56 protein-coding genes, 2 pseudogenes and 1 riboswitch (1 of these 59 running past the window's edge) are annotated in these 54,509 nt (G+C 59.1%); of the genes and pseudogenes, 34 read left to right on the top strand and 24 right to left on the bottom strand.

Translation table 11 applies throughout. The annotated features are described in order from the left end of the window. The 4 genes from prmC to KGA83_RS16920 all read left to right on the top strand — a co-directional run. Nucleotides 1-26: the 3' portion of a peptide chain release factor N(5)-glutamine methyltransferase gene (prmC, locus tag KGA83_RS16935; RefSeq protein WP_108214863.1), read on the top strand. 805 nt of this gene lie to the left of the window's left edge; the window shows 26 of its 831 coding nt (coding positions 806-831); the start codon falls outside the window, past its left edge; it ends in the stop codon at nt 24-26. Next, entirely contained in the window at nt 20-775 is a 756-nt protein-coding gene (locus tag KGA83_RS16930; RefSeq protein WP_108214864.1) for a molybdopterin-synthase adenylyltransferase MoeB, read from the top strand. Before prmC ends, KGA83_RS16930 begins: the two co-directional genes overlap by 7 nt. Further along, complete coding sequence (gene murI, locus KGA83_RS16925) at nt 768-1,559, top strand: glutamate racemase (RefSeq protein WP_108214865.1); 792 nt, start codon at nt 768-770, stop codon at nt 1,557-1,559. Before KGA83_RS16930 ends, murI begins: the two co-directional genes overlap by 8 nt. Before the next feature lie 124 nt (nt 1,560-1,683). Beyond that, a complete protein-coding gene (locus tag KGA83_RS16920; protein WP_108214866.1) occupies nt 1,684-2,202 on the top strand; it encodes an acyloxyacyl hydrolase in 519 nt (172 codons plus the stop codon). A gap of 122 nt (nt 2,203-2,324) precedes the next feature. On the opposite strand, the gene KGA83_RS16915 is transcribed toward KGA83_RS16920, so the two are convergent. From KGA83_RS16915 to KGA83_RS16885, 7 genes and pseudogenes are all read right to left on the bottom strand, one after another. After that, nucleotides 2,325-2,630: a YkgJ family cysteine cluster protein gene (locus KGA83_RS16915; protein ID WP_108214867.1), complete on the bottom strand. Its 306-nt coding sequence runs from the start codon at nt 2,628-2,630 to the stop codon at nt 2,325-2,327. Nucleotides 2,631-2,729: 99 nt separating this feature from the next. Next, nucleotides 2,730-3,512 carry an SDR family NAD(P)-dependent oxidoreductase gene (locus KGA83_RS16910; RefSeq protein WP_108214868.1) on the bottom strand — a complete coding sequence of 261 codons (783 nt, stop codon included), beginning with the start codon at nt 3,510-3,512 and terminating at the stop codon, nt 2,730-2,732. Next, nucleotides 3,509-3,607 (bottom strand): annotated as a pseudogene (locus tag KGA83_RS16905) (nuclear transport factor 2 family protein); the annotation flags it as partial. The gene KGA83_RS16910 and the pseudogene KGA83_RS16905, both read right to left, overlap by 4 nt. After that, entirely contained in the window at nt 3,591-5,051 is a 1,461-nt protein-coding gene (gene phrB, locus KGA83_RS16900) for a deoxyribodipyrimidine photo-lyase (protein ID WP_223530263.1), read from the bottom strand. The gene phrB and the pseudogene KGA83_RS16905, both read right to left, overlap by 17 nt. A gap of 21 nt (nt 5,052-5,072) precedes the next feature. Then, complete coding sequence (locus KGA83_RS16895) at nt 5,073-6,014, bottom strand: MerR family transcriptional regulator (protein ID WP_223530262.1); 942 nt, start codon at nt 6,012-6,014, stop codon at nt 5,073-5,075. Continuing rightward, complete coding sequence (locus KGA83_RS16890) at nt 6,014-6,973, bottom strand: YbgA family protein (RefSeq protein WP_223530261.1); 960 nt, start codon at nt 6,971-6,973, stop codon at nt 6,014-6,016. Before KGA83_RS16890 ends, KGA83_RS16895 begins: the two co-directional genes overlap by 1 nt. A 213-nt stretch (nt 6,974-7,186) precedes the next feature. After that, the gene (locus tag KGA83_RS16885) at nt 7,187-8,173 is read right to left on the bottom strand and encodes an NAD(P)/FAD-dependent oxidoreductase (RefSeq protein ID WP_108214873.1); all 987 of its coding nucleotides are present in this window, start codon (nt 8,171-8,173) and stop codon (nt 7,187-7,189) included. 196 nt (nt 8,174-8,369) lie between these two features. Here KGA83_RS16885 and KGA83_RS16880 point away from each other — a divergent pair, with 196 nt between their 5' ends. After that, a complete protein-coding gene (locus KGA83_RS16880) occupies nt 8,370-9,272 on the top strand; it encodes a TIGR01777 family oxidoreductase (protein ID WP_108214874.1) in 903 nt (300 codons plus the stop codon). Nucleotides 9,273-9,285: 13 nt separating this feature from the next. Next, the gene (hemH, locus tag KGA83_RS16875) at nt 9,286-10,308 is read left to right on the top strand and encodes a ferrochelatase (RefSeq protein ID WP_108214875.1); all 1,023 of its coding nucleotides are present in this window, start codon (nt 9,286-9,288) and stop codon (nt 10,306-10,308) included. A gap of 109 nt (nt 10,309-10,417) precedes the next feature. Here the strand turns inward: hemH and KGA83_RS16870 are convergent, their stop codons facing one another. Both KGA83_RS16870 and upp read right to left on the bottom strand, forming a co-directional pair. Then, a complete protein-coding gene (locus tag KGA83_RS16870; protein WP_108214876.1) occupies nt 10,418-11,692 on the bottom strand; it encodes a uracil-xanthine permease family protein in 1,275 nt (424 codons plus the stop codon). Between the two features lie 2 nt (nt 11,693-11,694). After that, nucleotides 11,695-12,333 carry a uracil phosphoribosyltransferase gene (upp, locus tag KGA83_RS16865; RefSeq protein WP_108214877.1) on the bottom strand — a complete coding sequence of 213 codons (639 nt, stop codon included), beginning with the start codon at nt 12,331-12,333 and terminating at the stop codon, nt 11,695-11,697. Between the two features lie 175 nt (nt 12,334-12,508). On the opposite strand from upp, the gene KGA83_RS16860 reads away from it, so the two are divergent. The 4 genes from KGA83_RS16860 (at nt 12,509) to KGA83_RS16845 (ending at nt 14,547) form a co-directional block, all read left to right on the top strand. Continuing rightward, on the top strand, nt 12,509-13,066 hold the full coding sequence (locus tag KGA83_RS16860) for a hypoxanthine-guanine phosphoribosyltransferase (protein ID WP_008045996.1): 558 nt from the start codon (nt 12,509-12,511) through the stop codon (nt 13,064-13,066). A gap of 3 nt (nt 13,067-13,069) precedes the next feature. Beyond that, nucleotides 13,070-13,543, top strand: a complete 474-nt coding sequence (locus tag KGA83_RS16855) for a WbuC family cupin fold metalloprotein (protein WP_108214878.1) — start codon at nt 13,070-13,072, stop codon at nt 13,541-13,543. Between the two features lie 167 nt (nt 13,544-13,710). Further along, nucleotides 13,711-14,196, top strand: a complete 486-nt coding sequence (locus tag KGA83_RS16850; protein ID WP_108214879.1) for a hypothetical protein — start codon at nt 13,711-13,713, stop codon at nt 14,194-14,196. Between the two features lie 63 nt (nt 14,197-14,259). Beyond that, nucleotides 14,260-14,547, top strand: a complete 288-nt coding sequence (locus KGA83_RS16845; RefSeq protein WP_218426680.1) for a PA4642 family protein — start codon at nt 14,260-14,262, stop codon at nt 14,545-14,547. Nucleotides 14,548-14,614: 67 nt separating this feature from the next. Here KGA83_RS16845 and mqo read toward each other — a convergent pair whose 3' ends face one another. Then, a complete protein-coding gene (gene mqo / locus KGA83_RS16840; RefSeq protein ID WP_108214881.1) occupies nt 14,615-16,123 on the bottom strand; it encodes a malate dehydrogenase (quinone) in 1,509 nt (502 codons plus the stop codon). 738 nt (nt 16,124-16,861) lie between these two features. Next, nucleotides 16,862-17,101 carry a hypothetical protein gene (locus KGA83_RS16835; RefSeq protein ID WP_108214882.1) on the bottom strand — a complete coding sequence of 80 codons (240 nt, stop codon included), beginning with the start codon at nt 17,099-17,101 and terminating at the stop codon, nt 16,862-16,864. A 204-nt stretch (nt 17,102-17,305) separates the two neighbouring features. On the opposite strand from KGA83_RS16835, the gene KGA83_RS16830 reads away from it, so the two are divergent. After that, complete coding sequence (locus KGA83_RS16830; RefSeq protein WP_108214883.1) at nt 17,306-17,890, top strand: YajG family lipoprotein; 585 nt, start codon at nt 17,306-17,308, stop codon at nt 17,888-17,890. A gap of 125 nt (nt 17,891-18,015) precedes the next feature. Here KGA83_RS16830 and KGA83_RS16825 read toward each other — a convergent pair whose 3' ends face one another. Continuing rightward, on the bottom strand, nt 18,016-18,222 hold the full coding sequence (locus KGA83_RS16825; RefSeq protein WP_108215461.1) for a hypothetical protein: 207 nt from the start codon (nt 18,220-18,222) through the stop codon (nt 18,016-18,018). A gap of 190 nt (nt 18,223-18,412) precedes the next feature. On the opposite strand from KGA83_RS16825, the gene KGA83_RS16820 reads away from it, so the two are divergent. After that, nucleotides 18,413-18,691: a hypothetical protein gene (locus KGA83_RS16820; RefSeq protein ID WP_108214884.1), complete on the top strand. Its 279-nt coding sequence runs from the start codon at nt 18,413-18,415 to the stop codon at nt 18,689-18,691. Between the two features lie 77 nt (nt 18,692-18,768). Here KGA83_RS16820 and KGA83_RS16815 read toward each other — a convergent pair whose 3' ends face one another. After that, nucleotides 18,769-19,935, bottom strand: a complete 1,167-nt coding sequence (locus KGA83_RS16815; RefSeq protein ID WP_108214885.1) for a 1-acyl-sn-glycerol-3-phosphate acyltransferase — start codon at nt 19,933-19,935, stop codon at nt 18,769-18,771. A 139-nt stretch (nt 19,936-20,074) separates the two neighbouring features. On the opposite strand from KGA83_RS16815, the gene KGA83_RS16810 reads away from it, so the two are divergent. The 3 genes from KGA83_RS16810 to KGA83_RS16800 are packed head-to-tail and all read left to right on the top strand — an operon-like array spanning nt 20,075 to nt 21,186. Further along, the gene (locus KGA83_RS16810; protein ID WP_108214886.1) at nt 20,075-20,257 is read left to right on the top strand and encodes a CPXCG motif-containing cysteine-rich protein; all 183 of its coding nucleotides are present in this window, start codon (nt 20,075-20,077) and stop codon (nt 20,255-20,257) included. Between the two features lie 9 nt (nt 20,258-20,266). After that, nucleotides 20,267-20,527 (top strand): putative signal transducing protein, encoded by a 261-nt coding sequence (locus tag KGA83_RS16805; protein ID WP_108214887.1) that lies wholly within the window; start codon nt 20,267-20,269, stop codon nt 20,525-20,527. A 35-nt stretch (nt 20,528-20,562) separates the two neighbouring features. Further along, entirely contained in the window at nt 20,563-21,186 is a 624-nt protein-coding gene (locus tag KGA83_RS16800; protein WP_108214888.1) for an SOS response-associated peptidase, read from the top strand. Between the two features lie 53 nt (nt 21,187-21,239). Here KGA83_RS16800 and KGA83_RS16795 read toward each other — a convergent pair. Beyond that, nucleotides 21,240-21,359 (bottom strand): annotated as a pseudogene (locus tag KGA83_RS16795) (hypothetical protein); the annotation flags it as partial. A 228-nt stretch (nt 21,360-21,587) separates the two neighbouring features. Between KGA83_RS16795 and KGA83_RS16790 the strand changes: the two are divergent. Beyond that, complete coding sequence (locus KGA83_RS16790) at nt 21,588-22,406, top strand: M48 family metallopeptidase (protein WP_108214889.1); 819 nt, start codon at nt 21,588-21,590, stop codon at nt 22,404-22,406. A 164-nt stretch (nt 22,407-22,570) separates the two neighbouring features. Here the strand turns inward: KGA83_RS16790 and KGA83_RS16785 are convergent, their stop codons facing one another. The 3 genes from KGA83_RS16785 to KGA83_RS16775 all read right to left on the bottom strand — a co-directional run bounded on the left by KGA83_RS16785 (nt 22,571) and on the right by KGA83_RS16775 (nt 25,418). After that, complete coding sequence (locus tag KGA83_RS16785) at nt 22,571-23,155, bottom strand: TMEM165/GDT1 family protein (protein ID WP_108214890.1); 585 nt, start codon at nt 23,153-23,155, stop codon at nt 22,571-22,573. A 90-nt stretch (nt 23,156-23,245) separates the two neighbouring features. Continuing rightward, nucleotides 23,246-23,368, bottom strand: a riboswitch (yybP-ykoY riboswitch). Between the two features lie 52 nt (nt 23,369-23,420). Further along, nucleotides 23,421-24,419, bottom strand: a complete 999-nt coding sequence (locus KGA83_RS16780; RefSeq protein WP_223530260.1) for a class I SAM-dependent methyltransferase — start codon at nt 24,417-24,419, stop codon at nt 23,421-23,423. 33 nt (nt 24,420-24,452) lie between these two features. Next, nucleotides 24,453-25,418 (bottom strand): 2-hydroxyacid dehydrogenase, encoded by a 966-nt coding sequence (locus KGA83_RS16775; protein WP_223530259.1) that lies wholly within the window; start codon nt 25,416-25,418, stop codon nt 24,453-24,455. 91 nt (nt 25,419-25,509) lie between these two features. Here KGA83_RS16775 and KGA83_RS16770 point away from each other — a divergent pair, with 91 nt between their 5' ends. The 7 genes from KGA83_RS16770 (at nt 25,510) to KGA83_RS16740 (ending at nt 36,139) form a co-directional block, all read left to right on the top strand. Beyond that, entirely contained in the window at nt 25,510-26,139 is a 630-nt protein-coding gene (locus KGA83_RS16770) for a LysE family translocator (RefSeq protein ID WP_108214893.1), read from the top strand. Nucleotides 26,140-26,337: 198 nt separating this feature from the next. After that, complete coding sequence (locus KGA83_RS16765; RefSeq protein ID WP_108214894.1) at nt 26,338-28,020, top strand: fatty acid--CoA ligase; 1,683 nt, start codon at nt 26,338-26,340, stop codon at nt 28,018-28,020. A 339-nt stretch (nt 28,021-28,359) separates the two neighbouring features. Further along, nucleotides 28,360-30,261 carry a DUF1302 domain-containing protein gene (locus KGA83_RS16760; protein WP_108214895.1) on the top strand — a complete coding sequence of 634 codons (1,902 nt, stop codon included), beginning with the start codon at nt 28,360-28,362 and terminating at the stop codon, nt 30,259-30,261. A 28-nt stretch (nt 30,262-30,289) separates the two neighbouring features. Further along, nucleotides 30,290-31,654, top strand: coding sequence for a DUF1329 domain-containing protein (locus KGA83_RS16755; protein WP_108214896.1), 1,365 nt, complete (start codon nt 30,290-30,292; stop codon nt 31,652-31,654). 174 nt (nt 31,655-31,828) lie between these two features. After that, nucleotides 31,829-34,567 (top strand): LuxR C-terminal-related transcriptional regulator, encoded by a 2,739-nt coding sequence (locus KGA83_RS16750; protein ID WP_108214897.1) that lies wholly within the window; start codon nt 31,829-31,831, stop codon nt 34,565-34,567. 86 nt (nt 34,568-34,653) lie between these two features. Continuing rightward, nucleotides 34,654-35,295, top strand: a complete 642-nt coding sequence (locus KGA83_RS16745) for an MBL fold metallo-hydrolase (protein ID WP_108215462.1) — start codon at nt 34,654-34,656, stop codon at nt 35,293-35,295. A 103-nt stretch (nt 35,296-35,398) separates the two neighbouring features. Next, nucleotides 35,399-36,139: an OmpA family protein gene (locus KGA83_RS16740; protein ID WP_108214898.1), complete on the top strand. Its 741-nt coding sequence runs from the start codon at nt 35,399-35,401 to the stop codon at nt 36,137-36,139. Between the two features lie 268 nt (nt 36,140-36,407). Here the strand turns inward: KGA83_RS16740 and KGA83_RS16735 are convergent, their stop codons facing one another. Further along, a complete protein-coding gene (locus tag KGA83_RS16735) occupies nt 36,408-36,842 on the bottom strand; it encodes a YhcB family protein (protein WP_108214899.1) in 435 nt (144 codons plus the stop codon). A gap of 144 nt (nt 36,843-36,986) precedes the next feature. Here KGA83_RS16735 and KGA83_RS16730 point away from each other — a divergent pair, with 144 nt between their 5' ends. The 3 genes from KGA83_RS16730 to zapE all read left to right on the top strand — a co-directional run bounded on the left by KGA83_RS16730 (nt 36,987) and on the right by zapE (nt 40,181). Beyond that, on the top strand, nt 36,987-37,616 hold the full coding sequence (locus tag KGA83_RS16730) for an alpha/beta hydrolase (RefSeq protein WP_223530257.1): 630 nt from the start codon (nt 36,987-36,989) through the stop codon (nt 37,614-37,616). Between the two features lie 24 nt (nt 37,617-37,640). Further along, nucleotides 37,641-38,996 carry a tryptophan--tRNA ligase gene (locus tag KGA83_RS16725; RefSeq protein WP_108214901.1) on the top strand — a complete coding sequence of 452 codons (1,356 nt, stop codon included), beginning with the start codon at nt 37,641-37,643 and terminating at the stop codon, nt 38,994-38,996. Between the two features lie 90 nt (nt 38,997-39,086). Beyond that, entirely contained in the window at nt 39,087-40,181 is a 1,095-nt protein-coding gene (zapE, locus tag KGA83_RS16720) for a cell division protein ZapE (protein ID WP_108214902.1), read from the top strand. Nucleotides 40,182-40,272: 91 nt separating this feature from the next. Here the strand turns inward: zapE and KGA83_RS16715 are convergent, their stop codons facing one another. The 5 genes from KGA83_RS16715 to KGA83_RS16695 all read right to left on the bottom strand — a co-directional run bounded on the left by KGA83_RS16715 (nt 40,273) and on the right by KGA83_RS16695 (nt 46,704). Then, nucleotides 40,273-41,256 carry an asparaginase gene (locus tag KGA83_RS16715; RefSeq protein ID WP_223530255.1) on the bottom strand — a complete coding sequence of 328 codons (984 nt, stop codon included), beginning with the start codon at nt 41,254-41,256 and terminating at the stop codon, nt 40,273-40,275. A 77-nt stretch (nt 41,257-41,333) separates the two neighbouring features. After that, nucleotides 41,334-42,527 carry a hypothetical protein gene (locus KGA83_RS16710; RefSeq protein ID WP_223530254.1) on the bottom strand — a complete coding sequence of 398 codons (1,194 nt, stop codon included), beginning with the start codon at nt 42,525-42,527 and terminating at the stop codon, nt 41,334-41,336. Nucleotides 42,528-42,543: 16 nt separating this feature from the next. Further along, complete coding sequence (locus tag KGA83_RS16705) at nt 42,544-43,431, bottom strand: nitrilase family protein (protein ID WP_223530252.1); 888 nt, start codon at nt 43,429-43,431, stop codon at nt 42,544-42,546. A 207-nt stretch (nt 43,432-43,638) separates the two neighbouring features. After that, nucleotides 43,639-45,585 (bottom strand): flavin monoamine oxidase family protein, encoded by a 1,947-nt coding sequence (locus KGA83_RS16700; protein ID WP_223530250.1) that lies wholly within the window; start codon nt 45,583-45,585, stop codon nt 43,639-43,641. A 198-nt stretch (nt 45,586-45,783) separates the two neighbouring features. Then, nucleotides 45,784-46,704: a GlxA family transcriptional regulator gene (locus KGA83_RS16695; RefSeq protein WP_177413320.1), complete on the bottom strand. Its 921-nt coding sequence runs from the start codon at nt 46,702-46,704 to the stop codon at nt 45,784-45,786. A gap of 221 nt (nt 46,705-46,925) precedes the next feature. Here KGA83_RS16695 and KGA83_RS16690 point away from each other — a divergent pair, with 221 nt between their 5' ends. Continuing rightward, complete coding sequence (locus KGA83_RS16690; protein ID WP_108214904.1) at nt 46,926-48,062, top strand: acyl-CoA dehydrogenase family protein; 1,137 nt, start codon at nt 46,926-46,928, stop codon at nt 48,060-48,062. 103 nt (nt 48,063-48,165) lie between these two features. Here KGA83_RS16690 and KGA83_RS16685 read toward each other — a convergent pair whose 3' ends face one another. Beyond that, nucleotides 48,166-49,206: an NADP(H)-dependent aldo-keto reductase gene (locus KGA83_RS16685; RefSeq protein WP_223530249.1), complete on the bottom strand. Its 1,041-nt coding sequence runs from the start codon at nt 49,204-49,206 to the stop codon at nt 48,166-48,168. 245 nt (nt 49,207-49,451) lie between these two features. Here KGA83_RS16685 and rplM point away from each other — a divergent pair, with 245 nt between their 5' ends. From rplM to KGA83_RS16650, 7 genes are all read left to right on the top strand, one after another. After that, the gene (gene rplM, locus KGA83_RS16680; RefSeq protein WP_007917032.1) at nt 49,452-49,880 is read left to right on the top strand and encodes a 50S ribosomal protein L13; all 429 of its coding nucleotides are present in this window, start codon (nt 49,452-49,454) and stop codon (nt 49,878-49,880) included. Between the two features lie 14 nt (nt 49,881-49,894). Then, complete coding sequence (gene rpsI, locus KGA83_RS16675) at nt 49,895-50,287, top strand: 30S ribosomal protein S9 (protein ID WP_003205364.1); 393 nt, start codon at nt 49,895-49,897, stop codon at nt 50,285-50,287. Nucleotides 50,288-50,556: 269 nt separating this feature from the next. Continuing rightward, nucleotides 50,557-51,150: a ubiquinol-cytochrome c reductase iron-sulfur subunit gene (gene petA / locus KGA83_RS16670; RefSeq protein ID WP_108214906.1), complete on the top strand. Its 594-nt coding sequence runs from the start codon at nt 50,557-50,559 to the stop codon at nt 51,148-51,150. Further along, complete coding sequence (locus tag KGA83_RS16665) at nt 51,150-52,361, top strand: cytochrome b (RefSeq protein ID WP_108214907.1); 1,212 nt, start codon at nt 51,150-51,152, stop codon at nt 52,359-52,361. Before petA ends, KGA83_RS16665 begins: the two co-directional genes overlap by 1 nt. Next, nucleotides 52,361-53,143: a cytochrome c1 gene (locus tag KGA83_RS16660; RefSeq protein ID WP_108214908.1), complete on the top strand. Its 783-nt coding sequence runs from the start codon at nt 52,361-52,363 to the stop codon at nt 53,141-53,143. Before KGA83_RS16665 ends, KGA83_RS16660 begins: the two co-directional genes overlap by 1 nt. 150 nt (nt 53,144-53,293) lie before the next feature. Continuing rightward, on the top strand, nt 53,294-53,911 hold the full coding sequence (locus KGA83_RS16655; protein ID WP_007972581.1) for a glutathione S-transferase N-terminal domain-containing protein: 618 nt from the start codon (nt 53,294-53,296) through the stop codon (nt 53,909-53,911). A gap of 16 nt (nt 53,912-53,927) precedes the next feature. After that, the gene (locus KGA83_RS16650; protein ID WP_085715923.1) at nt 53,928-54,341 is read left to right on the top strand and encodes a ClpXP protease specificity-enhancing factor; all 414 of its coding nucleotides are present in this window, start codon (nt 53,928-53,930) and stop codon (nt 54,339-54,341) included. The last annotated feature ends 168 nt before the right edge of the window (nt 54,342-54,509 follow it).

Genomic DNA, 54,509 nt, shown 5'->3' with positions numbered 1-54,509 from the left:
TCAGTCTGGGGCGCCTGCCATGCTGAATGATCAGGAATTGCTGCGTTACAGCCGGCAGATTCTGCTGCAACACATCGATATTGACGGTCAGTTGCGGCTCAAGGAAAGCCGCGTATTGATCGTCGGTCTTGGTGGCCTTGGCGCGCCAGTGGCGCTGTATCTGGCGGCGGCCGGCGTTGGCGAGTTGCACCTGGCGGACTTCGACACGGTCGATCTGACCAACCTGCAACGCCAGATCATTCACGACATCGACAGTGTCGGCATGACCAAGGTCGATTCGGCGCTCAAGCGCCTGAGCGCGATCAATCCTGAAATTCAACTGATCGCCCATCGCGCGGCACTGGATGAAGACTCCCTGGCTGCCGTGGTGGCAGGCGTGGATCTGGTCCTCGATTGCTCTGACAATTTTTCCACCCGTGAAGCGGTCAATGCCGCATGTGTGGCGGCCGGCAAACCGCTGGTCAGCGGCGCAGCGATTCGCCTCGAAGGGCAGCTGTCGGTGTTCGATCCGCGTCGACCGGAGAGTCCGTGCTACCACTGTTTATACGGGCACGGCAGCGAAGCCGAATTGACCTGTAGCGAGGCCGGCGTGGTCGGTCCGTTGGTGGGGCTGGTCGGCAGTCTGCAAGCGCTCGAAGCACTGAAGTTGCTGGCCGGATTCGGCGAGCCGATGGTGGGGCGCCTGCTGTTGATCGATGCCTTGGGCACGCGCTTCCGTGAGTTGCGGGTCAAGCGCGATCCGGGTTGCAGTGTCTGTGGGTCGAAACATGCGTGAAGCGCCGATTGGCGTGTTCGACTCCGGTGTCGGCGGGCTCTCGGTACTGGCCGAGGTCCAGCGTTTGTTGCCCAACGAGACGGTGATGTACGTCGCCGATTGCGGGAATATTCCCTATGGCGAGAAAACCCCGGAATTTATCCGGCAGCGTTGCAGCGTGATGGCCGACTTCTTTCAGCAGCAGGGTGCCAAGGCCCTGGTGCTGGCTTGCAACACGGCGACGGTGGCTGGCGTCGCCGACTTGCGCCGTGACTATCCCGAATGGCCCATTGTCGGCATGGAGCCGGCAGTCAAACCGGCCGCCGCCGCAACCCGCTCTGGCGTGGTGGGGGTGCTGGCCACCACCGGCACCTTGCAGAGCGCCAAGTTCGCCGCATTGCTCGACCGCTTCGCCACGGATGTGAAAGTGATTACCCAGCCGTGCCCCGGGCTGGTTGAACTGATTGAAAACGGCGATCTGCGCAGCTCCGAGCTGCGTCAGCTGTTGGCCGGGTATGTCGAACCACTGCTGGCCGCCGGCGCGGACACCCTGATTCTCGGCTGCACCCATTACCCTTTTCTCAAGCCGATGCTCCGGCAGATGATCCCCGAGGACATCAGCCTGATCGATACCGGTGCCGCCGTCGCGCGGCAACTCCAGCGGCTTTTGGCCGAAGGCGAACTGCTCGCCGAGGGGCCTGCCCGTGAAGCGCAGTTCTGGACCAGCGCCGACCCGGTTCATTTCAGAAATATCTTGCCGATACTGTGGAATACGGCTGGCATTGTGCGAAGCTTCAACAGGTAAGAAAGTCCAAAGGAATCAAACGAAAAATTGGGGTGAACTTCTGATAAATCGCCGATTTCCATAGCTTTGCAGGGTTGAGCAACAAAAAAAACCAAATGAAATTGTTCGGAAAGGGAAGTTTCTAATGAAGCGACTATTCTGTTTGGCCGCGATTGCGGCCGCATTAATGGGGCACACCTTTACCGCGCAGGCGGCAGGTGTGGAGTTCGCGGTTGGTCAGACCAGCAATTCGACCATGACGTATCGACTGGGCATGCAGTTCGATTGGGACCAGAGCTGGTGGCAGAGTGACGTCGGTCGTGTGACCGGTTACTGGAGCGGCGCCTACACCTACTGGGAAGGCGACAAGACGTCCAGCAATAACAGCCTGTCGTTCTCCCCGGTGTTCGTTTACGAATTTGCCGGCCAGAACATCAAGCCCTACGTTGAAGCAGGCATTGGCGTGGCGGCGTTCTCCAATACGCGAGTCGAAGACAACAACCTTGGCAGTGCTTTCCAGTTTGAAGACCGGTTCGGTTTTGGCCTGCGCTTCAATGGCGGCCACGAAGTCGGGGTCCGCGCGACGCACTATTCCAACGCCGGGCTCGCCAGTTCCAACGACGGTGTAGAAAGCTACTCGCTGCATTACACGTTGCCGTTGTAATGGCATCCCCCTGTAGGAGCGAGCCTGCTCGCGATGACGGTGTGTCAGTTGCCAGCTTAGTTGGCTGATAATCCGCAATCGCGAGCAGGCTCGCTCCTACAGGAGCTGTGTTGTTTTCCTGTTCAGCGATACGCCGTCGAAATCCCCTGGCGTTCGTCGATGCACTCCGGTGCGCCCATCTCGAACTCCCGGCAGATCAGCGGGCGTTTTTCGTAGATGGTGCACATCATCGTGTTGCGATCCAGTGCGGCACACCAGCCGTCGTCCAGGCGCAGCATGACTTCCCCGCCCCAGTCATCGGTATCGATGAACCGTTCAGGCACACCCGTATTGGTGATCAGCATGACTTCGAGCTGACAGCAGCAGGCTGCGCAGGTCGAGCAAGTAACCGCAGGTTCCACGATTTGCGTAAGGGGGATGTTTTTCATGGCGCGCAGTGTAAGGCAGTCGCCGGGTGCTGTGTGAAAGGTCGGACGGACGCTCAAGTATCGGAACGTCCGCGATACCGCTGCCGAAGATGGCGCTTTTTACGGTTGATCCTTGATCGGCGGCTGGCTGCGCACCATGGGTTTGCCGATCTCCAGTTTCTCTCGGTCCGGCCGTTGGGAGAGCGGCCAGAGGGTGGCCATGAACGCTGCCGGGAAAGCGATTTCCAGCGGGCGATCCTTGAGTTTGTCGAAGATGTGCCGTGCGGCTTTCTCCACCGGCCAGCTCAAGGGCATGGAGAAGTCATTTTTCGTGGTCAGCGTCGTTTCGACAAACCCGGGGCTGATCACTGTGAGCTCTATACCTTCCGGGGCCAGGTCGATGCGCAGGGACTCGAACAGATAACGCAGCCCGGCCTTCGAAGTGCCGCAGGCTTCTGCCATGGGCAGCGGCAGGTAGGTCACCGTACTGGCCATGGCTACCATGTGCGGTGCGGTGCCGGCCCGCAGCAATGGCAGGGCGGCGTCGATGCAATAGCAGCTGGCCAGCAGGTTGGTGCGCACTACATGCTCGACTATCGACGCGTCGAACTGTTTGGCGTCCACGTACTCGCAGGTGCCGGCATTGAGTATCACGGTGTCCAGCGAGCCCCAGTCCTCGGCAATCTGCTCGCCGATCTCGCGGACGGTCTGGCTGTTGGTCAGGTCTCCGGCGACCACCAGCACTTGTCCCGGATAACGTTGCGACAAGACTTTGAGCGGTCCCGGCGTGCGAGAACTCACGGCCAGGTGCGCACCGGTTTTGAGGATTTCTTCGGCAAGGGCGGCACCAATGCCGCTGCTTGCACCCGTCAGCCAGTATCGTCGTGCGAGTGTCCGACTCATCCCAATCTCCTTTTCAGCCAGGCAATTGCCCAGCCCAATACGGGTAAATGTTCATAAAGCAAAGCCCCGGCATCGAAGTCATCCCGGTGGCGGTAATTCATGACCCAACGGCGGCGTATTGCCGCGAGGGCAGGTTTTGAATGCCGTCAACGCACGTGTACGGGAAGCACTCAGGTCGACGATCGGTGAGGGGTAATCCACAACACCGAAAAGACCGCCGAGATTGGCGGGGTTGTGCACTTCTCTTTTATTCAGCCCGGCCAGTTCCGGCAGCCATTGCTTGATGAACACGCCTTCGGGGTCGAATTTTTCCGACTGGCTCAGCGGGTTGAAAATCCGGAAGTAAGGTGCCGAGTCGGTGCCGGTGGAGGAACTCCACTGCCAGCCACCGTTGTTCGCCGCCAGGTCGCCATCGATCAGGTGACGCATGAAAAAGCGTTCGCCTTCGCGCCAGTCGATCAACAGGTTCTTGGTCAGGAACATCGCCACCACCATGCGCAGGCGGTTGTGCATCCAGCCGGTTGCCAGCAGTTGGCGCATGGCGGCGTCGATAATCGGCAAACCGGTACGCGCCTGTTGCCAGGCGGCCAGTTCTTCGGGGGCGTTTCGCCAGGCCAATGCTTCGGTTTGCGGACGAAACGCGCGGTGTCGGGAAACCCGAGGGTAGCCCACCAGGATGTGTTTGTAGAACTCGCGCCACAGCAGTTCGTTGATCCAGGTGACGGCGCCAGTCTTGCCACTTTCGAATTCACCTTGATTGCTGTTCAAGGCCGCGTGCAGGCATTGGCGCACAGAAATCACCCCGGCGACCAGATAGGCCGAGAGCTGACTGGTGCCGGGCTTCGCCGGGAAATCCCGTTCGCTTCGATAGCGCTCGATCTGCACATCGCTAAAGCTGTCGAGGCGATGCCGGGCTTCGGTTTCGCCCGCCGCCCACAGGTCGCGCAGGCTCTCATCGGGCGTTGCGAAGCCGTCGACACTCGCGGGGATCGCATCGCTGGCAATGTTCAGCGGCGCTTGTTTGTGCGGCGCGCAGATCAGGCTGGGCAGCGAGTGGTGCAGTCGTTCGTAGCAGACTTTGCGGAACTGGCTGAAGACCTGAAAGTAAGTGCCGGTGCGGGTCAGCACGCTCCCGGGCTTGAACAGCAATTGATCGAGGTAGCGGCGAACTTCGATGCCTTCGGCCTTCAGCGTCTGGGTGACGGCTGCATCGCGACGGGATTCGTGGATGCCGTACTCTTCGTTGAGGTACACAGCGTCGATCTGCAACTGTCGGCACAGGTTCAGCAATGCGCGGGGTGCGTCATCCCAACGAGGTGCCAGGCGGACCAGCAGGGGAATGTTCAGTTGACCCAGTTCGCGGCTCAACTCGCGCAGGTTACGCAGCCAGAAGTCCACTTTGCAGGGCGCATCGTCGTGTTCCAGCCATTGTTCCGGGCTCAGCAGAAACACCGCCACGCACGGGCCGCGAGCCGCGGCAGCCGAGAGGGCGGTGTTGTCATGCAGGCGCAAGTCGCTGCGCAGCCAGATCAATTGCATGCGGGTGTCCACTCGATCCATTTAAATCAGCCCGCGCTGAACGAGTGCCTGATGTGCCGACAACGGGTCTTCGGCCAGGTACAAATCAGCGATCTGGGCAGTACTGACGGACAACTCGGTGTGGTGGATGCATACCGTTGGTCCGGCAATCATTTTTGGGCAACTGATGCCTTTGAAAAGTTTCAGTAACTGGGCCGGATTCTGGGCTTTGCTTGAGTAGAGCAGAACCCCGCGGGGTTGTAGAAGTTCGACCGCCAATGCCAGTTCTCCGACAGGCAGCGGCCAATCGAAGACCTCCACCGGGCAATCCGCGCTGCTGATCAGCCAGGCTGTCAGCCAAAGGTGCGGCTCCATGGGCAGGTCCGAGTGGTTGACCAGCAGTAGCGGCGCAGTGCGCAACTGACGATTGTTGTGGTAGATGCGCGCACCGAACTTGCTGCGCAGCCAGGCACAAAAAAAGCCCCGCTCCATCTGTGCCCCGAACTGGCCTTGCCAGCGTTGCTCCAGAGCGGACAGCAAGGGCATCAGCAATTGCTCGCACAGGGTTCGCGGCGGATACAGCGCCATCGCCTGATTGACGCTGTCATCCAGGGCACGTTCCTGCAATCGGCTGACCGCCTGCATCAATGTTTGCAGCAGGATGTGCCAATCGTTGTCGGCGGTCTCGCTGAAGGCTTGCGGGGTGTCGAGCAATGGCTTGACCTGGCTGACGGCAACGCCGCGGTTGAGCCAGGTGAGGATGGTCTGGATGCGTTGTACGTGGTCGGCCGAGAACAATCGATGGCCCTTGGGCGTGCGCAGCGGCACGATCAGACCGTAGCGCCGCTCCCAGGCGCGCAAGGTCACGGCATTGACCCCGGTTTGCCGCGCCACTTCTCGGATCGGCAGCCAACCTTCGTCCAGCGCCTTTTTAAAGTCATCGCCGAGGTCTATGCAGGCGCTGGTGTCGAGTGCTTTTTTCATCAGATGGCGTTTCGCAGGCTGAGGTTTTCCGGGTGCGGCTGCAGGTAAACCTGCCGTGCGATGTACGGATCGGGGTGCTGGCGAAAGTGATGCTTGAGCAGTGTCAGCGGTACCACCAGCGGCACGATGCCCTGGCGGTACTGAGTGATCACGTGGTGCATTTCCTGCTTGTCTTCGCCGCTGATGGCCTGTTTCAGGTAGCCACTGAGGTGTTGCAGGACGTTAGTGTGAGTGCGGCGGGTGGCGCATTTTTTCAGCGCCGTCATCAGTTCGCTGAAATAGCGGGGGCCCAGTTCCTGTGGTTCGGTTTTGCCCATGTTGCCCAGCAGGTGGCCCAGGGTTTTGTATTGCACCGGGTTGTGGGCCATCAACAGGTATTTGTAGCGCGAGTGAAAGTCCGTGAGACCGCGCCGGGTCATGCCCTCCTGGCGTAGCTGTTGCCAGGCGCTGTAGGCGAACACCCGGGTGAGGAAGTTTTCCCGCAGCACCGGATCGTTGAGCCGGCCGTCTTCCTCCACCGGCAAGTCCGGGTGCCGCAGGCAGAACGCCCGGGCGTAGATCCCGCGAGCACCACCGTCCATCCGTGCGCCGTTGGCGTGGTAGACCTTGACCGGCTCCAGGCCACAGGACGGGGAGTTTTGCATGAAGATGTAGCCGCAGATGTCCCCCAGCTGCGCTGCCATGTCCTGGCCGTAGGTGGCCAGCGGTTGTGTCACGTTAAGGTTGTGATCGAGGGTACCCACGGCTTCGGGGTGATCTGCACTGCCCACCAGCCGAATCGGCTGGCGGGGTACGCCCAGGCCGATGGCCACTTCCGGACAGACCGGGATGAAATCGAAGTAATCAGTGAGGGTGCGGCTGCACAGCCGCGATGCCTTGTGCCCGCCGTTGTAGCGCACGTCGAGCCCCATCAGGCAGGCACTGATGGCGATTTTCGGTTTGGCGGGGGCGTGGAGCATCGGAGCACCTCGAATCTGAACCTGTACAAACATTCGGGTCTGTACAACATAACTTCATCATAGATTCGAAGTTGTACAAGTCAATTTTTTTGTATAGGTTTTTTTTGGTGGTGCGATGCCCCTGTAAGAGTTGCCGAAGGCTGTGATCTTTATGTCGAAGGACTGATCAAAAGATCGTCCGAACGCGGCCCGAGCCTTCGGCGGCTTCTACGATCATTGCAGGTGCGCATGCAAACGGCGCGCGGCTTCCTGACCGCTGAGCCAGGCCCCTTCGACGCGTCCGGACAGGCACCAGTCGCCACAGGCGTACAGCCCCAGATCGGCATCGGCCAGGGTGCCCCATTCGTGACTGCTGGCGGGGCGGGCGTAGAGCCAGCGGTGGGCGAGGCTGAAGGTCGGTGCGGGCATGGAATCGTGCAGCAGTTCGGCGAAGGCGCCATGCAGTTGTTCGATCACGGCTTCCTTGGGCAGGTCAATGTGCTGGCGACTCCAGGCGCTGGTGGCGTGTAGCACCCAGGTGTCGAGGGTGTTGTCGCGCCCGGGCTTGCTGCGGTTGCGGGCCAGCCAGTCGAGTGGGCTGTCCTGGACGAAGCAGCCTTCCATGGGCGTTTCCAGCGGCGTTTCGAAGGCCAGGGCGATGGCCCAGGTCGGGTCCATTTTCACCCCGGCGGCGGCACCCGCGAGTTTCGGCGCTGTTGCCAGCAGAGCGGTGGCCTGTGGGGCCGGCGTGGCGATGACCACGTGGCTGAACGGTCCGTGGGTGAAGCCCTCGGCGTCCTGCAGGTGCCAGTGCTCTTCACCGCGATAGACCTCGGTGATACGGCAGGCGAAATGCACTTCAAGCTCACCGATCAGGGCGCGGGTGATGGCGCTCATACGCGGTGTGCCGACCCAGCGGGTCTGCTCGTCCGGCGACAGGTTAAGCTGGCCGCCATGATAGGTGTACAGCTGCGGCGTCCACTCGGCGACCCAACCCTCGGCTTGCCAGCGCTGGACTTCGGTGACAAAGCGCCGGTCACGGGCGGTGAAATATTGCGCGCCCATGTCCAGCGCCCCCGCATCGCTGCGCTTGCTCGACATGCGCCCGCCACTACCGCGGCTTTTATCGAATAATTGAACCACATGCCCGAGGTCAGTCAGAGCCTGGGCGGCGGAGAGTCCGGCAATGCCGGTGCCAATGATTGCGATAGGTACAGTCATAGGTGCCTCGTTTACCTTTCTGTACAGACTACGCCGGGGTTCAAACCTGTACAATATTGTTTTTTGGTATAACTTTTAGCGTTCTTGTTCTGACAGCTTGGCCTATTGTTAAACATAGAGCCTGCTCGATACCAAAGATCCCTGCTTATAAAAATAGACTAATGGACAGGGTAAAACGCCACGCGAGGAAGAAGTCATGCACATATTGCTGACCGGCGGTACTGGTTTGATAGGACGTCAGCTTTGCCGGCACTGGTTGGCTCAGGGATATCGCCTGACAGTCTGGAGTCGTCAGCCTGAAAAAGTCGCGAAAATATGTGGTGCCCAAGTGCGTGGAATTGCCCGGCTGGAGGATCTGGGGCAGGAGCCGGTGGATGCGATCGTCAATCTTGCCGGAGCGCCGATTGCCGACCGACCCTGGACGCACAAGCGAAAAGCCTTGTTGTGGAGCAGTCGCATCACGCTCACCGAAACCCTGCTGGCGTGGCTCGAAAGTCGCGAGCAGAAACCCCGGGTCCTGATTTCCGGTTCGGCTGTCGGCTGGTATGGCGACGGCGGCGAGCGTGAACTGACCGAGGATTCGGGGCCGATCAGTGAAGACTTCGCCAGCCAGTTATGCATCGCCTGGGAGGAGACTGCGCAGCGGGCCGAAGCGATGGGCATTCGCGTCATTCACATCCGTACCGGGTTGGTGCTGTCGGCGGAGGGTGGCTTTTTGTCGCGGCTGTTACTGCCGTTCAAACTGGGTCTGGGAGGGCCGATCGGCAACGGCCGGCAGTGGATGCCGTGGATTCATGTCGACGATCAAATCGCCCTGATTGATTTTCTTCTGCATCGCAACGAGGCCAGCGGTCCCTATAATGCGTGCGCGCCCAAACCGGTGCGCAACCGCGAGTTTGCCAAGGCGTTGGGCGACGTGTTGCATCGCCCGGCGTTCATGCCGATGCCGGCCTTTGCATTGAAGGTGGGGCTGGGCGAGTTGTCCTTGCTGTTGCTGGGCGGCCAGCGCGCCACCCCGGTGCGTTTGTTACAGGCTGGTTTCACTTTTAAGTTCATGGATTTGCGCGCGGCTCTGGACGATCTGTCCAGTCGCCTTTGAAATAGGACGTTGCATGACCGATCACGCGTTGCTTCTGGTTAACCTGGGTTCACCTGCCTCCACCTCGGTGGCGGATGTGCGCAGCTACCTCAACCAATTTCTGATGGACCCGTACGTGATCGACCTGCCATGGCCGGTTCGACGCTTGCTGGTCTCGCTGATCCTGATCAAGCGGCCCGAGCAGTCGGCCCATGCTTATGCCTCGATCTGGTGGGACGAAGGCTCGCCGCTGGTGGTGCTCAGCCGTCGTTTGCAACAAGCCATGACCGCCCAGTGGCACCACGGCCCGGTCGAACTGGCCATGCGTTACGGCGAGCCTTCGATCGAATCGACACTGGTTCGCATGGCTGGGGCGGGGCACAAGCGAATCACGCTGGCGCCGCTATATCCACAGTTCGCCGACAGCACCACCACCACGGTCATCGAGGAAGCCAAACGCGTGGTACGCGAGAAAAACCTCGACGTACAGCTGTCGGTGCTGCAACCGTTCTACGACCAACCGGAATACCTCGATGCACTGGTGGCCACGACCAGGTCCTATCTGGAGCAGGATTTCGATCATTTGCTGATGAGCTTTCACGGCCTGCCGGAACGGCATCTGAAGAAGCTCAACCCCGGTCACAGCTTCGAGGGTGGCGGTGATTGCTGCGCCGGGGCGCCGCCGGAGGTGGTCGCCACCTGTTATCGCGGCCAATGCCTGCGCACGGCGGCAGAGGTCGCCAAGCGTTTGGGGCTGCCGGACGGCAAGTGGTCGGTGTCGTTCCAGTCGCGTCTGGGGCGGGCCAAATGGATCGAACCCTACACCGAAGCGCGTCTCGATGAGTTGGCCAAAAGCGGCGTGAAAAAGATTCTGGTGATGTGCCCGGCGTTCGTTGCCGATTGCATCGAGACACTGGAAGAGATCGGTGATCGCGGCAAGGAGCAATTCCGCGCAGCGGGAGGGGAGGACCTGGTGCTGGTGCCGTGCCTCAACGATGACCCGCATTGGGCGCGGGCGTTGAGTGCGTTGTGCGAGCGTGCGCCGTTGGTGCTTTAAAAGCTTCGCCGGCAAGCCGGCTCCTACAGGTTTTGCATAGAACTTGTAGGAGCGGGCTTGCCCGCGAATGCTATCTGACTGGCAACAAAGATCTCAGGTCTTCATCCAATCAGATCAGCGGCTCCTGCGCCTTCTTGTGTTTCCAGCTGTCATTGCCCGGCAGGATCAGGTTCAAGCCAATCGCCACCACTGCGCACAGCGCGATGCCCTTGAGGCCGAAATCGTCCGGCCCGGTGCCGGTGCCGATCAGCACGCCGCCGATCCCGAACACCAGGGTCACCGAAACAATCACCAGATTGCGTGCCTCGGCCAGATCGATCTTGTGGCGGATCAGCGTGTTCATCCCCACCGCCGCGATCGAACCGAACAACAGGCAGAGAATCCCGCCCATCACCGGTACCGGAATGCTTTGCAGCAGTGCGCCGAACTTGCCGATGAACGCCAGGCTGATGGCGAAGATCGCCGCCCAGGTCATGATTTTCGGGTTGTAGTTCTTGGTCAGCATGACTGCGCCGGTCACTTCGGCGTAGGTGGTGTTGGGCGGGCCACCGAACAGACCGGCCGCCGTGGTGGCAATGCCGTCGCCGAGCAGGGTGCGGTGCAGGCCAGGTTTCTTCAGGTAATCGCGACCGGTCACGCTACCCACGGCAATCACGCCGCCGATGTGTTCGATGGCCGGAGCCAGGGCTACCGGAACGATGAACAGGATCGCCTGCCAGTTGAATTCCGGCGCGGTGAAGTTCGGGATGGCGAACCATGGTGCCGCGGCAATCTTCGCGGTATCGACCACGCCGAAGTAGAACGCCATGCCAAAGCCCACCAGCACGCCGGAGATGATCGGTACCAGACGGAAGATGCCCTTGCCGAAAACCGCGACGATCAACGTGGTCAGCAGTGCGGGCATCGAGATCATCATCGCCGTCTGGTAATGAATCAATTCACTGCCGTCGCCGGCCTTGCCCATGGCCATGTTGGCGGCAATCGGCGCCATGGCCAGGCCGATCGCGATGATCACCGGTCCGATCACTACCGGCGGCAGCAGGCGATCGATGAAACCGGTGCCTTTGATCTTCACCGCGAGGCCGAGGAATGTGTAGACGAAACCCGCCGCCATCACACCGCCCATGGTCGCGGCGAGGCCGAACTGGCCCTTGGCGAGAATGATCGGGGTGATGAAGGCAAAGCTCGATGCCAGGAACACCGGCACCTGACGCCCAGTGACGATCTGGAACAGGATCGTCCCCAGGCCGGCCGTGAACAGCGCCACGTTCGGGTCAAGGCCGGTGATCAGCGGCATCAACACCAGGGCACCGAAGGCCACGAACAGCATCTGTGCGCCGGATAGCACCGTGCGCCAGAGCGGATCGTTGAACTCTTGCTGCATGCTCACGCGTCCTTCTGCTTGGTGCCGAAGATCTTGTCACCGGCATCGCCAAGCCCTGGGATGATGTAGCCGTGTTCGTTCAGTTTTTGATCAATGGAAGCGGTGTAGATGATCACGTCCGGGTGAGCTTTCTCTACGGCGGCGATGCCTTCTGGCGCGGCGACCAGCACCATGGCGCGGATGTCCTTGCAGCCGGCTTTTTTCAGCAGGTCGATGGTGGCTACCATCGAGCCGCCGGTGGCGAGCATCGGGTCGATGATCATGGCCAGGCGTTCGTCGATTTCCGGTACCAGTTTTTCCAGATAGGTGTGGGCTTCGAGGGTTTCCTCGTTACGGGCCACGCCGACGGCGCTGACTTTGGCGCCTGGGATCAGGCTGAGTACGCCTTCGAGCATGCCGATGCCGGCGCGCAGGATTGGCACCACGGTGATTTTCTTGCCGGCGATTTTCTCGACCGATACGGTGCCGCACCAGCCTTCGATATCGTAGGATTCCAGCGGCAGGTCTTTGGTAGCTTCATAGGTCAGCAGGGCGCCGACTTCCTGAGCGAGCTCACGGAAATTCTTCGTGCTGATGTCTGCGCGGCGCATAAGGCCAAGTTTATGACGGATCAGCGGGTGGCGGATCTCATGAATGGGCATGGGGAAAGGCTCCGGCGGCGGGCAAAAAAACCGGTCTAGATTAATCTATCCGAGGGTGTTGTCCTATAGACATACAGTACGTTAGTCCACAAAGGCTTGATCTGACCTCGCTTGATGCGTACCTTTGCCCGCTTTTCCGAATCCGTACCTCCCCTCAACCCCCCTGGAGAGCGCCATGTCCGCTGATCTCGAGCATATCCGTCAAATCATGCGAGAGGCTGACTGCCTGTACACCGAAGCTGAAGTCGAGGCGGCCATCGCTCGCGTCGGTGCACAAATCAACGATCAACTGGCGGACAGCAATCCGGTGGTGTTCTGCGTGATGAACGGCGGGCTGATTTTCTCCGGCAAGCTGCTGACCTATCTGCACTTCCCGCTGGAAGCGTCCTACCTGCACGCCACCCGCTATCGCAACGAAACCAGCGGCGGTGACCTGTTCTGGAAAGCCAAGCCGGAAGTGTCCTTCATCGACCGTGATGTGCTGATCATCGACGACATCCTCGACGAAGGTCACACCCTGGGCGCGATCATCGACTTCTGCAAACACGCTGGCGCACGTAAAGTGCACACCGCTGTGCTGATCGACAAAGACCACGACCGCAAGGCCCGTCCGGACCTCAAGGCCGATTTCGTCGGTCTGCCGTGCATCGATCGCTACATCTTCGGTTATGGTATGGACTACAAAGGCTACTGGCGTAACGCCAACGGGATTTTCGCCGTTAAAGGAATGTAAGACATGGATACGCCTCGCTTTCTGGATCAGACCTTGTTCGCCGAGCTGGCCGGGAAAGCCGCGGCCAATCCTCGTGGGCGTCAGCATCACAACTTCCATCAGATGGAAGACGCATGCCATCGCATGGCGGTGGGGTTGCAGCCGTCCACGTATATCCCGCCTCACCGGCATTTGGGTGACAACAAGGCCGAAACCCTGTTGGTCCTCAAGGGCCGGCTGGGCGTGTTGATCTTCGATGAGACCGGTACGGTGCTGAACAAGACTGTGCTTCAGGCCGGTGGCGACTGTGTTGGCGTGGACCTGCCGACCGGTGTGTTCCATGGTTTGGTGGTGCTGGAAGCCGACAGCCTGATGTTCGAGTGCAAGGCCGGTCCCTATCGTCCGGTCGGCGAAGGTGAGCTGGCTCACTGGGCGCCGCGCGAAGGCGAGCCCGGCGTTGCCGAGTATCAGGCCTGGATGCGCGCGCAGTTCGATTGATACATGCCTTCTGTAGGAGCGAGCTTGCTCGCGATGGGCGTGAACGATAACGCGTGCTGTCTGGAAGCATGCGTCGCCTTCAAGTTCATCGTCGGAACGCCGCCCGGAGCAAGCTCGCTCCTACAGGGGCGTGATAAAGTGCCCGGCCCCGCCCTCCGGAGCTTGTCATGAGCCGTTCGATCCGCTGCTGCGCCGCCTTGTTGCTGACCCTCAGCCTGCCTTTGGCTGCCGCACCTGCGCCCATGCACAGTCAATTTCTGCCGCCGGACGATCTCACTCTGCGCGATGCCGATCCCGAACAGCAGCAACTGATGCAAGTCACCGATTATTCGGTGGTGGTCGGTGCCCAGCGTCAATCCAATCAACAGCCGATTCCGGTCACGTCGCCTTTAATGATTCGTCTCAAGGGTAAATCCCTGAACAAGGGCGCCACCATCAGTCAGGTGCTGGTCAACTTCGATGGTGAAAGCAAAAGCCTGAAGAAGCCGGTCTACGACGATAAGAGCAAAACCCTGACCCTCTATTACCCGCTCGCTCAATACCGCGTGGTGATCGATTTGCTGCGCAATGACACGGTGTATTGTCAGTTTCTCAGCTATGCCAATGGCCATGTCTGGGCCGATCTGCACACCGGTAGCACTCGTCCGCGTTGAGCCTTGTGCCTGCGCAGGGGTAAACTGCCCGCCCCGTGTAATGTCTGCGAGCTGGAGTCGGCAATGCGTAAAGATAAAAAACAAGTGATTGGTGACGAGATCGGCGATGAGCAGATCAAGTTGTTCCTCGATTTCGAACCGGTCGACGCGACTTCTCCGTCCCTGCACAAACTGGTCAAGGCCTACCGTGGCCTGCGCATCGACGATTTCGAGCGTTTCCTGACGTTCTTCGTCGAAGCGGGTTACGACGTGAATGGCAAGGATGAGCACGGCAATGACTTCGTCGCCCTGATCAAGGATCAGCGCAACGCCGCCGAGTACATCGAGCTGATCAACAAGGCTCGCGGTTAAGATCTTTTAAAGGCACAAAAAAACGCCCCGCCCTCAATGAGGACGGGGCGTTTTTCATGCGGCCGAATCAAGCGTAGCTTTCGGTCTCGTTACTGGCTTCAACCAGTTCCAGCGCGACGTTGTTGTGCGCATTGATCTTGCGATACAGCGCAGCGTCGGTTTCCAGAACCTTTTCCCGGGCCGGGAAGATTTCGGCCAGTTTGGTGGCCCATTCGCCCTTGGCTTTGCCCGGGAAGCATTTTTCGATCAGCTCAAGCATGATCGAAACGGTCACCGAGGCACCTGGCGAAGCGCCGAGCAGTGCCGCCAGGGAACCGTCCTTGGCCGCGACCAGTTCGGTACCGAATTGCAGGACGCCGCCTTTTTTCGGGTCTTTCTTGATGATTTGCACCCGTTGGCCGGCCACTTCCAGGCGCCAGTCTTCGGCTTTCGCTTGCGGGTAGAAGCGACGCAGGGATTCCAGGCGCTGCTCCATCGACTGCATCACTTCGCTGACCAGGTACTTGGTCAGGTCCATGTTGTTTTTCGCCACGGACAGCATCGGACCGATGTTGCCGGCACGAACCGACATCGGCAGGTCCATGAAGGAACCGTGCTTGAGGAACTTGGTGGTGAAGCCGGCGTATGGTCCGAACAGCAGGGACTTCTTGCCTTCGACCACGCGGGTGTCCAGGTGCGGCACGGACATTGGCGGCGAACCCACGGCAGCCTGGCTGTAGACCTTGGCCTGGTGGTGCTTGACCACTTCCGGGTTGTCGCAACGCAGCCACTGGCCGCTGATCGGGAAGCCGCCGAAGCCTTTGCTCTCTTCGATACCAGAGGCTTGCAGCAGCGGCAGTGCCGCGCCGCCCGCGCCGAGGAAGACGAATTTGGCATCGACTTCACGGGTGTTGCCGCTGTTGACGTCCTTGATGCTGACGGTCCAGCCACCGTTGCTGCGCTTGAGGCCGGTCACGCGCTTGCAGTACTTGACCTGGGCATCGGGTGCGCTGGTCAGGTGCTTGAGCAACTGGTTGGTCAGGGCGCCGAAGTTGACGTCGGTGCCATTGATCACGCGGGTCGCGGCGAGGGTTTCGCCAGGATCGCGGCCAGGCATCATCAGCGGCATCCACTCGGCCATCTTGGCCTTGTCTTCGGTGTATTCCATGTCCGCGAAGGCGTGGTGCTTGCTCAGCACCTTGAAGCGTTCCTTGAGGAAGGACACGCCACTTTCGCCTTGCACGAAACTCAGGTGTGGCACCGGGCTGATAAACGATTTGCACGAGCCGAACGTGCCTTTCCTGGTCAAATACGACCAGAACTGCTTCGACACCTCGAACTGGGTGTTGATGTGCACGGCTTTCTTGATGTCGACGGTGCCATCGGCGGCCTGCGGCGTGTAGTTGAGCTCACACAGCCCGGCGTGGCCGGTACCGGCGTTGTTCCACGGATTGGAACTCTCCGCGGCACCGGAATCCATCAGCTCGACGACTTCCAGCTTGATTGCGGGGTCGAGCTCTTTGAGCAGTACCGCCAGGGTGGCACTCATGATGCCGGCCCCAACCAGTACTACGTCGACTGCTTCGTTATGCGCCATTTAACGCGTCTCCAAAATCTGCAGCACCAAATTGTCGGCATGGCTGCCAGGCGTTCCGGGGCGTGTCAGTGATGCCCCTGGTTCTCTTGGCAGTGTCGCCATGTCCGAATCTTCGCAATTTATCGCAACTTCGACGGACGCTACCTGCCGGGCCTATGAGCCATATGAACTCATTTCAGCGCGCGGGAGGCAATTCGACTTATGGTCGATACATCCGTTTGTGCAACCAAATCCGTAGCGGACAGGCTTCAGGCTCCGGTGTTCGAGGAATACTCGGTCCTGTGTCGTTGGGCTGTTGTAGACGCTAATGGTGCATGTTCAGACGCAAAACTATTCATTTGCTCGCCACACTCTTGTGAAGTTGTGAAAACCCGTTTTTTTCACGCTCTTTTGAAGACGTGAACCTCAAAAAGGGCTGTCCCAGCCTGGCACCGTGCCCGGATGAATTTGCCGCCATGGGATACAAGGCAGGCAAAACGGGCAGACAGCTCAGTGACCGAGCGTAATGACAGCTCTGCAGATTCGCGAAAAGTGGAGGTTTTGCTCAACAAAACAGCAAGCGCGCCAGCTTCACTCGATCTGTGTGGGCGGCTCTCTGTGGGCGGTGCGGGGTGTCAATACAAGCGCATTGACGATGCTGCGAGGCCCGATCAGGAGACGTCCTTATAATCGGGGGGAGATTGTATCTAAGAAACGCAGGGAAATGGTCGTGTTTAATGACTTTTATTAGGTGTTTGGTCAGGTCGTCATCAGATGCTGCGCACGTGAGCGTGGCTGTTGCTGTTGCGAAACGACGCGGGCGCCGGCCGGCAGCGGCTGATTCAGCCAGTTCAGACGGACTTCTTCGATTTCAACCCAGCCATCGCCCATGGGCTGGAGGCTGCACTGCTTGAAGGCCTGGCAGTGGCCATTGCGGTCGAGCAGGGCGAAGCAGCGATGCAGTGGGCGTGGCGCGAACAGAGAGATCAGATGGCGCATGGTGAAGTACCGTGTGGATGACTGCCGATAAGGTTGCCTTCAGGTCGTTACGTGCAAGTGTATGAGTGGTGACACCTGTGTGACAGGAACCGCATCCCTCAGGGGGTGTCAGAGATTTCATCAAACATTGTGAGGTGCTGGTTCCCCGCAGTGGCGCACCGCTATACTGCCGGCCTGTTTGTGCCTGATTCTGGAGAGAAGAGCATGTTGCAACGCCTGTTGTTCGGTTTGATCACTGTGACCAGCTTGACCCTGGTTGGCTGCGCCCACAGCCCGCAACAACTGAACCCGGAACCCAAGCTGACCGCCCAGTTGGCCCCGGTCGGCCATGGCCAGCCTGTCGTGGTACGTGTAGTGGACGGTCGTCCGTCACCGACGCTGGGCACCCGTGGTGGCCTTTACCCGGAGACCAGCGCGATCACCGTGCAGGGCGCGCAGATTTTGCCGAAGCTGCAAGCCCAGGCTGAAGCCGCCGTGCGTCTGTTGGGCTTTACCCCGACGAACAATGCCATGAATGCACCGCAATTGACCGTGACCCTGGCAGAGTTGAAGTACCAGTCGCCCAAGGAAGGCATGTACGTGACCGAAGCCACCATCGGCGCCACGTTCCGCTCCGATGTACAGAACGCCAACCGTCGCTACAGCGGCCGTTATGGTTCGTCCCTGGACCAGCGCTTCGGTATGGCGCCGAACCAGGAAACCAACACCAAGCTGGTCAGCGATGTGCTCAGTGATGCATTGACCCGCCTGTTCAAGGACCCGACCGTGGGTCAGATTCTCGGCGAGTAATGCGAGCCCCTGTAGGAGCGAGCCTGCTTGCGATGGTCGTTAACGATTACGCGGGGAATCTGATACCCCGCGGCGTCTTCAAGTCCATCGCGAGCAGGCTCGCTCCCACAGGGGGGGCGGGGGTGTCAGGCCGCTTGTGAGTAAAAATCCAGCACACTCACGCCCGTCAGCAAATCCATCTCCGGCAAATCCGCATGTTGATGCCCGCCCAGGGCGCAATACACCAGCCAATGGCGGTCTTGAACGTTGAAAGCGAGGCTGCCGACGAGGGCTTGCTGTTCGTCGCTGGGGGTGATGAGGTAAAGACGATCCTGGTTTTCGGCGTGGAGCATGACGTAGTCCGTGTCGGTTTCGAGGCGCGCATGGTCGCCGATACAGATGACGAAGCCGTGACGCAGGACAGCCATTGATCAATTGCTTTGTTATTTGTCGGAAACAGAGGGCAGGCGGGCAGGCTTTCGGTAGAATTCGCGCCGCGGTCGCCGGTCCGGCACCTGCCACCTGTTTGACTTGAGGTTTGTGATGTCGCTGCACTTGATGACGCTGTTTACCGCCCATCCCGCCAAATTGATCAATCTGCTGGCCTTGCTCTTTGCCTTCCCGGGCGGCTGGCTGCTGCACGCCACCCGTCGTCGTGAAATGCGCGCGATGGCCAGCCTTCAGTCACAGCGCCAGAGCAGCCCCAACGTAGAGCCCACGCTGGACTGGGCGACCTTGCGCAAGAACCGGTTTTTCTACATCTTCGGTTTTGCCTGCATGGGGATGGCGCTGCTGGTTTCCTGGATCAGCACTCAGGTCTGAGCCTTTTCAAAGTAAAAGATCTTGATCTAAAAAGAACGGCGCCCGAAGGCGCCGTTCTCGTATCCAGTCGAAACCGCTTACAGCGGCAACCCGGCCTTCACCCGGTACTGATTGCGTACCGGCGTCGCATATTGCAGCACCAGGAACGGACGATGCTCTTCAGGGCAGGCGTCCAGGCGGCGTTGCCATTCTTCCTGGGCCTTGGCCAATTCCTCGGCCGGGAACACTTCGGCGGCTTTTGGCACCTGCAACTGCGTATCGGCGTCTTTCCACTGTGCGTACGCCAGGTAGTGCACCGGGAACAAGCGATAGCCGCTGAGGATTTGCCTGTCCATCTCGACCGCCAACTGCTTGGTGTCTTCGAACCGTTCGGTGATCGGTGCGGCAAAGTTCACATGCACCCGACCCTTGTAGCCGGTGATGCCCTTGGCGATGCTTACGTCGTCCTCGCCGGGCACCTTGGTGTAGCTGCCGCTGGTGGCGCGGATGTAAAGCTCGCGGGCTTTGGCCTGATCGCACGGGTCGTATTCGTAGCTGATCGACACCGGGGTCAGGTTCAGCGACTGGATGACCTCGCCGAACGGCTCGTCCTTGCGGCTCATGTGGAACATCTTGAGGATCGCCGACTCGGTACGGTCGTCACCGTCCTTGGCGCGACCCTCGGCCTGGGCAATCCAGATCGAGGCGCAATCGTTGCGGATCGAATGGTTGATGTACGCCGACAGCAATTGATAGGCCGCCATTTTCTCCCGGCGTCCGCTGATCGAACGGTGCACGATGAAGCTCTTGTTCAGGCGCATCAGGTCGCTGACGAAAGGCTTTTGCAACAGGTTGTCGCCAATGGCGATGCGCGGGGTCGGCAGGCCGGCGTGGTATACGGCATAGTTGACGAAGGCCGGATCCATCACGATATCGCGGTGGTTGGCGATAAACAGGTAGGCATTGCCGGACTTGAATTGCTCCACCCCGGTATAAGTGACACCGTCGGTGGCGCGCTCGATGGTGTGGTCGACGTAAACCTCGACTTTGTCCTGTAACGTGGCCACGGAGGTAATGCCGGCAAACTCACGGCGCAACCGATGGGCTATAAGAGGTTTGAGTGCCCAGCCTAAAGCGCCGGCGAAACGCGGGAAGCGGAAGTGGGTGAGGATATCTAGAAACGCCTTGTCGCCGAGCAGCCGTGCCAGCACTGCCGGGACTTCACTGTCGTCGTAAGGTCGGATGGCATCGAATTCGCCCATCATGCTCTCTTGTTGGAAACGGCTAGGGTAAGTAAAGGTTCTGATCGAAAACCGGCGGGGCACGGTCTGAAAAAGTAGCCAGACAAAAATAGCCCTGCAAATAGACCGGCGATTATACGCACAAGTCACCTGGGAGACCGCGATGCTGGAAACTGCGCAATATGAATGTCCGTATTGTGGTGAAGAAGTCGAGACCACCGTGGATCTGTCCGGCGGGGATCAGACGTATATTGAAGACTGTCAGGTGTGCTGCCGGCCGATAACCTTCGTGCTGCAGGTTCATGAAGAGGAATGGCATCTCGAAGTGTTCAGTGAAAACGAGTGAGGGGCATGTATGCAGCGCATCTATGATCCGGAGAACCTGATGGAAGGCGAGTTGCTGCAAGGCATGCTCGCCAGCGAGGGTATCGAGGCGCATCTGGTGGGCCGGGATTTGCTCGGGGGCAGCGGGGAGTTGCCGATCTATGGCTTGCTCGGGCTGTCGGTCGAGAACGATCAGGCTGCATACGCCCGCGAGCTGATCACCGCGTACAATGCCGCGCTGCCGCTGTCCGGCGATGAACCGGAGAGCTTTCCCGGCACGCTGGTCTGTTAGGCTGGCGTTCGTTTGATCAAGAGCCGTGTTGCCCCATGTGTGGACGTTATGCCCTGTTTCGCTGGAATCCCGCCTTCGCGGCGCTGCCCGGTTTTCCCGCCGACCAGCAGGCGCAGTGGAACATTTCCCCCAATGATTCGGTGTTGATGCTGCGGGCCGGGCCTGACGGCCAGCGCACGCTGGCCCGTGCCCGCTGGGGCCTGACGCCGCCCTGGCTGACCGATCTGTCCCGCACCCCGGCCCACGCCCGCGCCGAAACCGTGGCCGAACAGCCAATGTTTCGCCAGGCCTTGCGCGAGCGCCGCTGCCTGTTGCCGGCCAATGGTTTCTACGAATGGCGCGGCACGACGCGCAAGCGCCCGTACTGGCTGACGCCGGGAGAGGGCTCGTCATTATTTTTTGCGGCGATCTGGGAGGCGTATCCGGTGCAAGAGCAGGTTTGGCTGAGTACCGCCGTGATTACCCAGCCGGCGGCGAGCCAGCGGCGGCCGTTGATTCTGGATGAGGCGGGGCAGGCTGCGTGGCTGGACCCCGAGACGCCATTGCATGTTTTGCAAGGATTGCTGGCCAGTGAGCCCGCTGCGTTGCGCGAGCGGGTATTGGCCAACATGGTCAATGATCCGAAGCTCAATGGTCCGGAGTGTCTCACTCCGGGTTGAGAGCTGTTATCGAAAAGATCGCCGGAGCGCGGACCGATCTTTTGATCTTGCTCTTAAACCCTGAACTGATTGATCAACCGCTGCTGCTCGGCCAATCTGGTCAAATCCGCACTGGCCGCGCTCGACTCATCCGCACCGCCGGCCACTTCATTGGCCACCTGGTCGATCTCGGCGATCTGCTTGGGTGGGTATGAGCGCGGCAGTTGAAAGGACTGTTCTTACGTGCCGGATGTCGTAATTGAATCAATACGCGATGTAATCGGCTGCGGGTTTTCGCCGTATGTGAATTTTTTCTACGGCGATGAGAGCTTTGTCCGAATTGTGCGTCTTACGTCCGTTGTATCTAGCATCGTTACATTTCCACGCCTAGGATACGCGGCATGTTTTCAGGGAATTTTTTGATGAACAAGATTTTGGTTGTCAGTGCACTGGGCGCAGCGCTGCTGCTCACCGGTTGTCAGTCGGTCAATACCACCAGCGGCGGTGCCGTGGGCGTTGAGCGCAAGCAGTACATGTTCAGCATGTTGTCCTCGCAAGAGGTCGACCAGATGTACGCCCAGTCCTATCAGAAGACAGTGGGCGAAGCGTCCGGCAAAGGTGTGCTGGACAAGACCAGCAATGAAGCCCGGCGGGTTCAGGCGATTGCCGACCGGCTGATTGCCCAGGCGCCGACGTTTCGTCCGGACGCGGCTCAGTGGAAGTGGGAAGTCAACCTGATCAAGAGCGATGAGCTCAACGCCAACTGCGGCCCTGGCGGCAAAATCATCTTTTACACCGGCCTGATCGACAAGCTGAAACTGACCGACGATGAAATCGCCGCGATCATGGGCCATGAAATCGCCCACGCCCTGCGTGAGCACGGTCGTGAAGCGATGTCCAAGGCTTATGGCATCGAAATGGCCAAGCAGGGCGCCGGTGCTTTGTTGGGATTGGGGCAGGACACCATGGCCCTGGCTGATACCGTGGCCAACTACGGCATGACCTTGCCCAACAGTCGCGCCAATGAAAACGAAGCGGACCTGATCGGTCTGGAACTGGCGGCCCGCGCCGGCTACAACCCGAATGCCGCGATCACCCTGTGGAATAAAATGAGCAAGGTTTCGGAAGGTGCGCCACCGGAGTTCATGAGCACTCACCCGGCGTCGTCGAGTCGTATTGCGGCGCTGCAGGCGGCGATTCCGAAGGTCATGCCTTTGTATGAGCAGGCCAAGAAGTCTTGATAGTCATGTGGTGAGGCTGCTGGCCTCTTCGCGAGCAGGCTCGCTCCCACAGTGATTGATGTCGCACACAAACTTTGTGCTCAACAGATAACCCTGTGGGAGCGAGCCTGCTCCGGGCGGCGTTCCGACGATGAACGATAACGCGGTCTATCGACGCTATCGCGTCAAACCCACCCGCTGCTCTGCATCGCCTTGTACACCGCGACAATCGCCAGGACGAAGAACGCCGACGCCGCCAGTCGACGGATCAGGGTCAATGGCAACTTGTCCGCGGCAAAGTTACCCGCCAGAACCACCGGTACGTTGGCAATCAACATACCGAGGGTGGTGCCGATGATCACCAGCCACAACTCCGGATATTGCGCAGCCAGCATCACGGTCGCGATCTGCGTCTTGTCGCCGATTTCTGCCAGGAAGAACGCGATCAGCGTGGTCAGGAACGGCCCGAACTTGCGGGCGGTGCTGGCTTCGTCGTCATCCATCTTGTCCGGCACCAGGGTCCACAAGGCCGTCGCGGCGAAGCTCGCGGCGAGGATCCAGTGCAGCATCGTATCCGAGAAGAAACTGCCGACCCAGGCGCCTATCGCACCGGCTGCAGCGTGGTTGGCCAGGGTCGCGGCGACGATACCGGCGATGATCGGCCAAGGCTTGCGGAAACGGGCAGCGAGGATGAGCGCGAGCAGTTGAGTCTTGTCGCCGATTTCGGCCAAGGCAACGATTGCGGTAGGTACGAGTAGTGAATCCAGCATCAGGGGTTTTCCTAAGGGGCGGGTCGACACGGCTATGACACGTACAGCCTTCCCGCCCCGGGTAAGGTGTTCGTGTCATAGGTCTTGTCAAACCCTGCGATCCATCTGATGTGGATGCTTGGGTCGCATGCGCCATGGTCTTTTGACCAAGTATGTTGACGCATGCCGGACGAGCGTGGCGCTCGTGGGAGACTACTCCCCTAGGACGGAGCGGATTCTGCCTTTGCAAAACCCATTCGGCAAGCCTTCTTTTTCAAAAGAAGTACTATCCGCGTTTGGCCCGGTAGATTCGGAAACCCTGTCCTTCGGCCTTGATCGCACATACACCCAGATGCTCTTCGATCAGCGGTTGATACTTCAGGAAGCTATTCGCAACCAAGCGAAGTTCGCCACCGTTTTTCAGATGTTTGGCCGCTTTTCGCAGCAAGTTATCCGTTGCGAAATAGTCGGTGTGCACCCCGACATGGAACGGCGGATTGCTCAGGATCGCACTCAACCCCATGGGCGCGGCATCGATTCCGTCACCGGTAATCACCTCGGCTTCCAGACCATTGGCCGCCAGGGTCAGGCGACTGCTGGCGGCGGCAAAGGCATCCACATCCAGCAAAGTGACCTGGTTGTGTGGGTAACGACGTTTCACCGCCGCGCCCAAGACTCCTGCACCGCAACCGAAATCGAGCAAGTGACCGCTGGGCAGTTTGTCCAGATGTTCCAGCAGCAGCGCGCTGCCTCGATCCAGGCGACCATGGCTGAACACCCCCGGCAGGCTGATGACCTTCAGCGGGCCTTCGGCCAGTGGCAGTTCGTAGGTCTGCGCCAGGCTTTCCAGCGGTTTGGCTTCAGGTGCATTGGCCACGGTGACCAGCCAGAGCTGGCAGTGGCGCGCGCTGTCGAGCTTGCGTGGCTTGCCGAACGGGTTGAGTTGTTTGGCGGCACCTTCGATGCCGCTTTTTTTCTCGCCGACCAGATACAACTCACGGCCGGCCAGCCGCGAGGCGAGGGCGTTGAGGATGTAGTCGGTCAGGTCCTTGGCCTTGGGCAGAAACACCACGGCGGTATCGAACGCACGCTCGGGCGCATTCACGCCAAAATGGCTGCGCTCGGCGAAACGGGCGTCCAGCGCCGCTTGATCGCCGGCGTGCCAGCACCAGCCGTGAGCGTCGGGCAGACGGCCTAGCAAGTCGTCGGCGGGCAAACCGGCCAACAACACCGAACCCTGGAATAACTCGGCCTGACGAAGCAGTACTTCACTGCGCGGATCCATAACTGCTCCCTTGAAAAAAAGTGCCGCAGTTTATCAACTGACGACCCGCAGCGCCTTACCGCTGAAGTATCCCAGTGCGTTTTCGGTCACTTGGCCAACGATTCGCTGGCGCGCTTCGCGGCTGCCCCAGGCGTTGTGCGGGGTGACGATCAGGCGCGGAATATCGTGGGCCAGCAGCGGATTGCCGTTGACGGGAGGCTCGACGCTCAGCACGTCTGTGGCGGCGCCGCCCAGATGGCCGTTGCGCAAGGCGTCGGCCAGCGCCTGTTCGTCGATCAGACCACCGCGTGCGGTGTTGACCACAAATGCACCGGGCTTCATCGAGGCCAGTTCAGGGGCACCGATGAAGTGGCGGGTATATTCGTTGAGTGGGCAGTGCAAGGTCAGGGCATCGACCTGTGGCAACAGTTCATTCAGCGGCAAGCGGTCCGGCCGGGCGGGGCGCCCGGGAATTTGCCCCAGCAGAACGCGCATGCCGAAGGCTTCGGCCAGCCGTGCGACTGCGCCGCCCAATTCGCCGTGGCCCAATAGGCCAAGGGTTTTGCCTTCGAGTTCGACAATCGGGTAATCCAGCAAACAGAACTGTTTGGCCTGCTGCCAGCGACCTTCGCCGACGGCTTTTTGATAATCGGCCAGGCGTGTGGCCAGGTTGAGCAGCAGCATGATCGTGTGCTGCGCCACCGATGGCGTACCGTAGCCCTGGCAGTTGCACACGGTAATCCCGTGGGCGCGGGCGGCGGCGAGGTCGACATTGTTGGTGCCAGTGGCGGTGATCAGGATCAGCTTGAGATCAGGGCTGGCGGCCATGGCGGCGGCATCGATGACAATTTTGTTGCTAATGGCGACGGTGGCGCCCTTGAGGTGTTCGATGACCTGATCGGGCAGGGTCTGGGCGAACAGCTGCAAATCGCTGAAACAATTGCGCAACGGGTTGAGGTCAAGGTCGCCGAGGTCCAGGGACGGATGGTCGAGGAAAACGGCGCGGCGAGTGTTCGTCATCAACTGTACCTTTTGTGCAGTGAACTGAAGGCGTAATCTGCCGAGCCTACCAGATGGAATAAATAGTTACGCTTGGCCTGAAGGAGCCCCCATGTACTGGACAGAGTTCTTGACCGTTGCCCTGATTCACCTGCTGGCCGTGGCCAGCCCCGGCCCGGACTTTGCCGTGGTGGTGCGTGAGAGTGTTACCCACGGTCGCCGCGCGGGCACCTGGACCGCGCTGGGTGTGGGGACGGCGATTTTCCTGCACGTAGGTTATTCGTTGCTGGGTATCGGCCTGATCGTGTCCCAGTCGATAGTGCTGTTCAATGCCTTGAAATGGGCCGCCGCCGCTTACCTGCTGTACATCGGTTACAAGGCACTGCGCGCGCAACCGGCCAAGCCTGTGGCGGACGGTCTGCACAAGGAAGCCGGCGAGCGCACGGCCCGTGGTGCCTTCACCTCAGGTTTCGTCACCAACGGTCTCAATCCGAAAGCCACGCTGTTCTTCCTCTCGCTGTTCACCGTGGTGATCAACCCGCAAACACCACTGGCCGTACAGGCCGGTTACGGGGTTTACCTGGCAGCGGCGACAGCGGTCTGGTTCTGCCTGGTGGCGATGTTGTTCAGCCAGCAGCGCGTACGCGCCGGGTTTGCGCGCATGGGTCACTGGTTCGACCGGACCATGGGCGCGGTACTGATTGCGATTGGCGTGAAGCTGGCTTTTACCGAGATGCATTGATCAATCACACATCCCGTAGGAGCTGCCGCAGCCTGCGGCAGCTCCTACAGTTTCTGTCATGAAAGCCTACGAATGCTGGCGCAACGCTAGCATTTGCGCGGCTCTGCAAATCATTCCTTTGGCTGATTTGGCTGACGAACAAGGGCACTACAGTGCGTACTTTCAGTCACGACCGTGCAGTCAGAAAAAGGGATTCTTATGTTGCAGACTCGCGTTATCCCCCCGGCCGAAGGCGCTTACCAGTACCCGTTGTTGATCAAGCGGCTGCTGATGTCTGGTGCCCGTTATGAGAAAACCCGCGAGATCATCTACCGCGACAAGTTGCGCTACAGCTACCCGACCCTGATCGAACGGGTGGCCCGTCTGGCCAACGTGCTGACAGCGGCCGGGGTCAAGCCCGGGGATGCCGTGGGTGTGATGGACTGGGACAGCCATCGTTACCTGGAATGCATGTTCGCCATCCCGATGATCGGTGCGGTGATCCATACCATCAACGTGCGCCTGTCGCCGGAACAGATCCTCTACACCATGAACCACGCCGAGGACCGCTTCGTGCTGGTCAACAGCGAGTTCGTCGGTCTCTACAAGGCCATCGAAGGGCATCTGACGACGGTCGACAAAACCCTGTTGCTGACTGACCTGCCGGAAAAAACCGCGGACCTGCCGAACCTCGTCGGCGAATACGAACAACTGCTGGCCACGGCGAGCCCGCAGTACGACTTCGAGGATTTCGACGAAAACTCGGTCGCGACCACGTTCTATACAACCGGCACCACCGGTAACCCCAAGGGCGTGTACTTCACCCATCGGCAACTGGTGCTGCACACCATGGGCGTGTCGACCATCATGGGCGCGATCGATAGCGTGCGCCTGCTGGGCACCAACGACGTGTACATGCCGATCACCCCGATGTTCCACGTCCACGCCTGGGGCTTGCCGTATGTGGCGACCATGCTCGGGCTCAAGCAGGTGTATCCCGGCCGCTATGACCCGGAGTACCTGGTGGAATTGTGGCGCAAGGAGAAGGTCACGTTCTCCCATTGCGTGCCGACCATCCTGCAGATGGTCCTCAATGCCAAGGCTGCGCAGAATGTCGACTTCGGCGGCTGGAAAATCGTCATCGGCGGCAGCGCTCTGAACCGCACCTTGTATGAGGCGGCCAAGGCCAAGGGCATTCAGTTGACCGCCGCCTACGGTATGTCGGAAACCGGGCCGCTGGTGTCGTGCGCGCACCTCAACGACGAATTGATGGCCGGTACCGAAGACGAACGCACCACTTACCGGATCAAGGCCGGTGTGCCGGGGCCACTGGTGGAGGCGGCGATCGTCGACACCGAGGGCAACTTCCTGCCCGCCGACGGCGAGACTCAGGGTGAACTGGTGCTGCGTGCACCGTGGCTCACCGAGGGCTACTTCAATGAACCCCAGAAGGGCGCGGAGCTCTGGGCCGGCGGCTGGCTGCACACCGGCGACGTGGCGACCCTGGACAGCATGGGCGTGATCGACATTCGTGACCGGATCAAGGACGTGATCAAGACCGGTGGCGAGTGGATTTCCTCCCTGGACCTCGAAGACCTGATCAGCCGTCATGAAGCGGTACGTGAAGTAGCAGTGGTGGGGATCCCCGATCCGCAGTGGGGGGAGCGACCGTTTGCCCTGCTGGTGGTTCGTGAGGGGTACGTAATCGGAGCCCGGGAACTCAAGGAACACCTCAAACCGTTTGTGGAGCTGGGGCACCTGAGCAAGTGGGCGATTCCGAGCCAGATCGCCCTTGTTACTGAAATTCCCAAGACCAGCGTTGGCAAACTCGACAAGAAGCGTATTCGTGTCGACATCACCGAATGGCAGGCCACCAACAGTACCTTCCTCTCGACGCTTTAAGCGCCTCCCGGCGTGCCCGAAAGGGCACGCCAGCCCCACCAAGCAAGCGCTTGGCTTGTCAAATCGATTTTTTCAGCCATCCTTGCCGTGCCGACGGGTGTCGGACTGGCGAAAGGACTGTTCCAGAGTGGCTGGCAGCTGCAAATCACACTTTAGAGGGATCAAGCACAACTACCTGCTGGCTATAGTCCGTTCAAGGATTTTTAAGAACGGAGCAACCGCACGAACCGGGGCGATGCATCTTTGGAATGACTTTGGGACGCCATGGCTCCCGGTTATCCACAGCGTTTTTAGAAGTGCTCATTGCCATAAAAATAAAATGCACATGGAGTAGCGTCGATGACATCAGTAAACCAGTTCTGGCGCCGGGCGAAACTGCCCCTGGCTGTCAGTCTTGCCTCTACGCTCGCCGGGCCAGCATTCGGCGTCAGTTTCAACGTCGGTGAAATCGAAGGTCAGTTCGACTCATCCCTGTCGATTGGTGCCAGCTGGTCTACTCAGCAGCCGAACAAGAACCTCATCGGTGTCAACAACGGCGGCAAGGGTTTGTCCCAGACCTCTGATGACGGTCACCTGAACTTCAAGAGCGGGGAAACCTTCTCGAAGATCTTCAAGGGCATCCATGACCTTGAACTGAAATACGGCGATACCGGTGTTTTCGTCCGAGGCAAATACTGGTACGACTTTGAATTGAAGGACGAAAGCCGTCCGTTCAAGGACATCAGCGACGACGGTCGCAAGGAGGGCGCCAAGTCCGCAGGCACTCAACTCCTCGACGCCTTCGTCTACCACAACTACTCCATTGCCGATCAACCAGGTTCCGTGCGCCTGGGCAAGCAGGTCGTGAGCTGGGGTGAAAGTACCTTCATTGGCGGCGGCATCAACTCGATCAACCCGATCGACGTGTCGGCATTCCGCCGTCCGGGTGCCGAGATCAAGGAAGGCCTGATCCCGGTCAACATGTTCTATGTGTCCCAGAGCCTGACCGAAAACCTCTCGGCCGAAGCGTTCTATCAAATTGAATGGGATCAGACGGTCGTCGACAACTGCGGCACATTCTTCTCCCAGCCAGACATCGTTGCCGACGGCTGCAACGACAACCTGCGTGTGCTTAACAAGCGTTCGCAAATTCCGGCCATTGCCCTGGGGCCTTTGGCCGCCAATGGCGTCGACGTCAACGAAGAGGGTGTTCTTGTGCGTCGTGGCCCCGATCGTGATGCCCGCGACAGCGGCCAGTGGGGCGCGTCCTTCAAGTACATGTTCGACCCGCTGGACACCGAGTTCGGCGCCTACTTCATGAACTACCACAGCCGTGCGCCGATCTTCAGCGCTACCGGTGCGCCGCAGTCGGTCTTCAACACGGCCAGTGGGTTGCCCGGCCCGTTCGCGGCACTCGGGCCACTGCTGGTGGCAGGTAATTCGCAATACTTCATCGAATACCCCGAGGACATTCGCCTGTATGGCTTGAGCTTCTCCACCACCCTGCCTACCGGTACGGCGTGGAGCGGTGAGATCAGCTACCGTCCGAACGCGCCAGTGCAGCTCAACTCCACCGACATCCTGTTCTCCGGTATACGTCCTTTGGGCAATAACAACCCGAACAATCCGTTGACCAATGCATCGCTGCTTACCGGCGTACCGGGTCAGGACCTGCACGGGTATCGTCGCAAGGAAGTCACCCAGTTCCAGACTACCCTGACGCACTTCTTCGACCAGGTCATGGGCGCCAGCCGTCTGACCCTGGTGGGTGAAGTGGGCGTGACCCACGTTGGCGGCCTGGAAAGCACTTCCGACGTTCGTTATGGCCGCGATCCGGTCTACGGCCCGGGTGAGTTGCCAGCCTCTGGTGCGCTCGATACCTGCGTGGCGCTCAACACCAGCACCATCAACGGTGCGGGCCCGGGTACGCCGACCAACAACCGCAGCCGCAACTGCACCAACGAAGGCTTCACCACCCCGACTTCGTGGGGCTACCGCGGTCGTGCCATCTGGGAATACAACGACGTGTTTGCCGGTGTGAACCTCAAGCCGAACGTTGCCTGGTCCCATGACGTGAGCGGTTACTCCCCTGGCCCTGGCGGCAACTTCGAGGAAGGCCGCAAAGCGGTGAGCCTGGGTGTCGATGCCGAGTACCAGAACACCTACACCGCGAGCCTGGCGTACACCAATTTCTTCGACGGCAAGTACACCACCGTGGATGACCGCGACTTCGTTGCGCTCAGCGTCGGCGTGAACTTCTAAGCACTGCATTTTCTGGACGAACGCACATATGAAAATAACAAAGAGTCTGTTCCACGCCAGTGTTCTGGGTCTTTCGCTGCTGGCGACCAGTGTCATCGCAGCGGTTCCCCAGGCTGAGGCCGACAAGCTGGGCAAGAGCCTGACCCCGATGGGCGCCGAAATGGCGGGTAACGCCGACGGTTCGATCCCGGCCTGGAAACCGCTGCCGAAGAACGCCGGCACCGTCGACAGCAAAGGCTTCCTGTCCGATCCGTACCCGGGTGAAAAACCGCTGTTCACTATCACGGCGCAGAACGTCGACCAGTACAAGGCCAAGCTTGCCCCTGGCCAGTACGCGATGTTCAAGCGCTACCCGGAAACCTTCAAGATGCCGGTGTACCCGTCCCACCGCGGTGCCACCGTGCCGGATGATGTGTTCGCCGCTATCAAGCGCAACGCCACCAACACCAATCTGGTGTCCGGCGGCAACGGCCTGGAGAACTTTGAAACCGCCATTCCGTTCCCGATTCCGAAAAGCGGCGTTGAAGTCATCTGGAACCATATCACCCGCTATCGTGGTGGCAGCGTGACCCGTCTGGTGACCCAGGCCACACCGCAACCGAATGGCTCGTATAGCATGGTGTACTTCCAGGACCAGTTCGTGTTCCGCGACAAAATGAAGGATTACGACCCGAAAAACCCGGGCAATATCCTGTTCTACTTCAAGCAGAAAGTGACCGCGCCGGCACGTCTGGCCGGTGGTGTACTGCTGGTGCACGAAACCCTCGACCAGGTGAAGGAACCGCGTTCGGCGTGGGTCTACAACGCCGGTCAGCGTCGTGTGCGTCGTGCCCCGCAAGTGTCGTATGACGGTCCGGGTACGGCTGCCGATGGCCTGCGTACTTCCGATAACCTGGACATGTACAACGGTGCACCGGATCGTTACGACTGGAAGCTCGAAGGCAAGAAAGAGATGTACATCGCCTCCGACAGCTACAAACTCGACTCGCCAACGCTCAAGTACGACGACATCATCAAGGCCGGTCATATCAACCAGGACCTGGCGCGTTACGAGTTGCGTCGTGTGTGGCATGTGGTTGCAACCCTGAAGGAAGGCCAGCGTCACATCTACGCCAAGCGGGACTTCTACATCGACGAAGACACCTGGCAAGCAGCGGTCATCGATCACTACGACGGTCGCGGTCAACTGTGGCGCGTCGCCGAGGCCCATGCCGAGAACTACTACGACAAGCAAGTGCCGTGGTATGCCCTCGAAGCCCTGTATGACCTGCAATCGGGTCGTTACCTGGCGCTGGGCATGAAGAACGAAGAGAAGTCGGCCTATGACTTCGGCTTCACTGCCACCACCAGCGACTTCACCCCGGCCGCCTTGCGCCAGGACGGTGTTCGCTAAGGTGAACTGAGTAGAGGCCGCACCCTCTGAAAACGCCCCGACTGGTTCGGGGCGTTTTTTTGTTTGTAGACTTTTTGTAGCCATTTGTAGCAACTACCTTCATTCCCTATCCGTTTACGGCTAGTCTGCGGACATCTGCAACGCCGCCACCCGCAATTCAAACAAGAGCCGGCCATGACTGATTTGTCTACATCCCCGGGTTCTGCACACGTTGCTGTCGCGACACTCGACGGGCGCTTCTTCCGCCCGCCGTTGCCCGACGGCCATGTGCTGCGTCCACGTTTGTGCGAGCGCCTGAGTGCCGGGCTCGGCGGCAGGCTGTTGCTGGTCAGCGCACCGGCAGGGTTCGGCAAGAGTTCGTTGGCGGTGGAGTTTTGCCAGGGGTTGCCGGCGCATTGGCAAAGTCTCTGGCTGGGGTTGAGCCCGCGAGACAGTGACCCGGGGCGTTTTCTCGAACGACTGCTGGAAGGTCTTCAGGACTATTTCCCGCATCTGGGCAGGCAATCGCTCGGGCTGTTGAAAATGCGCCAGCGCCATCAGCCGTTCGCGTTCGAAGAATGGCTGGACGGCCTGCTTGACGAACTGGCCGTGCACTTGTCTACAGCGACGCCATTACTGCTGGTGCTGGATGATTACCATCTGGCCCAAGGGCCGGTGCTGGACCGCTGCCTGCAGTTTTTCCTCAATCATCTTCCCGATGGCTTGCTGGTGATGGTCACCAGTCGCCAACGCCCCGACTGGCACCTGGCGCGGCTGCGGCTGTCACGGCAACTACTTGAGTTGCATGAACAGGATCTGCGCCTGACCCACGACGAAGCCTTGAGCCTGCTCGACCGGCACAGCAGCTCCTTGCGCGGTGAGGCACTGGAAAACCTGATCCAGCGCAGCGAAGGCTGGGTCGCTGGGTTGCGCTTCTGGCTGCTGGCCGCCTCGGAGGCAGGCACCGATGGCGCGCTGCCGCAAGCGTTGCACGGCGGGGAAGGGCTGATCCGCGATTATCTGCTCGAAGAAGTCATCGATTGCCTGCCTGCCGAGGTCCAGTCGTTCCTCTACGACACGGCACCCCAGGAACGCTTTTGCAGCGAACTGTGCGACGCCGTTCGCGACGCCCATGACAGCGGGGAGATCCTGCGCTTCCTGCTTGCCCACCAGGTGTTCCTGGTGCCACTGGACGAGCATGGCCATTGGTATCGTTACCACCACCTGTTTTCCGATCTGTTGCGCACACGGCCTGCTTCCCAGTCGATGGTGCCGGCCGCCAGTCTGCACCTGCGTGCCTGCCGCTGGTTCAATGCCCAGGGACTGCTCGATGAGGCCGTGGAGCAGGCCTTGCGTGCCGGTCACCTGGACGTCGCGGCGAACCTGGTGCAGAACCTCTCCGAAGAGCAACTGCTGGCCGAGCAGAACGTCGGCATGTTGCTGCGCTGGAAAATGGACTTGCCTGACAGCTTGCTGATCAGCACGCCGCGACTGATTGTGCTCTATAGCTGGGCGCTGGGGATGGCTTGCCAACTGGATGCCGCCGAGGAGCTGGCCAGCCATTTGAGTCGCTTCCTGCCCGCTCCGTCGGCCACCGCCCAGAAGTCCATGCTGGCTCAATGGCTGGCGTTGAGTGGCATCATTGCCCGTGGGCGCGGCAACCGCGAACTGACGCTGCGGTACTGCCGCGAAGCGTTGGAAAGTCTTCCGTGCAAGCGTTACGGCCAGCGCCTGATGTGCCTCTCGACCCTGTCCAACCTGGCCATTGCCGACGGTGATTTGTGGCGGGCGCGGGGGCTGAACCGCGAATCGCTGGAGCTGGCGCAACGGGTCGGCAACCCGTTGTTCGAAGCGCTGGCGCACTACGACCGCGCTCGGGTGCTGCAAGCGCGCGGAGAAATCTGTCGGGCGCTGGAGGAGGTCCGTCAGGGGATGCAACGCCTGCAGAGCTTGTCTGCGCAGCGGCTGTATGCAGTTCGAGCCCGGCTGACCTTGTATGAAGGCTTTCTGCTGGCCCTGCGCATGCAGCCGCAGGCGGCGCGGCTGCGATTGCAGATCGGTTTGAGCGAGGCGCGAGCCTGTCGTGACATCAGCGTACTGATCGGCCATTGTGTGATTGCCAGGCTGGAAGGCAGCAGCGGCGAGTTCGCCAAAGCCTTTGCCGAACTGGCCGAAGCCGAACGGCTGATGCACATCTGGGATGTGCCACCGATCTACTACCTGGCCATGATCACCCTGGTCAAATGTGAACTCTGGCTGGCCCAGGGGCGCATCGATCTGGCCGAAGCCTGGCTGTCGCGCCTGGGGCAGACCTATAACGGCGAAAACGGGGCGGCACCACCGGAATTCCATCCGCAATTGCCGCTGCATATCGAATTGCAACAAGCCTTGCTCGACGTTATCCAGGGCCAACCGATGCTGGCCGAAGGGCGTTTGAATGCACTGCTTGAACATGGCCAGCAAAGCGGTCGGCAGCTGCTCAGTGTCATGGCGTTGACCCAGAAAGTGGCATTATTGCTGGGTAGCGGGCGGGAGCCGGAAGCACGCAAGGCACTGGCTCAGGCGCTGGATGCCGCTGGCGGAGGAGTGTTGCAACCCTTTGAGGGCCTGCTGGCCGAGCACCCGGACTGGCTGCGTGGACAGCTTCAAAGCTGTCCGCCAACCCCCGTTTCCCTGAACCTCAGTGAAAAACTGCCGGCATTGGCAGCCCGTCCCGGACTGGAGTCCTGCGCGGCCGCGGAGCAGCTCAGCACGCGGGAAATGGCGGTTCTGCGATTGATCGCCCAGGGCTGTTCGAACCAGGAAATCAGCGATCAGCTGTTTATCTCCCTGCACACGGTCAAGACCCACGCCAGCCACATCAACAGCAAGCTTGGGGTCGAGCGGCGTACACAGGCGGTGGCGCGGGCCAAGGAGCTGGGGGTTTTGGGTTAAGGATTCTTCACGATACCCATCGTGGCCATTGGCTGGATACTCAAGTGTGCGAAAATCCCTCGTCCCCGTTTATCGAGCAGGCCCTGATGTCCCAGCAACCCACCCTCATCCGCGAAACCTTCCCCGTCGGCCCTTTGCAGTGCAACTGCACGATCATCGGCGATCCGGTGACGAAAAAGGCCATCGTTGTCGATCCGGGTGGCAATCATGAACTGATCCTGGCGCGTCTCGATGCCTTGGGGCTGAAAGTGGTCAGCATCATTCACACCCACGCCCACCTCGATCATTTCCTGGCTTCCGGTCAACTCAAGGAGAAAACCGGCGCGACCCTGCATCTGCACAAGGAAGACCAGTTTCTGTGGGACAACCTGGAAATGCAGTGCCAGATGTTCGGCGTTCCTTATACCCCGGTGCCGTCTCCGGACCGCTGGCTGGCCGATGATGAAGAACTGGCTTGCGGATGTGGCGTGGCGCTGCACACGCCAGGTCATACGCCGGGCTCCATGAGCTTCTGGTTTTCCGAGGCCAAGCTGCTGATTGCCGGTGATACGCTGTTTCGTCGCGGCGTCGGGCGAACGGATTTGTGGGGTGGCGACCAGGCGACCATCGTGCGCTCGATCAAGCAGCGGCTGTACACCCTCGACGAAGAAGCGACCGTGGTGACCGGACATGGTCCGGACACCCGTCTGGGCGACGAAATGCGCGAGAACCCCTTTGTTCGGGGCTGATTTGTAACATTCGGAATTTTTACCCGTTAACATGATCCAACGCCCGCAAAGACTGATGCCTTGGTCCGTTGCACCACAGAATGCAAAAAAGTAGGAGCTTTACATGTTCACCACGCGTCGTTTGATTATTCTCGCTACGGCTGTGGCCGTTTTGTCCGGTTGTGCCTCGCCTAACCCATACGGCGGTCAGGGCCAAGCCCAGGGTCAGACGGATAGCGGCTCCGAAGGCATGAGCAAGACCGCGAAATACGGTGGCCTAGGCGCTCTGGCCGGTGCGCTGGCCGGTGCTGCCATCAACCACGATAACCGTGGCAAGGGCGCCCTGATCGGTGCTGCGGTGGTCGGTGCTTCTGCCGCCGGCTACGGCTACTACGCCGATCAACAAGAGAAAAAGCTGCGCGCCAGCATGGCCAACACCGGTGTTGAAGTGCAGCGCCAGGGCGACCAGATCAAACTGATCATGCCGGGCAACATCACGTTCGCGACCGATTCGGCGAATATTGCCTCAGGTTTCTATCAGCCGCTGAACAACCTGGCGGGCTCGCTGAAAGAGTTCAACCAGAACCAGATCGAGATCGTCGGCTATACCGACAGCACCGGCAGTCGCCAGCACAACATGGACCTGTCCCAGCGTCGCGCCCAAAGCGTGGCAACCTACCTGACCTCGCAAGGTGTCAGCGGTGCCAACCTGAGCGCCCGTGGCGCCGGCCCGGATAGCCCGGTTGCCAGCAACGCCGACGTCAATGGCCGTGCGCAGAACCGCCGTGTAGAGGTCAACCTCAAGGCGATTCCTGGCCAGCAGTATGGTGCTCAGCAGCAAGGTCAGGTTCAGCAGTATCCTTGATCGTCTGATTGAACCCCAGGCGTAAAAAGGCCCGCCCGATTCTAAACAGATCAAGCGGGCTTTTTTGTATCGTCAGTTCTAGCCCCTTCGCGGGCAAGCCCGCTCCCACAAGGATCGATGCCGTACACAAAATCTGTATTCAAAGCATGACCCTGTAGGAGCGGGCTTGCCCGCGAAGAGGCCAGTGTGGGCACCAGAGATACAGGATCAGAAATAAAAAAAGCCCCCGGACAATCACTTGTCCGGGGGCTTTTGCCTGCGGGCCCGCTTACTTCTTCAGGCCATAATGCTCATCGAGCATGCCCGGCGAGTTCGGGGCTTTCGGTGCGTAGTCGCGTGGCGGTTCCTGATTGCGTGGCGGCGTCAGGCGTTCCCGTGGAGCCTGCGCTGCATCGGCATGCAGGGAGGCCAGCAGGCGTTGGCGAGTCTGTTCGTCCAGGGCCAGGCGGTTGGCACCCTCGGCGAGATGGTCCTGCACTTCCTGATAGCTCTGAGTCAGCTTCTTGACCAGTGTCGCTGTGCTGTTGAAGTGGGTCACCACCTCGTTCTGATAACTGTCGAAACGTTCCTGAATATCGTCCAGCTGACGCTGCGTGCGGTTAGGCGCGGCATTCGGCGCAAGGCGAGCGATCAGAAACCCAATGGCGACACCCACAACCAGGGCAAGAGTCGGTAACAACCAAACTAAGAGCGAGTGTTCCACGAGTCCTTCCTCTATAAACGGCTTTGCTTTACGTTAACGGCTCGAACCTGCGCTGTATACCGCGATTCACTCGCGATAGACAGCCACAGACAATTTGCTAGACGAGTCGACCTTATTCGAGGTCACGGAGTTCCTTCCTTGCTTATGCGTGAAACCCCTGTATTGATTGACGGCCCGGTCGGGCAACTGGAAGCCCTGTATCTTGATAATGAAGATCCGCGCGGCCTGGCGCTGATCTGCCATCCAAACCCGGTGCAGGGCGGCACCATGCTCAACAAAGTGGTCTCGACCCTGCAGCGCACCGCGCGTGATGCCGGTTTGATCACCCTGCGTTTCAACTATCGTGGTGTCGGTGCCAGCGAAGGCACCCACGACATGGGCACCGGTGAAGTCGATGATGCCCAGGCTGTCGCCGAATGGTTTCGCGCCAGACACCCGACATTGCCGCTGACCCTGTTCGGTTTCTCCTTCGGCGGTTTTGTTGCCGCAAGTCTCGGCGGACGCCTCGAGGCCAGGGGCGAGCAGCTCAAGCACCTGTTCATGGTTGCGCCGGCAGTCATGCGCCTCGGCGACCAGGATCAACTGCCACAGCACGGCGAACTGACCCTGATTCAACCGGAAACCGACGAAGTGATCGATCCACAAGTCGTTTACCAATGGTCCGACAAGCTCGAACGTCCCCATGAGCTGCTGAAAGTGGCAGAATGCGGACACTTTTTTCATGGCAAGCTGACCGATCTCAAGGATCTGATCCTGCCGCGTCTCTCGAATTGATTGCAGTCTGACAAGCGATTACCCATGACGACTCGTACCCGTATCCTCACCGGCATCACCACCACCGGCACGCCGCATCTGGGCAACTATGCTGGCGCCATCCGCCCGGCGATCGTCGCCAGCCGTGACAGCAATGCCGATTCGTTCTACTTCCTGGCCGACTATCACGCCCTGATCAAGTGCGATGACCCGCTGCGCATCCAGCGCTCGCGTCTGGAAATCGCCGCGACCTGGCTGGCCGGTGGCCTGGATGTCGACCGCGTGACCTTCTACCGTCAGTCCGACATCCCGGAAATCCCCGAACTGACCTGGCTGCTGACTTGCGTTGCGGCCAAGGGCTTGCTCAATCGCGCCCACGCCTACAAGGCTTCGGTGGACAAGAACGTCGAGACCGGCGAAGACCCGGATGCCGGTATCACCATGGGCCTGTACAGCTACCCGGTGCTGATGGCCGCGGACATCCTGATGTTCAACGCGCACAAGGTGCCGGTCGGTCGTGACCAGATCCAGCACGTGGAAATGGCGCGGGACATCGGTCAGCGCTTCAACCACCTGTTTGGCCAGGGCAAAGAGTTCTTCACCATGCCCGAGGCGTTGATCGAAGAGAGCGTCGCCACGTTGCCGGGCCTGGATGGCCGCAAGATGTCGAAGAGCTACGACAACACCATTCCGCTGTTCTCAAGCGCCAAAGAAATGAAGGACGCGATTTCACGGATCGTCACCGACTCCCGCGCGCCGGGCGAAGCCAAGGATCCGGACAATTCGCACCTGTTCACTCTGTTTCAAGCGTTCGCCACCCCGGCGCAGTCCGATGAGTTCCGCAGCGAACTGTTGCAGGGTCTGGGTTGGGGCGAGGCGAAGAATCGTCTGTTCCAGCTACTGGACAACGAATTGGGCGAGTCCCGCGAGCGTTATAACCTGTTGATCGAGCGCCCGGCGGATCTGGAAGACATCCTGCAACACGGCGCGAAAAAGGCCCGTGCGGTAGCGACACCCTTCCTCAACGAACTGCGTGAAGCGGTGGGCCTGCGCTCCTTCGTTGCTCAGACGCAAGTGGCGGCAACCACCAGGAAGAAAGCTGCAAAAGCTGCACGTTTTGTCAGCTTCCGCGAAGACGACGGCAGTTTTCGCTTCCGTCTGCTGGCCGCCGATGGCGAGCAACTGCTGCTATCGCGCAACTTCGCCGACGGCAAGACCGCAGGTCAAGTGACCAAGCAGTTGCAATCAGGTCAGGCATTGGACGTGCGCAGTGAAGCGCTGAGCTTCAGTGTATGGCTGGAAGGCGAGTGCGTAGCCGACAGCCCGACCTTCGCCGACAGCACCGCACGCGACGCGGCCATCGAGGCCTTGCGCATTGCCCTGACACCGATTCAGGAATAATCAACGGCTCGGCCCGACCAAGGGCCGATTGCCATTCCTCCGGGCCGTCGCTACAGTGTCGGCCCGTTTTTGTTGCCTTGCTAACGAATTATGACGCCCCTAGAACGATATCAAGCTGATCTGAAACGCCCGGAATTCTTCCATGATGCCGCACAGGAAACCGCCGTGCGTCATTTGCAGCGCCTGTACGACGACCTGGTCGCGGCCGAGCAAAACAAACCGAGCCTGCTGGGCAAGTTGTTTGGCAAGAAGGATCAGACCCCGGTCAAGGGCCTGTATTTCTGGGGCGGCGTAGGTCGCGGCAAGACTTACCTGGTGGATACCTTCTTCGAAGCGCTGCCCTTCAAGGAAAAGACCCGTACGCACTTCCACCGCTTCATGAAGCGCGTGCACGAAGAGATGAAAACCCTGGGCGGCGAGAAAAACCCGCTGACCATCATTGCCAAGCGCTTCGCCACCGAAGCCCGGGTCATCTGCTTCGATGAGTTCTTCGTTTCCGACATCACCGACGCCATGATCCTTGGCACCCTGATGGAAGAACTGTTCAAGAACGGCGTGACCCTGGTCGCGACTTCGAACATCGTGCCGGACGGCCTGTACAAGGACGGCCTGCAGCGCGCGCGCTTCTTGCCGGCCATTGCGCTGATCAAGCAGAACACCGAGATCGTCAACGTCGACAGCGGCGTCGACTATCGACTGCGTCACCTGGAACAAGCCGAGCTGTTCCACTATCCGCTCGACGAAGCCGCCAACGAAAGCCTGCGCAAGAGCTTCCGTGCGCTGACACCGGAATGCACGGCAGCGGTCGAAAATGACGTGCTGATGATCGAAAATCGTGAAATTCGCGCCCTGCGCACCTGCGATGACGTGGCCTGGTTCAACTTCCGCGAACTGTGCGACGGCCCGCGCAGCCAGAACGACTACATCGAGCTGGGCAAGATCTTCCACGCTGTGTTGCTCAGTGATGTCGAGCAGATGAGCGTCACCACCGACGACATCGCCCGACGCTTCATCAACATGGTCGACGAGTTCTACGACCGTAACGTGAAGCTGATCATTTCCGCCGAAGTCGAGCTCAAGGATCTGTACACCGGCGGTCGCCTGAACTTCGAATTCCAGCGAACCCTGAGTCGTCTGCTGGAAATGCAATCCCACGAATTCCTCGCCCGGGCGCACAAGCCGTAGGACGATTCGGAAAATAAAAAAAGGCCTGCGCATGCAGGCCTTTTTTGTCAGCGAAAATCCTCCGCCCACAGGTTTGTACATTGTTTTTAAGTCAAATGTCTTTGTTGAGATACTGCGCAAGCTCGTGCTGCCGTTGGCAACCCAGCAGCAGCCAAAGCAGAATTCTGGCTTTTCGCGGACATAGAAAACCCGCCATCGATGCCCCCTTGCGGATCAAGTCCATTTCACCGCCGCCAAAACCGTAAGAGGCACGTGCGGTGGAGCCGGAGCCGGTTCGGGTCGCAATGATCACGGGGATTCGTTCGGCAATATGCTCAATCATTGTCGCCCAGCGCTGCGAGATGTGGCCGGCGCCGAAACCGCCGATCACCAGCCCGTCGTAATCGAGTGCGAGAATATTTTCCAGCAGCAGGGTGTCGGCCGAAAGTGAGGCCTCAAGCAGCGCAACCTTCTGTGTGGTCTGTTGCGGCAGCGGTAACACCGTGCGTGGCCCTGGTGGGCGCAGGTAGCGAACACGGTCTTCCAACAGTAGGCCCGCGGGCCCCACGACCGGAGAGGAAAACGCCTGCAATGCCAGCGAATCGGTTTTGCGTACGCTGCACGCTTGATGAATCTGTCCGTTCATCACGACCTGGACACCGCGCTGCCGGCTGTTCTGCGCCAAGGCAACGCGACATGCATCCAGCATATTGGCCGGTCCATCGGCACCTGGCTGCGCTGCGGAACGCATGGCACCGGTCAGCACCAAGGGGGTGTCGTAGGGCCACAGGTAATCCAAAAACACCGCGGCTTCTTCGAGGGTGTCGGTGCCCTGGGTTATCACGACCCCAACGGCGCCCTGTTCGACCTGAAACTCAGCCCAGGACAATACGTTCAGCAAAAACTCGAAATCCAGGGAGGCACTGGGCAGCAGGCCGAGGGTCTCGACGGTGACTGCGGCTAGTGCCTTCAGTTCCGGTATGGAAGTCAGCAGGGCTTCGCCACTGACGGTCGGGATGACGCCTTCACCGGCATTGCTCGCTTGCATGCTTACCGTGCCGCCAAGTGCCGCGATGGACAGTTTGGGCAGGTCCATGGGATACCTCGCTTGATTGTAATGAAAAGTGGCTGTATCCGCTTTTGAGGCCGCGATACAGCCGAATGGCTGGGGCATTAATCAGCGATCAAAAAACCGATCAGCGGCACGATCAGCAGTGTACTGATGGCCATCGACAGTACATTGGCGATGTAGGCGTGCATGTCGGCCGGTAATTTCCTGGCAATCACGCAGGCCAGCGGTGGTGCGAGCAATGCCCCCAGCAGTGCACTTGAGACGATAATCTGCCAGCTGCCGCCATAGGCCAGGATCGCCGCGGGCACCACTGAAACCAGCGGGATGTAAGTGGGATACCAGCCGCGCAGCATCCATTGTTTACGCCAGATCAGCACGCCGATGGCCGAGGCCAATGCCTGCGCGCCGATGATGTGCAGCAACAGACCCGATCCGTACGCGGGGCTTGAAGGGTTCAAGCTGTACGCCAGCAATGCACCCAGTATCAGGCCAAGGCTGGCCAGCTCATTGCCAAAGAACGGTGCTTCGGAGAAGTCCGCCAGAATCCGACGCAGGCTCCAGATGACGCCATAGTCGGGCGCCTTGGTGGTGGCAATCGAGGCGGGTGGCGTTTGCGATGACCTGGATTTCACCAGGTTCGGCCAATAGCGGCAAAACAGAAACGCCAGGACACTGGCAACCGCCATGCCCAGCACATTGCCGATCACCGCAGGCAAGGCCAGCGGTTGGCACACGTAGTTGACGATCAGCAGGCACATTGGTGTGACGAGTACCGCGCCCATGAGTGCGCCGTTGATCGTGACCCTCCAGCCTCCGCCAAACATCAGCACCATCGCCGCTGGCAGCGAGACGAATGCAACGAATGTGGGTTGCCAGGTTGTGGCTGTCACCGTCCAGCCCCACAGCAGATTGCTCAGCAGCAGCCCGAGCAACGAACTGGTGACGAGCCAGGGCCAAAGTCCCGTTCCATAGGAGATGGCAAACCCTTGCCAGGATTTACCCGTTCGATTCGCCCAGTAAGCCAGATAAGCGCCCGCCAGCAGGCCAATCGAGGCGAACTCGTGCTTGTAGAAAGCCACCTCGCTGATGTCGCCTAACACCCAACGCAACCAGGCACTCGGTTCGGGTAGCAGCGATACCATGTCGCCATAACCGGGCCAATGCGCTCCCCAGAAAGTCCGGTTGCTGAAAGAAAGCCAGGCGATCAGCAGTGTCGCACCGATCATTAGCAGGACGACGGCTGTATCAATCGGTGATTTGCGCGATGGTTGGTTTTTGTCGGTTGTAACTTCCATGGGACAGGCCTCCTGATCAACGTGGGAGGCAAGGGTGTTGGGTGTAGCCGAGCATCTGATCGTAAAGATCGGCTCGGCGATCGCGAAGCAGATCGTTCAGGTTGTTCCAGATGGGTGCACTGCGGGAGCTGGTCAGGTCGACATCGGCAAACAGGATTTCCTGCCTGTCTGCCGAAGCCACGGCGCCAATCGGCCAGCCGTTGGTTCCGGCAATCAACGAGCAACCCAGGTAGCGCGCGCCGCGCTCCTCGCCGATCCGGCTGGCGGCAGCGATAAACACGTTGTTGACGTGAGCGGCGGTCATCGTTAGATACGACGCCATGCACTTACCGGCATCGTCGAACAGCGGCGGCGGTGTCCAGACCCAGTTGTTCAGGCTGCAAATGATGTCTGCGCCTTGCTGGGCGAGGATCCGTGGCACCTCCGGAAACCAGATGTCCCAGCAGATCAATAGCCCGATGCGGCCGATCGGTGTGTCGAAAACCGGGAAACCCAGGTCGCCGGGGGTGAACCAGAGCTTCTCCAGATTCCACAAATGGGCTTTGCGGTACTTGCCGATAAATCCGTCTGGTCCCACCAGAACGCCGGTGTTGAAGAGTCGCATGCCGTCGCGTTCGGCCAGGCCGGCCACGAGGTAAACGTTGTGTTCGCGGGCGAAGTCGATCCAGCACTGCACGCTTGGCCCGTCGGGAACCGCTTCGGCATGGGCGAAGGCATCCTGTCGATTGCTGAAGAAATAGCCGGTATTGGAAAGCTCGGGCAGAACGATGAGATTCGCACCGCCGTTTACCGCTTCAAGCGCCAATTCCAGGCTGCGACGCAGATTACCTACACATTTCTCGATGCCGACTTGTGGATCGAATTGCACAACTGCAACACGAACAGGGCTTGTTGGCTCAGTCATTCCGTCGTTCCTCTTTTTATTGTTTTTCAAACTGTTAAATCGCGTGTGTATAAGAGGGGAGTCAGGAATGGGGTGTAAGTCAGCTACTTCCGTTTAGGTCGTAGTCCCTTTCCGAAAGTGGATCAGAGTGATGTTTGGTGGCAGTGGGCAGCCGACGCGAGAGGTAGAGCCATGTATTGCGTGCATGGCTCTGGAACGGGGATGTGATCAGATTTTGACTTGGTAGTGCGGGTAGTCGCTCAAGGAAAATCCGCCATTGAAGGTCGCGGCGGTTTTGTTGCAGATATGAATCACTGCATCGACAGCACCGCGAAAACATGGCTCCGTCCAACCGGCATCGACGGAAAATGACTCGCCGGACAAATACAAGCCTGATACATGAGCAAGGTCTCGGTTGTACTTCATCAGGCCGACGGCATCGTAGTAGGTGCCCGGTCGGTAAAGCTTGGCACAGCCCAGAGCATTTTTATCAGTGATCCAACGCTGAACCACCGCTTGATCAATGCCGATGTAGGGAGAGATTTTTTCCTGGACGTTGGCAGAGTTCATGAGTATGCGATCCAGCTCTTCGACGCATTTTGATACCAGCTCCTTATCGCTGAATGAGGCGAGCTTGGTTGCGTCATCTTCCCAGGTATAACTCAGCAGGATGCAGTCATAGCTGTAATTGTCGTTGTAGCGGTAGGTATAGACATCGTGGATAAAACTGTCGGTTACAATGGCTTGCGGGATGTTTTTGTTTTTCGAGAGAAATGATTTTTTCAGCGGTGAAAACACTTTGCAGCTAGTTTCCCAGTGTGCGGTTTTGTAGGCGTTAATCGTCTCGAAAGGCAGCATCTCCCGGGTGAAATTTTCGAGCTTGATTCGAGTTTCAATCAGCCAGGAGGGTAGTGTCATGATGACCGAGTCAAAGTCGTCAAATTGCTCCTGGATTTGCTCGGGTTGACTGTGTTTCCAGTTGTAATAGACGCGTATTTTTTGATTGGTCAGCTTTTCCAGTTTTGTGACGGATGAGTCGGTGAGAAGCCCATTGCTTCTTTCGAGGCAATGTTCGTAGATGGACTTTCCGGTTTCCTCGGTTTTCACAAACAGCAGGCATTCGTCCAACGCGGCGAGGCCGATGTAGCGGGGCCTGTCGAAACTCTGCCCCATTGAGTCAAAAACGGCTTCGCTATTCAGGTAGGGCGAATCCAGTGGATCGCCGTTTGAGTCCACTCGACCATGGATCAGTTGCAATTGGCTGCTGAAACCGAAAATCGCGGTACGCAGAGGGTAGAGGCAGCAGACGTCGTAAAAAGCTCCCCAGCTACCATCACCTATACCTATCGCGTAAAAAATTGCGGACTCTTGCGCAGACATTCCCATTCCGCCGAAATCCCCGGGTGAGCGGCCATCCCAAGCTTCCAGTGCTGGCATGCTGACCAGGTCGCGGAACGAGACACTCTCGTATTTTTCAACGATAGAAGCCCAAATGGCTTCCCATCCCTGGCTCGCATAGAGCTCAGCAACGTGGCGAGTCATGCGATCGGCAAAGGCTTTCCACTTGGAGTAAACCTTTTGCAATTCATCGCCGGGAGGCGGTGTAACGCCGTCTTCGTTTTTCCATATCAACATTTGCGGCGCCAATCCACCGCCCATGCTGCCCTCTCGGAGATAGATGCCTGTCGAGTTAACCCATTGGCTACCGGGGTTGGCGAAGTCTGAAAACGCCAATTCAAATTGATTGGCGTAGTAAGCCATCAGCGACCTACCTTCTGTCGGTGGCTCATCTGCCCGGTTGAAAAAGGGCATGCGCATGGCGCCCATTTCAAACGGTGTATGGCTTGCTGCCGAGTTTCGGCTACCGGGAACAGTCAGATGCCTGCCGCCGATGCGTCTGGATTGTTCGATGAGGGTGATATGGGTAAAGCCGCAGCGATAGAGTTCTCTGGCAGCGGTCAGGCCAGTGACGCCGGCGCCGATGATGCAGATTTTATGTTGCGGGTCAGTTGCCCTGGCGATGCCGTTTTCCTGTTCTACCAGGGCACGATAGTCAAAGCACAAATCCGGCGGATTGGGAAAGCGAGCCGCCCATTTGTTTTTAGCCGATCGCTTTGTTCGGGCGGCCTCCTTGGCGATGTATGAAGGGTAGTTGTAGCTTGATCCGATAGTCATGGTTGATCTTCCCTGATGGTGTTTGCAGGGAAGATGTTGAAGTTTTTAAGGGGCTGCGTCTGTGGGCAGGGTTGGGTTCTCCGGCGCTCTGTATTCCGCTTTTTTCGTAGGAAAATGCACAGCGAAAGAACTGCGTGGCCGGCGCAAGATTCAATGTGGAAGCGAGCAGGCTCGCTCCCATATTCGGTTGGTGTTCGGCTACGCAGCCTGCTGAAACTGCTGCCGATACTGGTTCGGCGACAACTCCGTGTGCTGGCGGAACAGCCGCGCAAAGAAGCTCGCATCGTCGTAGCCGACTTCGTAACTGATGGTCTTGATGCTCTTGCGGCTGGCGGACAGCAAGCCCTTGGCGGTTTCGATGCGTAGGCGCTGCAGATAATGCAGTGGCTTGTCGCCCGTGGCGGTCTGGAAGCGGCGCATGAAGTTGCGGATGCTCATGCCGTGTTCGCGGGCGACGTCTTCGAAGCGGAACTTGTCGGCGAAGTGTTCTTCGAGCCAGTGCTGGATCTGCAGGATGATCACGTCCTGGTGCAGCTTCTGGCCACCAAACCCGATGCGTCCAGGCGCGTAGCTGCGTTGCACCTCATACAGAATGTCCCGCGCAACGGCCTGGGACACATTGGCACCGCAGAAGCGCTCGATCAGGTAAATGTACAGATCGCATGCCGAGGTGGTACCGCCAGCACAGTACAGGTTGTCGGCGTCGGTCAGGTGCTTGTCCTGATTGAGTTGAACCTGGGGGAAGCGTTCGGCGAAGGCATTGAAGAAGCGCCAGTAGGTAGTCGCTTCCTTGCCATTGAGCAATCCGGCTTCAGCGAGCCAGAACACGCCGGTGGCTTCGCCGCACAGTACGGCACCGCGCGCATGTTGCTGGCGCAACCAGGGCAGGACTTGCGGGTAACGTTTGCAAAGGCTTTCGAAATCGTCCCAGAACGCGGGAAGAACGATGATGTCGGCGTTTTCCAGCCCGCCATCCACCGGAATCAGCACATCGCTGAAGGTGTTGACCGGTTTGCCATCGGGGCTGACCAGGCGGGTTTCGAACGCCGGTGTCAGGCCCTGGCCCAGCTGTTTGCCGTAGCGCAGGCTGGCGAGGTGGAAGAAATCCTTGGCTTGCATGAGGGTGGAAGCGAAAACCCGGTCGATGGCCAGGATGCTGACGCGCCGCAATGGCGTGGAGGCTTGGTTAGACATAATTCAACTTTATTTTTATAGGGGGAAGTGGTCACCAGACGGCTGGATCGTCTTATTTTTTGTCGGATGTGTCCAGTGTCCTGTATCGGAGGCGAGGCTTAGGCTCTGAAGATCAATTCCCTCTAATTACAAAGAAAAGGTGTCGCATGATCCCCAGAACCCTGTTCAGTTCCGAGCACGAGCTTTTCCGCGACAGCGTAAGAACGTTCCTCGAAAAAGAGGCGGTGCCGTTCCATGGGCAATGGGAAAAACAAGGCTATATCGACCGCAAACTGTGGAACAAGGCGGGGGAGGCGGGGATGCTTTGCTCGCACCTGCCGGAAGAGTACGGCGGCCTGGGGGCGGACTTTCTCTACAGTGCGGTGGTGATCGAAGAGGTGGGGCGTCTGGGTCTGACCGGCATCGGCTTTTCCCTGCATTCGGACATCGTGGCGCCGTACATCCTGCATTACGGCAGTGAAGCGCTGAAACACAAATACTTGCCGAAACTGGTGTCCGGCGAGATGGTCACCGCGATCGCCATGACCGAGCCGGGCGCCGGTTCCGATCTGCAAGGGGTGAAAACCACGGCCGTGCTCGATGGCGATGAGTACGTGATCAACGGTTCCAAGACCTTTATCACCAACGGCTACCTGGCCGATCTGGTGATCGTCGTCGCCAAGACCGATCCGAAGGCCGGTGCGAAGGGCACCAGTCTGTTTCTGGTGGAGGCCAATACGCCGGGCTTCGACAAGGGCAAGCGCCTGGAGAAGGTCGGGATGAAAGCCCAGGACACCTCGGAGCTGTTCTTCCAGGACGTGCGTGTGCCCAGGGAAAACCTGCTGGGCCAGGCCGGGATGGGCTTTGCCTATCTGATGCAGGAGTTGCCCCAGGAGCGCCTGACGGTGGCCATAGGCGGGCTGGCTTCAGCGGAAGCGGCGCTGCAATGGACGCTGGACTACACCCGCGAGCGCAAGGCGTTCGGCAAGTCGATCGCGGACTTCCAGAATACCCGGTTCAAGCTGGCGGAGATGGCCACGGAAATCCAGATCGGCCGGGTCTTCGTCGACCGTTGCCTGGAACTGCACCTGCAAGGCAAGCTCGACGTGCCGACGGCGGCGATGGCCAAGTACTGGGGCACCGATCTGCAATGCAAGGTACTCGACGAGTGTGTGCAGTTGCACGGCGGTTACGGGTTCATGTGGGAGTACCCGATCGCGCGGGCATGGGCGGATGCGCGGGTGCAGCGGATTTATGCCGGGACCAATGAAATCATGAAGGAAATCATCGCCAGATCATTGTAGGAGCGAGCTCGCTCGCGATGGTCGTCAACGATAACGTTGAAAACCTGACACCCAACGGAGTGCTCAGGTTTTTCGCGAGCAAGCTCGCTCCTACAAGTGGGGGTTATGGAGCAGGGTTCGGATGATCCTTGTGAATCGCCTCGATCCCTTCCAGTACCTCCTCCGACAATTTCAGATCAAAACTGGCGATGTTGCTCTCCAGTTGCTCCATCGTGGTCGCGCCAATGATGTTGCTGGTCACGAACGGCTGCTGCGTCACGAACGCCAGGGCCATTTGCGCCGGGTCCAGGCCGTGCTCGCGAGCCAGGGCCACGTAACGGCTACAGGCCGCTTCCGACTGCGGGTTGAAATAGCGGCTGAAGCGGCTGTAGAGGCTCAGGCGACCTTTTGGCGGGCGGGCACCACCTTCGTATTTGCCTGAAAGGAAGCCGAACGCCAGCGGCGAATAGGCGAGCAAGCCGCATTGCTCGCGGATGGCGATTTCCGCCAGGCCGACTTCAAAGCTGCGGTTGAGCAGGTTGTACGGGTTCTGGATCGACACCGCGCGCGGCCAGCCTCGGGCTTCGGCCAGGGCCAGGAAGCGCATGGTGCCCCACGGCGTCTCGTTGGACAGGCCGATGTGGCGGATCTTGCCGGCGCGGACCTGCTCGTCCAGTGCTTCGAGGGTGTCCTCCAGTGGGGTCAGGTTGGCTTCGATCTTGTGCTTGTAGCCGAGTTGCCCGAAGAAATTGGTGCTGCGCTCCGGCCAGTGCAATTGATACAGGTCGATGTAATCGGTCTGCAGGCGCTGAAGGCTGGCGTCCACCGCTTCGGTGATGTGCCGGCGGTTGTGGCGCAGGCTTTTATCGCGGATGTAGTCGATGGTGTTGCCGGGGCCGGCGATCTTGCTGGCCAGGATCCAGTCGGCGCGGTCGCCGTGGCTTTTGAAATAATTGCCGATATAGCGTTCGGTGGTGGCGTAGGTTTCGGCCTTGGGTGGTACCGGGTACATCTCGGCGGTGTCGATGAAGTTGATCCCGGCGCCCTTGGCCCGCTCGATCTGGGCGAAGGCGTCTGCCTCGCTGTTTTGCTCGCCCCAGGTCATGGTTCCGAGGCAGAGGGCACTCACGTTCAGATTGGTTCGGCCTAGCTGGCGATAGTCCATCGGGTGCTCCTTGGGCAAAACAATCATAAAAGCAGGTTGAATTATTTTTCGCAATCTGCATAATTGCGCACCTCTTTCTGCAGTGGAAGTGATGCGCCGCCGCCGAAGAATCTTGCCGTTGAACGGACGCGCCGACCCGAGCCCCCGAAAGCGTCTGTATCCGGCTGCCTTTGACTTGTCAAAGTACGCACTATTCAGTAAGATCCGCCGTCTAATTTACAGGGCGGCCCCTGAGGCTATAAAGAATGAAAACTTTTACTGCTAAACCGGAAACAGTAAAGCGCGACTGGTTTGTCGTCGACGCTGCTGGTCAGACCCTGGGTCGTCTGGCCACCGAAATCGCGAGCCGTCTGCGTGGCAAGCACAAGCCTGAGTACACTCCTCACGTTGACACCGGCGACTACATCGTCGTAATCAACGCTGAGCAGATCCGTGTTACCGGTGCTAAAACCACTGACAAAATGTACTACTCCCACTCCGGTTTCCCGGGCGGCATCAAGTCGATCAACTTTGAAAAGCTGATCGCCAAGGCCCCTGAGCGCGTGATCGAGACCGCGGTTAAAGGCATGCTGCCTAAGAACCCGCTGGGTCGCGACATGTACCGTAAGCTGAAAGTCTATGCGGGCGCTGCACACCCACATACTGCTCAGCAGCCCCAAGAACTGAAGTTTTAACGGAATAGTACATTATGTCGGCGACTCAAAATTACGGCACTGGCCGTCGCAAGACCGCAACCGCACGCGTTTTCCTGCGTCCGGGTACTGGTAACATCTCCATCAACAACCGTTCGCTGGATAATTTCTTCGGCCGCGAAACTGCCCGCATGGTAGTTCGTCAGCCGCTGGAATTGACTGAGACTGTCGAGAAGTTCGACATCTACGTCACCGTGATCGGCGGTGGTGTAAGTGGTCAGGCTGGCGCAATCCGCCACGGCATCACTCGCGCTCTGATGGACTACGACGAGACTCTGCGCGGCGCCCTGCGTAAAGCCGGCTTCGTAACCCGCGATGCTCGTGAAGTTGAACGTAAGAAAGTCGGTCTGCGTAAAGCGCGTAAGCGTCCGCAGTACTCGAAGCGTTAATTCGCTTTCACGTTCAAAAAAGAACGCCCAGTTTCCTCACGGAGCTGGGCGTTTTTTTTGTGTCTGCGATTTATCGAAGAATTGCGCTGTGACAACTTGCCACATCCGCAGACGCCCTATACTACAAGGCTTGGGGGTGATGGGCTCCGGTAATTACCTTGTCAGAATTGGGGCTTTTCATTACCATTCGGCAAAATTTTTATAAGTACATAGATTTACTTAGTAGACGCCTGATTTAACAGGCCACAAAGCTGATGGGAGAGGACTGAATGAGCAATGACGGCGTGAATGCAGGCCGGCGTCGCTTCTTGGTAGCAGCCACATCCGTGGTGGGTGCTGCAGGAGCGGTGGGGGCTGCGGTCCCGTTCGTGGGGTCATGGTTTCCCAGTGCCAAGGCGAAAGCCGCAGGTGCACCGGTGAAAGTGAATGTCAGCAAAGTCGAGCCAGGTCAGCAGATGATTGCTGAGTGGCGCGGCCAGCCGGTGTTCATCGTCCGCCGTACGCCGGAAATCCTGGGGAATCTGAAGAAGATCGAGGGCCAGCTCGTTGACCCGACCTCCAAGAACTCGATACAACCGACTTACGTTGATCCGGAAACCCGTTCGATCAAACCTGAGGTTCTGCTGCTGGTCGGTATCTGCACGCACCTGGGTTGCTCGCCGACCTTCCGTCCCGAAGTGGCACCTGCGGATCTGGGGAAAGACTGGGTAGGCGGTTATTTCTGCCCTTGCCACGGTTCCCACTACGATCTGGCTGGTCGCGTCTACAAGTCGCAACCTGCGCCTTTGAACCTGCCAGTTCCCCCGCATTCCTATGAGACCGACGACATCATTGTCATTGGCGTCGATACGGAGAAGGCGTGATGAGCAAATTCATGGATTGGGTTGATGCACGCTTTCCCGCCACCAAGATGTGGGAAGACCATCTCAGCAAGTATTACGCTCCGAAGAACTTCAACTTCTTCTATTTCTTTGGCTCCCTGGCGCTGCTCGTTCTGGTCAACCAGATCGTTACCGGCGTCTGGCTGACCATGAGCTATAACCCGTCGGCGGAAGAGGCGTTTGCCTCCGTCGAATACATCATGCGCGACGTCGAGTACGGCTCGATCCTGCGTCTGCTGCACTCCACCGGCGCTTCGGCGTTCTTCATCGTGGTCTATCTGCACATGTTCCGTGGCCTGCTCTACGGTTCGTACCAGAAGCCGCGTGAACTGGTGTGGGTCTTCGGCATGCTGATCTACCTGGCGCTGATGGCCGAAGCCTTCATGGGGTACCTGCTGCCGTGGGGGCAGATGTCGTACTGGGGTGCCCAGGTAATCATCTCGCTGTTCGGTGCGATCCCGGTCATCGGCAACGACCTGACCCAGTGGATTCGTGGTGACTACCTGATTTCCGGTATTACCCTGAACCGTTTCTTCGCCTTGCACGTGGTTGCCCTGCCGATCGTTATCCTGGGTCTGGTGGTGCTGCACATCCTGGCGTTGCACGAAGTCGGCTCGAACAACCCGGACGGCGTGGACATCAAGAAGCACAAGGACGAAAACGGCATACCGCTGGACGGCATTGCCTTCCATCCGTACTACACCGTGAAAGATATCGTCGGCGTGGTGGTGTTCCTGTTCATCTTCTGCTCGATCGTGTTCTTCTTCCCGGAAATGGGCGGCTATTTCCTCGAGAAGCCGAACTTTGAAGTGGCGAACGCCTTCAAGACCCCAGAGCACATCGCTCCGGTCTGGTACTTCACCCCGTTCTACGCCATCTTGCGTGCGATTCCGGACAAACTCCTTGGTGTGATCGCCATGGGCGCGGCCATTGCTGTGCTGTTCGTCCTGCCATGGCTGGACCGTAGTCCGGTCAAGTCGATGCGCTACAAAGGCTGGCTGAGCAAGATCTGGCTCTGGTTGTTCTGCATCGCGTTCGTGATCCTGGGTGTGCTGGGCGTATTGGCTCCAACCCCTGAACGTACGTTGCTGTCGCAGGTATGTACCTTCCTGTACTTCGCCTACTTCATTCTGATGCCGTTCTACACCCGGCTCGAGAAGACCAAACCGGTTCCGGAAAGGGTGACTGGCTGATGAAAAAACTATTTGCTGTATTGATGCTCGCTGCGCTGCCAGTGTTCGCTTTCGCAGCCGAGCACGGTGGCCCTGAGCTGGAAAAAGTCGACATCGACGTTTCCGATAAAGCAGCCATGCAGGATGGTGCACGTACGTTCGCCAACTACTGCATGGGTTGCCACAGTGCCAAGTTCCAACGCTATGAGCGAGTTGCCGACGACCTGGGCATTCCCCATGAGTTGATGATGGAGAAGCTGATGTTCACTGGTGCCAAGATCGGTGACCACATGAGCATCGGCATGCAGCCGGCGGACGCCAAGGCCTGGTTTGGCGCTGCGCCGCCGGATCTGACCCTGGTTGCCCGTGTTCGCGGTACCGATTGGCTCTACGGTTACCTGAAGTCGTTCTACGAAGATCCGTCGCGTCCATGGGGTGTGAACAACAAGGTCTTCCCGAACGTGGGCATGCCAAACGTCCTGGCCGGCCTGCAAGGTCGCCAGGTGGTTGGTTGCAAACAGGTTCAGATCGTCGAAGGCGGCAAAAAGCAATTTGATCCGCTGACCGGTACGCCATTGACTCATGAAGCGTGCGATCAACTGACCATCGTGCCGAAAAGCGGTGCTCTGACTGAAGAGCAGTTCGATGAGAAGGTCAAGAATCTGGTAACCTTCCTGGCTTACTCGGCTAACCCGGTTAAGCTGCAACATCAGCGCATCGGTACGTACGTATTGTTGTACCTGGCGTTCTTCTTCGTCTTCGCTTACCTGCTCAAGCGCGAATACTGGAAAGACGTGCACTGATAAAGCTTCAAGCTATTGCTGTTAATCGCGCGCGCCCAAGGGCGCCTCTGAAGATGTAGCGAGCCTGGTTATCCAGTCGTTACGGGAGGCGCCCTCTGGGCGCGCTCGTTTTTCCGCGTTCGATAATTTCTACAAGCGAGGAGGATCGCCATGGGCGTGACCAATCGGTTGGCCTGTTACTCCGACCCCGCCGACCACTATTCCCACCGAGTGCGCATCGTACTGGCAGAGAAGGGTGTCAGCGCCGAGATCATTTACGTGGAAGCTGGACGTCAGCCACCTAAACTGATTGAGGTGAACCCTTACGGCAGCTTGCCCACCCTGGTCGATCGCGACCTGGCGTTGTGGGAGTCGACTGTGGTGATGGAATATCTGGATGAGCGTTACCCGCACCCGCCGCTACTGCCGGTTTATCCCGTGGCGCGTGCCAACAGTCGCCTGCTGATACACCGTATTCAGCGAGATTGGTGTGGTCTGGTGGACCTGATTCTGGATTCGCGGACCAAGGAAGCGGCCCGTGCCGTGGCTCGTAAAGAGTTACGCGAAAGCCTGACGGGTGTGTCGCCACTGTTCGCCGACAAACCGTTTTTCCTCAGCGAGGAACAAAGTCTGGTGGACTGCTGCCTACTACCAATACTCTGGCGATTGCCGATTCTGGGTATAGAACTGCCGCGGCCGGCCAAGCCGCTGCTTGATTATATGGAGCGCCAGTTTGCGCGTGAGGCTTTCCAGGCGAGTCTGTCTGGTGTCGAACGCGATATGCGCTAAGGCTTAAGGAGCCGCTATGAACTCCAGTCGACCTTATCTGGTCCGCGCGCTCTATGAGTGGATTGTGGACAACGATTGCACCCCGCACATGCTGGTCAATTCCGAGTATCCGTCGGTACAGGTGCCTCAGGGTTTTGCCAGTGACGGACAAATCGTCCTGAACGTATCGCCGCAGGCCGTGCGCCACTTGCACATGGATAACGAGGCGGTCAGTTTCGAGGGGCGCTTTGGTGGAGTGCCGCACACCTTGTACGTGCCTATAGCATCGATCCTGGGTATCTACGCCCGGGAGAATGGTCAGGGCATGGTGTTTGATCTGGAATCGCCGATGGGCGAGGACGAAGAGATCGAGCCGGATGACGATCTTCCACCACCCGACAGTGAGCCACCGCGTCCAAGCGGTCGACCCAGTTTGAAGGTGGTGAAGTAATAAAAAAGGCGATCCGAGAGGATCGCCTTTTTTATTACTTCTGTCCCGTCCTGAATAAGGTTTACACCTTCTGACCCATTCTCAGGAGGAAGTAATGAACACGGGTGAAAGGCGCAGTCAGCGCGACTACACGTTGACCTTTAAATTGTCGGTCGTCGATCAGGTCGA

The organism is Pseudomonas sp. GL-R-19, from assembly GCF_019956375.1.
In the GTDB taxonomy this organism is placed as follows: domain Bacteria; phylum Pseudomonadota; class Gammaproteobacteria; order Pseudomonadales; family Pseudomonadaceae; genus Aquipseudomonas.
The sequence above is the reverse complement of the archived record's forward strand: the minus strand, read 5'-3'. Positions and strand labels throughout refer to the sequence as shown.

What these genes read in the sequence shown, in the direction of transcription:
- KGA83_RS16750 (WP_108214897.1), top strand. Translation starts at nt 31,829, where the DNA reads ATGACTGATTTGTCTACATCCCCGGGTTCTGCACACGTTGCTGTCGCG.
- hemH (WP_108214875.1), top strand. Translation starts at nt 9,286, where the DNA reads ATGACCGATCACGCGTTGCTTCTGGTTAACCTGGGTTCACCTGCCTCC.
- rplM (WP_007917032.1), top strand. Translation starts at nt 49,452, where the DNA reads ATGAAAACTTTTACTGCTAAACCGGAAACAGTAAAGCGCGACTGGTTT.
- KGA83_RS16825 (WP_108215461.1), bottom strand. Translation starts at nt 18,222, where the DNA reads ATGCTCCACGCCGAAAACCAGGATCGTCTTTACCTCATCACCCCCAGC.
- KGA83_RS16895 (WP_223530262.1), bottom strand. Translation starts at nt 6,014, where the DNA reads ATGAAAAAAGCACTCGACACCAGCGCCTGCATAGACCTCGGCGATGAC.
- KGA83_RS16880 (WP_108214874.1), top strand. Translation starts at nt 8,370, where the DNA reads ATGCACATATTGCTGACCGGCGGTACTGGTTTGATAGGACGTCAGCTT.
- KGA83_RS16780 (WP_223530260.1), bottom strand. Translation starts at nt 24,419, where the DNA reads ATGGATCCGCGCAGTGAAGTACTGCTTCGTCAGGCCGAGTTATTCCAG.
- KGA83_RS16820 (WP_108214884.1), top strand. Translation starts at nt 18,413, where the DNA reads ATGTCGCTGCACTTGATGACGCTGTTTACCGCCCATCCCGCCAAATTG.
- zapE (WP_108214902.1), top strand. Translation starts at nt 39,087, where the DNA reads ATGACGCCCCTAGAACGATATCAAGCTGATCTGAAACGCCCGGAATTC.
- KGA83_RS16810 (WP_108214886.1), top strand. Translation starts at nt 20,075, where the DNA reads ATGCTGGAAACTGCGCAATATGAATGTCCGTATTGTGGTGAAGAAGTC.
- KGA83_RS16775 (WP_223530259.1), bottom strand. Translation starts at nt 25,418, where the DNA reads ATGACGAACACTCGCCGCGCCGTTTTCCTCGACCATCCGTCCCTGGAC.
- KGA83_RS16745 (WP_108215462.1), top strand. Translation starts at nt 34,654, where the DNA reads ATGTCCCAGCAACCCACCCTCATCCGCGAAACCTTCCCCGTCGGCCCT.
- KGA83_RS16690 (WP_108214904.1), top strand. Translation starts at nt 46,926, where the DNA reads ATGATCCCCAGAACCCTGTTCAGTTCCGAGCACGAGCTTTTCCGCGAC.
- KGA83_RS16815 (WP_108214885.1), bottom strand. Translation starts at nt 19,935, where the DNA reads ATGATGGGCGAATTCGATGCCATCCGACCTTACGACGACAGTGAAGTC.
- KGA83_RS16920 (WP_108214866.1), top strand. Translation starts at nt 1,684, where the DNA reads ATGAAGCGACTATTCTGTTTGGCCGCGATTGCGGCCGCATTAATGGGG.
- KGA83_RS16790 (WP_108214889.1), top strand. Translation starts at nt 21,588, where the DNA reads ATGAACAAGATTTTGGTTGTCAGTGCACTGGGCGCAGCGCTGCTGCTC.
- KGA83_RS16740 (WP_108214898.1), top strand. Translation starts at nt 35,399, where the DNA reads ATGTTCACCACGCGTCGTTTGATTATTCTCGCTACGGCTGTGGCCGTT.
- KGA83_RS16705 (WP_223530252.1), bottom strand. Translation starts at nt 43,431, where the DNA reads ATGACTGAGCCAACAAGCCCTGTTCGTGTTGCAGTTGTGCAATTCGAT.
- KGA83_RS16765 (WP_108214894.1), top strand. Translation starts at nt 26,338, where the DNA reads ATGTTGCAGACTCGCGTTATCCCCCCGGCCGAAGGCGCTTACCAGTAC.
- KGA83_RS16700 (WP_223530250.1), bottom strand. Translation starts at nt 45,585, where the DNA reads ATGACTATCGGATCAAGCTACAACTACCCTTCATACATCGCCAAGGAG.
- KGA83_RS16855 (WP_108214878.1), top strand. Translation starts at nt 13,070, where the DNA reads ATGGATACGCCTCGCTTTCTGGATCAGACCTTGTTCGCCGAGCTGGCC.
- KGA83_RS16650 (WP_085715923.1), top strand. Translation starts at nt 53,928, where the DNA reads ATGAACTCCAGTCGACCTTATCTGGTCCGCGCGCTCTATGAGTGGATT.
- KGA83_RS16890 (WP_223530261.1), bottom strand. Translation starts at nt 6,973, where the DNA reads ATGCTCCACGCCCCCGCCAAACCGAAAATCGCCATCAGTGCCTGCCTG.
- KGA83_RS16730 (WP_223530257.1), top strand. Translation starts at nt 36,987, where the DNA reads ATGCGTGAAACCCCTGTATTGATTGACGGCCCGGTCGGGCAACTGGAA.
- mqo (WP_108214881.1), bottom strand. Translation starts at nt 16,123, where the DNA reads ATGGCGCATAACGAAGCAGTCGACGTAGTACTGGTTGGGGCCGGCATC.
- murI (WP_108214865.1), top strand. Translation starts at nt 768, where the DNA reads ATGCGTGAAGCGCCGATTGGCGTGTTCGACTCCGGTGTCGGCGGGCTC.
- KGA83_RS16850 (WP_108214879.1), top strand. Translation starts at nt 13,711, where the DNA reads ATGAGCCGTTCGATCCGCTGCTGCGCCGCCTTGTTGCTGACCCTCAGC.
- KGA83_RS16760 (WP_108214895.1), top strand. Translation starts at nt 28,360, where the DNA reads ATGACATCAGTAAACCAGTTCTGGCGCCGGGCGAAACTGCCCCTGGCT.
- KGA83_RS16770 (WP_108214893.1), top strand. Translation starts at nt 25,510, where the DNA reads ATGTACTGGACAGAGTTCTTGACCGTTGCCCTGATTCACCTGCTGGCC.
- KGA83_RS16685 (WP_223530249.1), bottom strand. Translation starts at nt 49,206, where the DNA reads ATGGACTATCGCCAGCTAGGCCGAACCAATCTGAACGTGAGTGCCCTC.
- KGA83_RS16695 (WP_177413320.1), bottom strand. Translation starts at nt 46,704, where the DNA reads ATGCAAGCCAAGGATTTCTTCCACCTCGCCAGCCTGCGCTACGGCAAA.
- petA (WP_108214906.1), top strand. Translation starts at nt 50,557, where the DNA reads ATGAGCAATGACGGCGTGAATGCAGGCCGGCGTCGCTTCTTGGTAGCA.
- KGA83_RS16930 (WP_108214864.1), top strand. Translation starts at nt 20, where the DNA reads ATGCTGAATGATCAGGAATTGCTGCGTTACAGCCGGCAGATTCTGCTG.
- KGA83_RS16655 (WP_007972581.1), top strand. Translation starts at nt 53,294, where the DNA reads ATGGGCGTGACCAATCGGTTGGCCTGTTACTCCGACCCCGCCGACCAC.
- KGA83_RS16710 (WP_223530254.1), bottom strand. Translation starts at nt 42,527, where the DNA reads ATGGAAGTTACAACCGACAAAAACCAACCATCGCGCAAATCACCGATT.
- KGA83_RS16860 (WP_008045996.1), top strand. Translation starts at nt 12,509, where the DNA reads ATGTCCGCTGATCTCGAGCATATCCGTCAAATCATGCGAGAGGCTGAC.
- KGA83_RS16910 (WP_108214868.1), bottom strand. Translation starts at nt 3,512, where the DNA reads ATGAGTCGGACACTCGCACGACGATACTGGCTGACGGGTGCAAGCAGC.
- upp (WP_108214877.1), bottom strand. Translation starts at nt 12,333, where the DNA reads ATGCCCATTCATGAGATCCGCCACCCGCTGATCCGTCATAAACTTGGC.
- KGA83_RS16845 (WP_218426680.1), top strand. Translation starts at nt 14,260, where the DNA reads ATGCGTAAAGATAAAAAACAAGTGATTGGTGACGAGATCGGCGATGAG.
- rpsI (WP_003205364.1), top strand. Translation starts at nt 49,895, where the DNA reads ATGTCGGCGACTCAAAATTACGGCACTGGCCGTCGCAAGACCGCAACC.
- KGA83_RS16725 (WP_108214901.1), top strand. Translation starts at nt 37,641, where the DNA reads ATGACGACTCGTACCCGTATCCTCACCGGCATCACCACCACCGGCACG.
- KGA83_RS16915 (WP_108214867.1), bottom strand. Translation starts at nt 2,630, where the DNA reads ATGAAAAACATCCCCCTTACGCAAATCGTGGAACCTGCGGTTACTTGC.
- KGA83_RS16805 (WP_108214887.1), top strand. Translation starts at nt 20,267, where the DNA reads ATGCAGCGCATCTATGATCCGGAGAACCTGATGGAAGGCGAGTTGCTG.
- KGA83_RS16830 (WP_108214883.1), top strand. Translation starts at nt 17,306, where the DNA reads ATGTTGCAACGCCTGTTGTTCGGTTTGATCACTGTGACCAGCTTGACC.
- KGA83_RS16715 (WP_223530255.1), bottom strand. Translation starts at nt 41,256, where the DNA reads ATGGACCTGCCCAAACTGTCCATCGCGGCACTTGGCGGCACGGTAAGC.
- KGA83_RS16755 (WP_108214896.1), top strand. Translation starts at nt 30,290, where the DNA reads ATGAAAATAACAAAGAGTCTGTTCCACGCCAGTGTTCTGGGTCTTTCG.
- KGA83_RS16665 (WP_108214907.1), top strand. Translation starts at nt 51,150, where the DNA reads ATGAGCAAATTCATGGATTGGGTTGATGCACGCTTTCCCGCCACCAAG.
- KGA83_RS16660 (WP_108214908.1), top strand. Translation starts at nt 52,361, where the DNA reads ATGAAAAAACTATTTGCTGTATTGATGCTCGCTGCGCTGCCAGTGTTC.
- KGA83_RS16885 (WP_108214873.1), bottom strand. Translation starts at nt 8,173, where the DNA reads ATGACTGTACCTATCGCAATCATTGGCACCGGCATTGCCGGACTCTCC.
- KGA83_RS16800 (WP_108214888.1), top strand. Translation starts at nt 20,563, where the DNA reads ATGTGTGGACGTTATGCCCTGTTTCGCTGGAATCCCGCCTTCGCGGCG.
- KGA83_RS16870 (WP_108214876.1), bottom strand. Translation starts at nt 11,692, where the DNA reads ATGCAGCAAGAGTTCAACGATCCGCTCTGGCGCACGGTGCTATCCGGC.
- KGA83_RS16785 (WP_108214890.1), bottom strand. Translation starts at nt 23,155, where the DNA reads ATGCTGGATTCACTACTCGTACCTACCGCAATCGTTGCCTTGGCCGAA.
- KGA83_RS16835 (WP_108214882.1), bottom strand. Translation starts at nt 17,101, where the DNA reads ATGCGCCATCTGATCTCTCTGTTCGCGCCACGCCCACTGCATCGCTGC.
- phrB (WP_223530263.1), bottom strand. Translation starts at nt 5,051, where the DNA reads ATGCAATTGATCTGGCTGCGCAGCGACTTGCGCCTGCATGACAACACC.